The 57,671-nt window shown below is 50.1% G+C and carries 46 protein-coding genes and 1 other annotated feature (2 of these 47 running past the window's edge); of the genes, 39 read left to right on the top strand and 7 right to left on the bottom strand.

Going from position 1 to position 57,671, the window contains the following annotated elements:
* The 5 genes from ABC831_RS00685 to ABC831_RS00665 all read left to right on the top strand — a co-directional run.
* Positions 1-291: the 3' end of an SLC13 family permease gene (locus ABC831_RS00685; protein WP_343246371.1), read on the top strand. 1,101 nt of this gene lie to the left of the window's left edge; the window shows 291 of its 1,392 coding nt (coding positions 1,102-1,392); its start codon lies beyond the left edge, outside the window; it ends in the stop codon at positions 289-291.
* A 144-nt stretch (positions 292-435) separates the two neighbouring features.
* Entirely contained in the window at positions 436-1,905 is a 1,470-nt protein-coding gene (locus ABC831_RS00680) for a UbiD family decarboxylase (RefSeq protein ID WP_343246370.1), read from the top strand.
* Positions 1,906-1,998: 93 nt separating this feature from the next.
* On the top strand, positions 1,999-2,568 hold the full coding sequence (locus ABC831_RS00675) for a UbiX family flavin prenyltransferase (protein WP_343246369.1): 570 nt from the start codon (positions 1,999-2,001) through the stop codon (positions 2,566-2,568).
* A 24-nt stretch (positions 2,569-2,592) separates the two neighbouring features.
* Entirely contained in the window at positions 2,593-2,973 is a 381-nt protein-coding gene (gene lpdD, locus ABC831_RS00670; RefSeq protein WP_343246368.1) for a prenylated flavin chaperone LpdD, read from the top strand.
* 123 nt (positions 2,974-3,096) lie between these two features.
* Positions 3,097-4,071 (top strand): CPBP family intramembrane glutamic endopeptidase, encoded by a 975-nt coding sequence (locus ABC831_RS00665; RefSeq protein ID WP_343246367.1) that lies wholly within the window; start codon positions 3,097-3,099, stop codon positions 4,069-4,071.
* Positions 4,072-4,301: 230 nt separating this feature from the next.
* On the opposite strand, the gene ABC831_RS00660 is transcribed toward ABC831_RS00665, so the two are convergent.
* On the bottom strand, positions 4,302-5,231 hold the full coding sequence (locus ABC831_RS00660) for an AraC family transcriptional regulator (RefSeq protein WP_343246366.1): 930 nt from the start codon (positions 5,229-5,231) through the stop codon (positions 4,302-4,304).
* A gap of 252 nt (positions 5,232-5,483) precedes the next feature.
* Here ABC831_RS00660 and ABC831_RS00655 point away from each other — a divergent pair, with 252 nt between their 5' ends.
* The 18 genes from ABC831_RS00655 (at position 5,484) to rplL (ending at position 20,676) form a co-directional block, all read left to right on the top strand.
* The gene (locus ABC831_RS00655; RefSeq protein ID WP_343246365.1) at positions 5,484-6,365 is read left to right on the top strand and encodes an aldose epimerase family protein; all 882 of its coding nucleotides are present in this window, start codon (positions 5,484-5,486) and stop codon (positions 6,363-6,365) included.
* A 33-nt stretch (positions 6,366-6,398) separates the two neighbouring features.
* Positions 6,399-6,914 (top strand): L-2-amino-thiazoline-4-carboxylic acid hydrolase, encoded by a 516-nt coding sequence (locus ABC831_RS00650; RefSeq protein ID WP_343246364.1) that lies wholly within the window; start codon positions 6,399-6,401, stop codon positions 6,912-6,914.
* Positions 6,907-7,398, top strand: coding sequence for a hypothetical protein (locus ABC831_RS00645; protein WP_343246363.1), 492 nt, complete (start codon positions 6,907-6,909; stop codon positions 7,396-7,398). The genes ABC831_RS00650 and ABC831_RS00645 overlap by 8 nt, the downstream gene beginning before the upstream one ends.
* Positions 7,391-8,722: a Gfo/Idh/MocA family protein gene (locus ABC831_RS00640; RefSeq protein ID WP_343246362.1), complete on the top strand. Its 1,332-nt coding sequence runs from the start codon at positions 7,391-7,393 to the stop codon at positions 8,720-8,722. Before ABC831_RS00645 ends, ABC831_RS00640 begins: the two co-directional genes overlap by 8 nt.
* Positions 8,723-8,755: 33 nt before the next feature.
* Positions 8,756-10,129, top strand: a complete 1,374-nt coding sequence (locus ABC831_RS00635) for a Gfo/Idh/MocA family protein (protein WP_343246361.1) — start codon at positions 8,756-8,758, stop codon at positions 10,127-10,129.
* A 5-nt stretch (positions 10,130-10,134) separates the two neighbouring features.
* Positions 10,135-11,292, top strand: a complete 1,158-nt coding sequence (locus tag ABC831_RS00630) for a trans-sulfuration enzyme family protein (RefSeq protein WP_343246360.1) — start codon at positions 10,135-10,137, stop codon at positions 11,290-11,292.
* A 133-nt stretch (positions 11,293-11,425) separates the two neighbouring features.
* On the top strand, positions 11,426-12,826 hold the full coding sequence (locus ABC831_RS00625; RefSeq protein WP_343246359.1) for a sugar ABC transporter substrate-binding protein: 1,401 nt from the start codon (positions 11,426-11,428) through the stop codon (positions 12,824-12,826).
* Between the two features lie 245 nt (positions 12,827-13,071).
* A complete protein-coding gene (locus ABC831_RS00620; protein WP_343246358.1) occupies positions 13,072-13,986 on the top strand; it encodes a carbohydrate ABC transporter permease in 915 nt (304 codons plus the stop codon).
* Positions 13,987-14,021: 35 nt separating this feature from the next.
* Entirely contained in the window at positions 14,022-14,843 is an 822-nt protein-coding gene (locus ABC831_RS00615; protein WP_343246357.1) for a carbohydrate ABC transporter permease, read from the top strand.
* A 182-nt stretch (positions 14,844-15,025) separates the two neighbouring features.
* Positions 15,026-15,703 carry a D-lyxose/D-mannose family sugar isomerase gene (locus tag ABC831_RS00610; protein WP_343246356.1) on the top strand — a complete coding sequence of 226 codons (678 nt, stop codon included), beginning with the start codon at positions 15,026-15,028 and terminating at the stop codon, positions 15,701-15,703.
* Between the two features lie 110 nt (positions 15,704-15,813).
* Positions 15,814-16,974 carry a GGDEF domain-containing protein gene (locus ABC831_RS00605; protein ID WP_343246355.1) on the top strand — a complete coding sequence of 387 codons (1,161 nt, stop codon included), beginning with the start codon at positions 15,814-15,816 and terminating at the stop codon, positions 16,972-16,974.
* Between the two features lie 162 nt (positions 16,975-17,136).
* Complete coding sequence (gene rpmG, locus ABC831_RS00600) at positions 17,137-17,286, top strand: 50S ribosomal protein L33 (protein WP_158347487.1); 150 nt, start codon at positions 17,137-17,139, stop codon at positions 17,284-17,286.
* A 31-nt stretch (positions 17,287-17,317) separates the two neighbouring features.
* Positions 17,318-17,578, top strand: coding sequence for a preprotein translocase subunit SecE (gene secE, locus ABC831_RS00595; protein ID WP_343246354.1), 261 nt, complete (start codon positions 17,318-17,320; stop codon positions 17,576-17,578).
* Between the two features lie 16 nt (positions 17,579-17,594).
* Positions 17,595-18,110: a transcription termination/antitermination protein NusG gene (gene nusG / locus ABC831_RS00590; RefSeq protein ID WP_343246353.1), complete on the top strand. Its 516-nt coding sequence runs from the start codon at positions 17,595-17,597 to the stop codon at positions 18,108-18,110.
* Positions 18,111-18,203: 93 nt separating this feature from the next.
* Positions 18,204-18,629 carry a 50S ribosomal protein L11 gene (gene rplK, locus ABC831_RS00585; protein WP_158347481.1) on the top strand — a complete coding sequence of 142 codons (426 nt, stop codon included), beginning with the start codon at positions 18,204-18,206 and terminating at the stop codon, positions 18,627-18,629.
* Between the two features lie 91 nt (positions 18,630-18,720).
* Positions 18,721-19,413 carry a 50S ribosomal protein L1 gene (gene rplA, locus ABC831_RS00580; RefSeq protein WP_158347479.1) on the top strand — a complete coding sequence of 231 codons (693 nt, stop codon included), beginning with the start codon at positions 18,721-18,723 and terminating at the stop codon, positions 19,411-19,413.
* 34 nt (positions 19,414-19,447) lie between these two features.
* Positions 19,448-19,589: a sequence feature (ribosomal protein L10 leader region), on the top strand.
* 41 nt (positions 19,590-19,630) lie between these two features.
* A complete protein-coding gene (rplJ, locus tag ABC831_RS00575; protein ID WP_343246352.1) occupies positions 19,631-20,218 on the top strand; it encodes a 50S ribosomal protein L10 in 588 nt (195 codons plus the stop codon).
* Positions 20,219-20,298: 80 nt separating this feature from the next.
* Positions 20,299-20,676, top strand: a complete 378-nt coding sequence (gene rplL / locus ABC831_RS00570; protein ID WP_343246351.1) for a 50S ribosomal protein L7/L12 — start codon at positions 20,299-20,301, stop codon at positions 20,674-20,676.
* A 150-nt stretch (positions 20,677-20,826) separates the two neighbouring features.
* Here rplL and ABC831_RS00565 read toward each other — a convergent pair whose 3' ends face one another.
* Positions 20,827-22,800, bottom strand: a complete 1,974-nt coding sequence (locus ABC831_RS00565; protein WP_343246350.1) for a sensor histidine kinase — start codon at positions 22,798-22,800, stop codon at positions 20,827-20,829.
* Positions 22,801-22,985: 185 nt separating this feature from the next.
* On the opposite strand from ABC831_RS00565, the gene ABC831_RS00560 reads away from it, so the two are divergent.
* Positions 22,986-25,166 (top strand): hypothetical protein, encoded by a 2,181-nt coding sequence (locus tag ABC831_RS00560; RefSeq protein ID WP_343246349.1) that lies wholly within the window; start codon positions 22,986-22,988, stop codon positions 25,164-25,166.
* Between the two features lie 12 nt (positions 25,167-25,178).
* Here ABC831_RS00560 and ABC831_RS00555 read toward each other — a convergent pair whose 3' ends face one another.
* Entirely contained in the window at positions 25,179-25,868 is a 690-nt protein-coding gene (locus ABC831_RS00555) for a response regulator transcription factor (protein WP_343246348.1), read from the bottom strand.
* Between the two features lie 243 nt (positions 25,869-26,111).
* Entirely contained in the window at positions 26,112-26,411 is a 300-nt protein-coding gene (locus ABC831_RS00550) for a YciI family protein (RefSeq protein WP_343246347.1), read from the bottom strand.
* A gap of 534 nt (positions 26,412-26,945) precedes the next feature.
* Between ABC831_RS00550 and ABC831_RS00545 the strand changes: the two genes are divergently transcribed.
* The 3 genes from ABC831_RS00545 to rpoC all read left to right on the top strand — a co-directional run bounded on the left by ABC831_RS00545 (position 26,946) and on the right by rpoC (position 37,181).
* Positions 26,946-29,204 (top strand): leucine-rich repeat protein, encoded by a 2,259-nt coding sequence (locus ABC831_RS00545; protein ID WP_343246346.1) that lies wholly within the window; start codon positions 26,946-26,948, stop codon positions 29,202-29,204.
* A gap of 482 nt (positions 29,205-29,686) precedes the next feature.
* Entirely contained in the window at positions 29,687-33,529 is a 3,843-nt protein-coding gene (gene rpoB / locus ABC831_RS00540; protein ID WP_343246345.1) for a DNA-directed RNA polymerase subunit beta, read from the top strand.
* Positions 33,530-33,545: 16 nt separating this feature from the next.
* Complete coding sequence (gene rpoC / locus ABC831_RS00535; protein WP_343246344.1) at positions 33,546-37,181, top strand: DNA-directed RNA polymerase subunit beta'; 3,636 nt, start codon at positions 33,546-33,548, stop codon at positions 37,179-37,181.
* Between the two features lie 51 nt (positions 37,182-37,232).
* Here rpoC and ABC831_RS00530 read toward each other — a convergent pair whose 3' ends face one another.
* The 3 genes from ABC831_RS00530 to ABC831_RS00520 form a co-directional block, all read right to left on the bottom strand.
* Positions 37,233-38,807: a response regulator gene (locus ABC831_RS00530; protein WP_343246343.1), complete on the bottom strand. Its 1,575-nt coding sequence runs from the start codon at positions 38,805-38,807 to the stop codon at positions 37,233-37,235.
* A 15-nt stretch (positions 38,808-38,822) separates the two neighbouring features.
* A complete protein-coding gene (locus ABC831_RS00525) occupies positions 38,823-40,607 on the bottom strand; it encodes a cache domain-containing sensor histidine kinase (protein ID WP_343246342.1) in 1,785 nt (594 codons plus the stop codon).
* A 266-nt stretch (positions 40,608-40,873) separates the two neighbouring features.
* Positions 40,874-42,052: a Gfo/Idh/MocA family protein gene (locus tag ABC831_RS00520; protein WP_343246341.1), complete on the bottom strand. Its 1,179-nt coding sequence runs from the start codon at positions 42,050-42,052 to the stop codon at positions 40,874-40,876.
* 89 nt (positions 42,053-42,141) lie between these two features.
* Here ABC831_RS00520 and ABC831_RS00515 point away from each other — a divergent pair, with 89 nt between their 5' ends.
* From ABC831_RS00515 to ABC831_RS00460, 12 genes are all read left to right on the top strand, one after another.
* Positions 42,142-42,996 carry a helix-turn-helix domain-containing protein gene (locus ABC831_RS00515; protein WP_343246340.1) on the top strand — a complete coding sequence of 285 codons (855 nt, stop codon included), beginning with the start codon at positions 42,142-42,144 and terminating at the stop codon, positions 42,994-42,996.
* Positions 42,997-43,221: 225 nt separating this feature from the next.
* Positions 43,222-44,628, top strand: coding sequence for an extracellular solute-binding protein (locus ABC831_RS00510; protein ID WP_343246339.1), 1,407 nt, complete (start codon positions 43,222-43,224; stop codon positions 44,626-44,628).
* A gap of 118 nt (positions 44,629-44,746) precedes the next feature.
* A complete protein-coding gene (locus ABC831_RS00505) occupies positions 44,747-45,685 on the top strand; it encodes a carbohydrate ABC transporter permease (RefSeq protein ID WP_343246338.1) in 939 nt (312 codons plus the stop codon).
* The gene (locus ABC831_RS00500; protein ID WP_343246337.1) at positions 45,670-46,524 is read left to right on the top strand and encodes a carbohydrate ABC transporter permease; all 855 of its coding nucleotides are present in this window, start codon (positions 45,670-45,672) and stop codon (positions 46,522-46,524) included. The genes ABC831_RS00505 and ABC831_RS00500 overlap by 16 nt, the downstream gene beginning before the upstream one ends.
* A gap of 61 nt (positions 46,525-46,585) precedes the next feature.
* On the top strand, positions 46,586-47,611 hold the full coding sequence (locus ABC831_RS00495) for a zinc-dependent alcohol dehydrogenase (protein ID WP_343246336.1): 1,026 nt from the start codon (positions 46,586-46,588) through the stop codon (positions 47,609-47,611).
* A 15-nt stretch (positions 47,612-47,626) separates the two neighbouring features.
* Positions 47,627-49,870, top strand: a complete 2,244-nt coding sequence (locus ABC831_RS00490) for a pyruvate formate lyase family protein (RefSeq protein ID WP_343246335.1) — start codon at positions 47,627-47,629, stop codon at positions 49,868-49,870.
* Between the two features lie 38 nt (positions 49,871-49,908).
* Positions 49,909-50,802 (top strand): glycyl-radical enzyme activating protein, encoded by an 894-nt coding sequence (locus ABC831_RS00485; protein ID WP_343246334.1) that lies wholly within the window; start codon positions 49,909-49,911, stop codon positions 50,800-50,802.
* 169 nt (positions 50,803-50,971) lie between these two features.
* On the top strand, positions 50,972-52,354 hold the full coding sequence (locus ABC831_RS00480) for a hypothetical protein (protein ID WP_343246333.1): 1,383 nt from the start codon (positions 50,972-50,974) through the stop codon (positions 52,352-52,354).
* A 224-nt stretch (positions 52,355-52,578) separates the two neighbouring features.
* Entirely contained in the window at positions 52,579-53,571 is a 993-nt protein-coding gene (locus tag ABC831_RS00475) for an AraC family transcriptional regulator (protein ID WP_343246332.1), read from the top strand.
* Positions 53,572-53,607: 36 nt separating this feature from the next.
* Positions 53,608-55,374, top strand: coding sequence for a sensor histidine kinase (locus tag ABC831_RS00470; protein ID WP_343246331.1), 1,767 nt, complete (start codon positions 53,608-53,610; stop codon positions 55,372-55,374).
* Positions 55,367-56,878 (top strand): response regulator transcription factor, encoded by a 1,512-nt coding sequence (locus tag ABC831_RS00465; RefSeq protein ID WP_343246330.1) that lies wholly within the window; start codon positions 55,367-55,369, stop codon positions 56,876-56,878. Before ABC831_RS00470 ends, ABC831_RS00465 begins: the two co-directional genes overlap by 8 nt.
* Positions 56,879-57,031: 153 nt before the next feature.
* Positions 57,032-57,671 carry the 5' portion of an ABC transporter substrate-binding protein gene (locus ABC831_RS00460; protein ID WP_343246329.1) on the top strand. 689 nt of this gene lie beyond the right edge of the window, so only the first 640 of its 1,329 coding nucleotides appear in the window; it begins with the start codon at positions 57,032-57,034; its stop codon lies beyond the right edge, outside the window.

Genomic DNA, 57,671 nt, shown 5'->3' with positions numbered 1-57,671 from the left:
TTCAGCCATCTGCTGGTTCCGGTAGCCAATGCGGTTCTTGCCGTGTGTGTCCCCATCGTAGTGGTGCTGGCCGGCTCCATCGGCGTGAATCCGTTATACCTGGTGCTTCCGTTAGGATTTACGGCATCCGCGGTATTTATCATTCCGCTGGACCCGATTCCACTGACCACGTATGGTTACGGCTATTGGAAACTATCGGAAATGGCAAAGCCGGGACTGATTATTTCCCTGATCTGGATACCGGTATGTGCGGCTGGTATATTGCTGGGAAGAGCGATTGGGATTATTTAAGTATCTGCATCTTATGGTTTTCAGAGGAGATTGAGGTATATCCCAATCTCCTCACTTTTTCAGTATCAAGACAGATAATCAGGTACAGCCGTCAGGAGATTTTAGAAAAGGGTTTCCGGATGAACGAAAAATATGGAGGAAAAAATGTCAGAAATAAAGGTAAGGGATCTTCGTTCGGCACTGGATAAATTACGGTGCATGGAGAAAGAATTGGTGGAGACGGACGTGCCGGTGGACCCGGAAGCGGAGCTGTCCGGTGTATACCGCTATGTAGGCGCAGGAGGAACGGTTATGCGTCCTACCGGTAAAGGTCCGGCCGTTCTGTTTAACAATGTGAAAGGCCACCCGGACGCCCGGGTGGCGATTGGTGTGCTGGCCAGCAGAGAACGGGTGGCGGCCCTGTTGGACAGCAGCCCGGAAAAGTTAGGGCACTTACTGCGGGACAGCGCAGCCCATCCCATCCAGCCGGTTTTGACAGAGGAGAAGCCGGTATGCCGGGAAGTGATACACTATGCGTCGGAAGAGGATTTTGATTTAAACAAATTAATTCCGGCACCGACCAATACGCCGGATGACGCAGGGCCCTACATCACACTGGGCATGTGTTATGCGACGCATCCGGACACTGGCAGATCGGATGTTACGATCCATAGGTTGTGTATCCAGGGCAAAGACGAATTAAGTATTTTCTTCACCCCGGGAGCCAGACATATCGGCGCAATGGCCGAGAGGGCGGAAGAATTAGGCCGGAGGCTTCCGATATCCGTCAGCATCGGTGTTGATCCGGCCATTGAGATCGCTTCCTGTTTCGAGCCTCCTACCACACCGTTAGGATTCGATGAGTTATCCATTGCGGGGGCGTTAAGAGGGGAAGCGGTACAGCTTACCAACTGCCTTACCGTAAAGGAACGCGCCATCGCCAATGCGGAGTATGTGATCGAAGGAGAGGTACTGCCCGGAATCCGTGTGCGTGAAGACCAGAACCGCAACACCGGTTATGCCATGCCGGAATTCCCGGGTTATACAGGAGCGGCCAGTAGCCAGTGCTGGCTGATTAAGGTGAAAGCAGTGACACACCGCCGGAAGCCGATTATGCAGACCTGCATCGGGCCCAGTGAGGAACACGTCTCCATGGCAGGCATTCCCACAGAAGCGAGTATCATCGGAATGATCGATAAGGCCATGCCGGGCAAGCTGCTGAATGTCTACTGCGCATCCGCCGGCGGCGGAAAATATATGGCGGTACTGCAAATAAAAAAGAGTGTGGCGTCAGATGAAGGCAGACAGCGTCAGGCGGCACTGCTTGCGTTCTCGGCCTTCAGTGAACTGAAGCATATTTTCCTGGTCGATGAGGATGTGGACTGTTTTGACATGAATGATGTGCTATGGGCTATGAACACCAGGTTCCAGGGAGACGCTGATATCATTACGATTCCCGGCGTGAGATGCCATCCCCTGGACCCGTCGAATTCCCCCTTGTGTACGACATCCTGCAGGGATCAGGGGATTGCGTGCAAAGTCATTTTTGACTGTACCGTACCATTTGATCAAAAAGAACGGTTTATTCGTTCCCGCTTTATGGAACTGGATCCGGCAAAATGGATTCCGGAATAATAGAAAGCCGGAGATGGGCGGGATGAAGAATAAATTCGCAAGCCGGAGTCAGATGGGAAAAAACTAAAATTCGAAAACCGGGAGACAGATAACATGAGAAAGATTATCTTAGGCATTACAGGAGCTAGCGGAGTAGAACTCGGACTGCATATACTACGGGCCTTAAAGAGACAAAACGCGGAAATCCATCTGATCATATCGGAGGGCGCCCGGTACACCATGCGGGAAGAAAGCAATCTGACGGAAGGGGAGTTCCTGCGTATAGCAGATTACGTATATGGGGAAAAAGAATTGGGAGCGGCCATAGCAAGCGGCAGCTTTGTTACGGATGGTATGATCGTGGCTCCGTGCAGTATGAAGACTTTATCAGGCATTGCCAATGCCTATGATGAGAATCTGATCATACGCGCCGCGGATGTCTGCCTGAAGGAAGGGAGAAAAGTAGTTCTCCTTCCGCGGGAGATGCCCTTTGGAAGAGCTCATCTGAAAAATATGCTGGCCTGCGCAGAATATGGATGCAGTATCATACCGCCTATGCTGAGTTTTTATATGGAAGATACATCGGTGAAGGCACAATTGGATCACATCACAGGAAAAGTATTGATGCAGTTTGGAATGACTTATGAAAAATTCCATAGCTGGCAGGGCCCTGACAGAAGGTAAACGGCCCCATATAGGAGAAAACGGATGTCCCGAAAAGATTATTGGTATGAAAAAGAGCAGTTAAAAATACAGATGCAGCAGATGGGAGAAGATCTCTGCATACTCTTTTACGGAGGCGACCGCGGACACATTGGAAGTGTAGCTATGGCAGAGCCCAGGCCCAGCTTAACCGGCAGCGGAGAAATATCATCTACCGTATCCGTCTACACCTATTCAGGACACAAGGATGATCTCATCGCGTCTGCCATAGCCCGGGAAGTCGCAGCGAAACTAAACAGAAAATGTGTGGCGGCAGTCGGTATACACTATGACCGCTTTACCCCGGACCACCTGGCAGCCGTAAACGAAATAACCGAAAAGATTCCGATAATGGCGGAAGAAGCATATGGGACACTCCCCGCATAGTAAGATCCCTATCAGCGAACTTTTCTTACGGAAATAATTTACATATCATACAGCTTCCGTTATAATCAAAACATATGTGTGGAATAGTACGTAAAAAATCGTATCCGGGAAAGCGGGGATCATATGAAAAAATTATGGGACAACAAGCTGGTTAAAAATAGGTACGGACAGGTGCGGTCCGGGTGGATTGTCCTGGCCGTGATGGCGGCTTATTATCTCATTATGTATGTCCTGAGCTCTCTCGTAATCGAAGTAATGAGCAGGCATTTAATCTCCACAGGGGATATCAACAAAGTCACGGGAGAGCTGTCCGCGTATGTGGACTGGCTCAATGCTGTCGCTTTACCGATTATTATGCAAGTTCTAACCGATAGTGTGATGATCCTGATTTGCGTGATTACGTGGAGATATATCATGAAACACCCGGCCCGGGAAATGGGCATATCTACCGCCGGTCCTGGTAAGAAAGACTGTTGTGCGGGAATGCTGCTGGGTATAGTCTGCTGTTCCATTATTTTTCTCATTACCATAACGGTGGGCGGCGGTCATGTTGTCTCCTGGGTTCCCCGGATCACTGTGCCGGGGGTGATATGGATCTTAGTCTTTATTCTGGTAGCATTAGGGGAAGAGATATTAAACCGCGGTTTTATCATGGGGACCCTGAGAAGAACCGGGAACATCTATTTTATTATGCTGGTTCCATCCGTCATCTTTGGTATGATTCACCTGACCAACCCCAGCGTAACCTTATTATCCGTATTAAATATCATATTAGTTGGTATCCTTTTTTCCTACATGTATATTAAGTCCGGAAATATATGGATGTGCATCGGATATCATTTCACCTGGAATGTCTTTCAGGGGGTCATCTATGGTATGCCGGTCAGCGGCCTTAATATCCCTGGATTCCTAACCACCGAATTTACCCATGCCAACATTCTGAACGGGGGAGGATTCGGCATTGAAGGCGGAATCCTGACAACCATCGTATCCCTGCTGGGCTTTGTATTTGTAAAATATTACTACAGGAAATCCGAATATGATTTTATCAATGATAACCTGAAACAGGATAACCTGATACAAAAGGATCATATCTGAGAACATCAGAGGAATGGCACAAAAAAGATAATACATAAAGAATTTAAACTTATTTGTCAGGACAGCTCTTAAAAAAGCGGCAGCCTGCTTCCTTGAAAGGAAAGCAGGCTGCCTGTTTATTTCCCCGGAAAGTCTGCCGGTCCATCTCCCGCGTCCGCCGCGTTCCGATCTTCCCGGACCTAATTAAAAAAAGTTTTCGCACAATCTCCCCCGAACAGCGTCCCTCAAAATCACAGCAGCAGCCGGTTCTTAACCGAAGTCTTATACTCAGTAGGAGACATCCCGGTAGCCTTTTTAAAAGCCTTGGAAAACGAGTGGATAGAATCAAATCCGAGAAAATCGGCTATCTGCGTAAAGGAATACCTCCCCTCACTGATCAGCTGTTTCGCCTTATCCATTTTCATCTTAAAGTAAACCTGCATGATGGTATAGCCGGTTTCCCGTTTAAAGACACTTTTTATATAGGATTTGGAAAAATTCTGTTCCTGGGCGATCTCATCCAGGGATACATGCTGACAGATTTTCTCTTCCAGGAGAGTCAGGATGGAGCGGATCAGATCCTGATGGGGAGAGACCGGCTGGTCTTCCGAATCTGAAAAATAAATAGAAGTCAGAAGCGGAGACGGAGGTGTAGACTTCTGGTCTTTGTTCTTGTTGCGGGCGATTTCAATCAGAAGCTGTTCCAATAAGTTTTTTATCATCTGCTCAGAACCGAAGCTGACGGTATCGGACTGAACCAGCTTTTTCATTTCCATAACGTCCAGCGGCCCCACATAAGTCTCGCTGCCGATCTGCAGGATCTCATGAATCAGATTCCGTTCTTTTTCATTGGTATGGTGAATACAGCCGTTAAACAGATCCATACAGGCGGAAGAAGAACAAAAGCTGATGATGATAGCACTGGCAAATACATTTTCAGTCCACAGGCTGTGGAACTCATTGGGCTTGTGAAAGATGGTATCTCCCTGCTTCAGGTAGTATTTCTGTCCCTCAGCGGATACACCGATTACACCGCTGTCCACATAAACGATTTCCCAGAAATCATGTGACTCACCAGCAAACAGAAAATTTTTGTCGTATTCAAAATAGTGTAATGTAAAAATACTGTCTACCTGTACCAGCATAGGCAGCAGCGTACTTAAATATACGTTTTCCGGCATATTGACGATCATCCTTTTTGACAAGAAGTAAAACTAAATACACAAAGACTCGAGAAACACTCTTATTATATAATAAATGTACAAAAAATACAAATGATTTCCCTTGTTAATCGGCAATTTTCCTCAAAACCGGATTTGAAATAATGAGAAGTATAAAAAGTTGCATACACGCGACAGGGGTCTTTGGAAAGCCGGAACGCAAATTACAGTCTTATGGGCTGTAAAATATAAAATTAAGGAAGGTGCAAAAAAATGATTTACAGTATGGAAAACGAATTTTTAAAGGTTGAGGTGAACGACAGCGGCGCGGAGTTGTGGAATATTTTCGACAAGAAGAACGGCGGGATACCACGCCTGTGGCAGGGAGAAAAAGCGTGGAACGAGCGTTCCCCGCTCCTGTTTCCTTATATCGGATGCCTGAAAGACGGTAAGTTTATCGAAGAGGGTGTCGTGTATGAAGGGGCTCCCCATGGATTTGCCAAAACCATGACACACTGCCTGGTTTCACAGGAGGCGGACCGGTTGGTATTCAGCCTCACATCGAAGGAAGACACGCTGAAGCAATATCCCTGGCCTTTTGAGCTCAGAACCGAATACCGCATCGAAGGCAGCCAGGTATATTGGGTGGCGCAGGTGAAAAATACAGGCGATAAAAAAATGCCCTTTGGTATCGGTATCCATACCGGATATATGTGCCCGTTTGAGGATGGGTATAAACCTGACGATTATGTAATCCGTTTTGAGAAGAAAGAAAACGCGGTTCACTTACGCCATAACGACAATGGCAATCTGACCGGAGAAGAAATCCCGTTCCTGACAGACTCCGACGTGCTGACGCTTGATAACCCGCAGTTTCCCAACAGCTTTATGCTGGGTAATGTAAAATCCGACTATATTCAGATCGAGGAGATTCCCACCGGCCGGTACAGCCGGGTATATCTGAAAGGAGCTCCGGTAGTCGCGTTCTGGGCCCAGCCGGGAATAGCCGGATATGTCTGCATTCAGCCCTGGTACAGCGCGCCGGATGCTGCGGATTCCGATAACAGCCTTTTCAGCAAACGTGCGGTACAAATCGCAAAACCGGGTGAAACCAAAGAATATGTCCAGGTAATCGAACTGGGGAACTTATCGTAAGAATGGCCGGCAGATTAAGAATGAGGTGAGAGAATGGTTACAAATATACCTACCAGGGATTATGACGACCCTTCCGTTGAGACGAGCAGGCGGGCGGCGGAATACCGGGGACAGTGGATCTATTATCTCTTAAAAGCGATGCGGGATCACGGATTTGACTATGAGACAATCGGGCGCAAAGCGATCTTCGCGCTTGGGAGGTCCAACAAGGAGGGGTTCCCGGACAACAACAGCGCGAAGGATTTTGCCAATGCGCTGCTGGCGCCGGGAAGCGCGGAACCGATGCAGATCGAACCGGTATCCGTGGAAGAAGATAAGGCCCAGGTGACCTTCGGCTATTGTCCCATGTGCAACATCTGGCAAAAGTTAACGGACGACCAGGATTTTATCGCCAATCTGTGTGATATCGCGATGGACGTGGACCGCGGACTGCTATCCACCTATGACCGGCTGGAACTTGTCCTGGACGGCGGCAGGATCAGCGCGGGACACTGCCGCTGTGATTTCGCTGTGAAGAAGACGACAGGCGGGGGGATGGAATATGAATAACTGCTGTTTTGATGAAAAACAAATCGTAGTAATGAAGGCTGGCTTTCAGGATGTCGGCAAATGGATTTACTATATCCTGAAAGCGGCACGCGTGGCGAATGTACCGTGGTCCGTCTTAAAAGAAGGCATCCGGAAAGTAGGCGCCTGCGACGCCTATACGCTGTATCCCAGGACCGATAACCTGAAGGAACTGGCGGAGGCGGTGGCGGACTCCGACATGGGGAAGGCGCATGACGTCAGGATCTTATTTGTGGACGACGACAGGCTGGAACTGGAGCTTGGATGTGATCCAATGCTTGAGGCGGCTCGTACCTGCACAGATGATCCGGTGTTTTTACGGGATCTGGCGGACGCGTATCTGTGCGTGTTTGAAGGGATATTCGATACATACGGGCTGGACTGTGTGAAAAAAGCGCCATCCGCCGGTACCAATGACCGTGTGGTGTTAGTTGTGAAACGTGTCGCTGGAGGAGAGAATGAGTAAAAAAATCAAAGCGGCCATCATCGGCCTGGGTGCGCGGGGACAGCATTATGCGCGCTGCTGCAAAGAATTTGAAGATGAAATACAGATCACGGCGGTGGCGGATGTGCTGCCGGACCGGGTCCGGCAGATTCAGCTGGAATTCAATCTTCCGGATGAACAGTGCTTTGCATGCGGGGAGGATCTGCTGCAGCAGGACAGGCTTGCGGATGTTGTATTTATCTGCACACAGGACAGGGAACACTTTGAGCCGGCCATGAAAGCAATGAAAAAGGGATATCACATTCTGCTGGAGAAGCCGATCTCCCCGTTCCCGGGAGAGTGGAGGGAACTGCTTAAGACGGCCGTACAGTACCACACGAATATCGTGGTATGCCATGTGCTGCGGTATACTCCCTTCTATCAGAGCATCAAGAAAGTCATCGATGCGGGCACCATCGGTGAGGTGGTAAGCGCGCAGGCGATGGAATCCGTACTCTGGTGGCATCAGGCGCATAGCTTTGTAAGGGGAAACTGGCGTAATTCCAATGAAACCAGCCCCATGATCCTGCAAAAATGCTGTCATGATCTCGATATCCTGCTGTGGTTAACCGGTAAAAGCTGCCGCCGGGTAACCTCCATGGGGAATCTGTACTGGTTTAAGCCGGAACATGCGCCGGAGGGCTCAGGCGTCCGCTGCGTCACATGCCCTGTCCAAAAAGACTGTCCCTACGATGCAAAGAAAATATATCTGACAAATAAGGAAACGGGAATACAGCACGGAAATAACCAGTGGCCCTGCGACGTGCTGGCGCCCAATCCCACCAGGGAGTCTATCTGTAAGGCAATCGAAGAAGGGCCTTACGGCAGGTGTGTCTATCACTGTGACAACAATGTGGTGGATCATCAGGTGGTGACGATGGAGATGGATGACGGCGCGGTGATTGACCTGAATATGTGTGCGTTCACCTCGGGTTCCCGTACGCTGGATATTATGGGGACGAAAGGGGAGATCAAGGGCAATTTCTCAAAGAATACCTTTAAGGTCACCGTGTTCGGGGAAGAACCCGTCTGTCTGGACGCGGCGAAGTATATGGGCAATATCAAGATGGGATATGATCCCTATGGGCACGGCGGAGGGGATAAATACCTGATCCGCGACCTGATTGACCTGATGCGGGGAAGCCATGCGCACAGCAAGACGCTGACTACTCTGGAACGGTCGCTGGAAAGCCATTTCGTGGCATTGGCGGCGGAGGAGTCCAGACTGAACGGAGGCGGACCGGTGGAACTAAAGGAATTTAAAAACCGGCCCTTTCCCATGAATGGATCGGCAGAAGGCATCTGAAGCGCAGTTACACAGTAAGGAGGTTAAAGTTCGGTGAATTCAAAAATTAAAGTTGCGATTATTGGAGTGGGAGCCAGAGGGATGCATTATGCACGCTGCTGCCAGGAGTTCTCCGATCAGGTCGAAGTCACGGCCATCGCGGATCTGATACCAGAACGTCTCAGAGAACTTTCTGAGGAACTTCATCTTCCGGAGAACCGCTGCTTTGCGTCTGGAGAGGAGCTCTTAGAGCAGGACCGTCTGGCGGATATTATGTTCATCTGCACACAGGACCGGCAGCATTTCATACCGGCGGTCAGGGCGATGGAAAAAGGATATCATCTGCTTTTGGAAAAGCCCGTATCGCCGTTTGCAGGAGAATGGGGAGTCCTTCTGCAGACGGCAGAGAGAACCGGGCGCCAGGTGGTGGTATGCCATGTACTGCGGTACACGCCATTTTACCAGAAGATTAAGGAAATCATTGATTCCGGACAGATAGGTGAGATCGTGTCCATCCAGGCAATGGAATCCGTGCTCTGGTGGCACCAGGCCCATAGTTACGTGCGGGGGAACTGGAATAATTCCGATACCAGCAGCCCTATGATTCTGGCAAAGTGCTGTCATGATCTGGACCTGCTCTTATGGCTCAGCGGGAAGAAGTGCATAAGGGCGGCCTCCATCGGTTCCCTGAAGCATTTCAGAAGGGAGAATGCGCCGGCAGGTTCTGCGGACCGCTGTATCGATTGCGGCGTAAAAGAAAACTGTCCCTATGATGCGGAGAAAATCTATATCTGTAACGACCGGACCGGCGTGGCCAAAGGCAATACACAATGGCCCTGCGACGTATTAACGGAGAAACCCACGGTGGAAAGTATTCAGGAGGCGATCAGCAGCGGACCTTATGGACGCTGTGTATACCGCTGTGATAATAACGTGGTGGATCACCAGATTGTCATGCTGGAAATGGAAGACCAGGTAACAGCGGATCTGAATATGTGCGCGTTTACCGCAGGTTCCAGAAGTATGGATGTGATGGGGACACTGGGTGAGATTAAGGGGAACATGGATCAGAATTACATAAAAGTAACCCCGTTTGGCCTAAAACCGGTCAGGTATTACGAGAAAGACCTGCTGGGAGGCGTTCCCATGGAATACGACCCTTACGGCCATGGAGGGGGGGACAAGAGGCTGATCCAGGATCTCATCCATCTGATCGGAGGGAAAGGAAAAACCAGCACATCCCTCACATCTTTGCAAAGGTCGCTTGAGAGCCATTATGTATCCCTGGCGGCGGAAGAATCCAGGATACACGGCGGTATGCCGGTGGATATGGAGAGATTTATAGCGGAGAATTCGCAGATCCAGGCTAATGATATGACACAGAGGGAATCCTCCGATATGGTTAGAGAGATGATACAGGGAGAGTGACTGGAATGGATCAGGAATTATTGATACTGGAACATCTGGGGGATGAGTATGATAAATATCTGCAGGCTGTGGTCCCGCCTGTATTTATGAATTCCATTCATCTGTACCCAACGTATGAAGAATATCAGGAAGCTGCGTCCTCAGGGAAATTTTTCTACGGCCGGGTTGCCAATCCGACGGTTGACGTAGCGGAGCGAAAAATAGCGGCGCTGGAAAAGGGGAAGAGGGCGCTGATCTTCTCATCCGGCATGGCTGCTGCTGCCGCCGCTGTGATGGCTACCTGCAGGGCAGGCGCCCATATCGTCTGTATGCGGGACGTGTACCAGCCGGTAAAACATATGCTGGATGAATTCTGCATCCGGCGCCTGGATATGACGGTAACTTATGTGGAAGGCACCGATACCCAGGAGCTGGAGGACGCGATTTGTGAGCGGACGGCTCTGATCATACTGGAGAGTCCGGCCACCTATGTATTTACCGTGGTAGACCTGCAAAAAATTGCAGAGATAGCGAAGAAGCATGGGGTAAAAACATATATCGACAATACTTATTGCACACCGCTGTTCCAGAATCCGCTGGTGTTCGGGATCGATATCGTCATGCATACCATGACAAAATATCTGGGAGGCCACAGTGATATTCTGGGCGGAGTCCTGGTCTGTGACGATGAGCAGCTTCTGAAAAATATGCAGGACGTCCGACAGACCTTCGGCGCCATTATGGGGCCTATGGAGGCCTGGCTGGTGATCAGGGGAATGCGGACCCTGGCTGTGCGTCTGAAACAGCATCAGGAAACTGCCATGGAAGCGGCGAAGTATCTGGAGAATCATCCGAAAGTCAAAAAGGTCTATTACACCGGGCTTTCATCCCATCCGCAGCATGAGCTGATACAAAAGCAGATGACCGGGCATACAGGTTTATTAAGCCTTGTGGTAGACGGTCCGCCGGAAAATGCGCTGAAATTCGTGGATCATTTAAAATTATTCGGAAAAGGCTGCTCCTGGGGTGGATTTGAAAGCCTTGCCATCGCCCCGTTTTATTATACCGGACAGGAGGAACTGGATTTTCTCAGGGTAGAACGGGGATTCGTCCGCCTGCACTGCGGGCTGGAGGGGACAGCGAACCTGCTGGCTGATTTGGAGGGGGCGCTTTATGCTCTGTAAGCGGGCGGGATGGCCCCGGAGAGAGTAAGGGCGTGAAAGACAGAAACGAAGAGGCTGCAAACAAAGAGAAGCCTCAAACCAGGAAGAACAGCAAACACAGAAGATAGAAAGAGAAATAAAAGGAGGAAAAGTTATGTTGAAAAGAATGTTAAGTTGTATGTTGGCCCTGATGATGGTGATCACAATGTTCACCGGCTGCGGCAGCAAACCGGAATCAGAATCAGCCGCTGCAGAACAGACACCCGGTAAGGATACTGCCGCTCCCGCCGCTTCCGACAGCAAAGAAACGATAACTCTGCGGTTTCTGAACATCTCTCCTTCCGATACGCGGGATAACTATTTCAAAGATATTTTCGCCGCGTATGAAAAAGAGACAGGAATAAAGGTGGAATATGAAAGTACCCCGCTGGAAACAGCTGCGAACAAGATAACGGTTATGGGAGGTTCCAACACTCTGCCGGATATTATCACGATGCCCGATAACTGGATTCCGGATTATCGTTCCGCAGGCTGGATCATACCGGTTACCGATTATGTGGAGCCTGTTAAGGACGAATATACCGACGTGGTCAATAAAATTATCTGGGGCAACCAGAGAAAACTTTACGGCGATATCTATACCATACCAGACGGTCTGATGGTAAAGGGGATCTACGTCCGGAAAGACTGGTGCGACGAAGCCGGAATTAAACTGGATTATGACTGGACTTATGATGATTATTTTGATATCAATAAAAAATTGACGGACCCTGCACAGAACCGCTATGGTCTGACCTACCGCGGTGCCCGCGGAGCTTTCGACGTAATCATGAGTTATCTGCATACCTATACCGGCGGATATACCTATGATAAAGACGGAAACTGTCTTTTGAACAAGGGGGAGGCCGTAGACGCCTTTATCAAATTTACCGATATGTACAAGGATGGTTACGCGCCGAAAGAATCCGTAAACTGGGGCTTTACGGAGATGGTTAACAGCTTCTGCGGCGGCTTGACAGGGACCTTTAACAACGATCCGGAAGTAGTAGCCATCTGCCAGTCCAATATGGAAGACGGAACCTGGACGGTTATGCCCATGCCCCGCAGCGACAAGGATGGGAAGATATACAATCAGGTATCCTGCGGCTACAGCTATGCCATCACTTCCAGTTCCAAAGCACCGGATAAGGCCAATGATCTGATCCAGTTTATGAACAGGCCGGAAAACCACCTGGAATATTGTAAAACCGCCGGCCAGCTGCCGGTAGTCAAAGCCTGTGAATCCGATCCCTATTTTGGGGAAGATGGTCCGTACGCTGCGTTTATTTATCAGCTGAACAGCCCGGATCTGGTAGTTCCCGCCACCTTTGGTCCTTTTGAGACGACAGATCTGCAGCAGGGACCGATGATCGAGGAAATACAGAAATATCTCATGGGAGAGCAGAGCGCACAGGAAGCGCTGGATTCGTTCTGCAATGTTATGGAAGAACGGATGAAGGAATACCTGAAGGATAATGAGGGCGCACAGGTAGAAGAACCGCGTACCATGCAATAGTAAGCAACAACCGGGTGAAAGTGGAAGGCTAAAACAAAGGTTAAAACAAAAGTTAAAACAGTAAGAAACAAAGGTTGCCGCAGAAGAGGAAGGGGACTGCCGCAAAATGCGGCGTTAAGGCCGCCAAAAGGCAGTCCCGTCATTTCCCGAAACAGAAGGTCGGATGCGGCAGCCCCTTGTCATAGGAAGCCGGTATGGTACGTTGTGCCGTCAGGCAAAGAAATAAAAGAAAGGGGCAGCTATTTATGTCTAAAAAGCCGAAGTGGACCATATCGAAAAAAAGCCATGCGAAGTGGGAACCTTATTTGTTTTTGGCACCGGTATGTATCCTGCTCTTGCTCATGTTTGGAATGCCGCTGATCAACAGTATTATCTTGTCTTTTCAGCGTTATAAGCTGACGAATCCGGGAAAAATCGGTTTCTGCGGGTTTGAGAATTACGCGAAAATATTCAATAAAGATCTTTTGAGAATCGTTGGAAATACGCTGGAATACGTGATTATTTCCGTGCTGGGACAGTTTCTGCTGGGTCTGACCCTGGCATTGGCCCTGAAAAAAAACTTCCGGGGCCGTGGGATCTACCAGTCTGTCGTTTTCCTTCCATGGGCCTTTTCCGCGTTTGTCGTGGGTATTATCTACCGCTGGGCATTTAACGGGGAATATGGAGTGATCAACGATCTGCTGGTGAACAAACTGGGAATTCTATCGGAAAAAGTAGCATGGCTTGGCACGCCGGGGGTATCCCTGCTGGTAGTTATCCTGGCCATGATCTGGACCGGAATCCCGTTTTTTGCCATGATGATATTAGCGGCGCTGCAATCGATTCCTGGTGATGTCTACGAGGCCGCTTCCATAGACGGCTGCGGCGGGATCAAAAGGTTCTTCTGCATCACGATGCCATACATAAAGCCTACCGTCATAATGACGGTGCTGCTGCGGTCCATCTGGATCTTAAATGCCTTCGACCTGATCGTCGTCATTACGGACGGAGGGCCGGGAGGCAGCTCCCAGACCCTGCCGTCTTATATGTATAACCGCGCGTTCAGCGCATACGACCTGGGTCTGGCCGCCGCCATCGGCAATATTCTGATGCTTGTCATGCTGGTTTATGTGGCTGTTTTCCTGAAAACTACGAATTATAGTAAAGCGGGGGATATGTGATGGATAAAAAGCTCAGTGGTAGACAAGTAAAAAGAATGCTTTCACACCTGGGAAGGTTTCTGCTCCTGGCCTTCTTTCTGCTGTTGGTAGTGCTGCCGGTTTACTGGATGTTTATCACTTCCATTAAAGAAAACCAGGAGATTATCAATGCCCAGGTGGTTACCTATATCCCTCATACCTTTACCTTAGATAATTACAGGAATCTGTTTGTCCAGCTGAGTTATGGCAATTATCTGAGAAACAGTGTCATCCTTTCGCTGTCTACCGGTATTGTGGTAACGATTTTTTCCATATTGGGCGGATATGGATTTGCCCGCTACAAATTCAAAGGAAAAGGGGCGATCCTGGTATTCTTTCTGGTTACTCAGATGATACCCGGCATCCTGGTTATGATACCGTTATATACCATATATTCCAAAATGGGCCTGATCGATACCCGGATGGGACTGTTCATCTACTATATGATCGTGAATCTTCCGTTCTGTGTTATTACGATGCGCAGTTTCTTCGAACGCATCCCCTATACGCTGGAGGAGGCGGCGAAAGTAGACGGCTGCAATAAGATGCAGAGTATTGTTAAAATCGTGCTGCCGATGATGTTCCCGGGAATTGTGGCGGTATTCGTATTCGCATTTATCGGGGCATGGAATGAGCTGATCGCCAGTACCATCTTTACGAATACCAGCAGCATGTGGACAATCCCGGTGGGTTTGAAATCTCTGATCGGGAAAAATGAGGTCCAATGGGGGGAACTGATGGCAGGCGGGGTCCTGGCGCTGATTCCCACCGGACTGATGTTCGTTATTGTGCAGAAATTTGTGGTGGAAGGGCTTACTTCAGGAGCCGTGAAAGAATAGGCGATGGCTGAATGTTTCATCCCCCCCTCCCCCCTGGTTTTCGGACAGTCTCCCCTGCTGAGGAGCCGGCGGATAAAAACTGGAAACTGGAGAATAGAGGGCATTAGCGGAGAAGTTGGGTCTGGCAGAAAAGCTGAGACTATGATATGATTAAAAATAATAGCGCAAAGGGGAAAAGGGAAATGAAACGTTCAGAGATAAACAAAATCATCCGATACATGGAAAATTTAGCAAAGGACAATGGCTTCCATCTGCCGCCCTTCTGCAACTGGACGCCGGAAGAGTGGAAGACCAAAGGCCATGAATACGACGAGATCCGTGACAACATGCTGGGCTGGGACATTACGGACTACGGCCTGGGTGAATGGGAAAAGGTAGGATTCGCATTGGTGACCATCCGCAACGGGAACCAGAACAACCCCAAATACAAAAAAGTCTATGCGGAAAAGCTTCTTATGTTAAAAGAGGGGCAGCATTCCCCTATGCATTTCCACTGGATCAAATCCGAGGATATCATCAACCGCGGAGGCGGAACCCTGATTATCCACATGTACAATGACAAAGACGGCGAACTGGATGGAAGCGATGTGCTCATCAATGCGGACGGACGATCCTACAGCGCCCCGGCGGGGACTGGTGTGGAATTAAAGCCTGGTGAGAGCATCACGATCTGGCCTCACCAATACCATGACTTTGATGTCCTTCCCGGAACGGGGGATGTCCTGATCGGCGAGGTATCCATGTGCAACGATGACAACACCGATAACCGTTTTTATGAAAATGTAGGAAGATTCCCGGAGATCGAAGAGGATGAAGCGCCTTACCGGCTGCTTTGTTTTGAATACCCGGCTGCAGAATAAAGGAACGGGATGAGCCGGTATAGCGCGGAAAGATAAAAACATTACATAGCCCTGAACACATACCGGAAGGTAAGTGGGCAGGGCGGTTGTGTATCTAAAGGGCCGATGTTATGGGAAAAAAGAGAAAAGACAAGTGGAACCGGGTGGATGTCCAGGTCTGTATTTACACTGCCGTCCTTGTGCTGATCGCCAGCGGGCTGATCTTCATGATCGGATACCGTGCCACCTACAACGGCATGATCCGTTCCCTGGAGAACCGGTCGGAATCCATTTATCATTATGTAGAACAATATCTGGACAAAAGTACATTTTATGAAATAGAAGACCACAGCGGCCGTGAAAATCCCGGTTATATAAGTATGAAAGAAAAACTGGAAAACGTAAAAGCAGCCACCGGGGTCAGATATCTGTACACAGCCAAAAAGACAGATGCAGGAGAACTCATCTACATCGTTGACGGATTGAGCTATGACAGTCCCGATTTCCGGAACCCGGGAGATCCCATCGAGCATGAGATCTGGGGGGAGATGGAACAAGCGCTCCAGGACCGGATCGTCTATCCGGACGATATCAAACATACCGGCTGGGGTGATATTTTCGTGTGCTACTATCCCGTTCACGACGGAAACCAGGTAGTAGGTGTACTGGGCATCGAGTTTGATGCGCACAGCCAGTACCTCACCTATAAGAAACTGCGCATAACGGCCCCGTTTATCGTCTTTTTGATCTGCCTGATTTCTGCCGCCGTTTCCGTGAGACTTTTCAAAAGAATCTCAAACCCTTTATACAAAGATTTTGCCAATACAGACTACCTCACCGGTCTGAAAAACCGAAATTCCTTCGAGGTGGACATCTCGAACCTGGGTACCAGGCTCCGGGACCATAGCCTGGCGGTCATCTGTATGGATCTGAACAATTTAAAAGAGATTAATGACACCTACGGGCACACCGCCGGAGACGACTACATCCGCCGTGCCGCAGATGCGATCGCGTGCGCCGCTGAAAAATCCCACACGGCCTACCGGATAGGCGGAGACGAATTCGTGATTCTCGTCACGGGTCCGGCTTCCCTGCTTCCTGACGCGGTCCGGGATATTCTCGTCAAAATCCATGCCTGCCTGGACCAGGACAATCAAAAAAATGAGATTCAGCTATCCATCGCCACAGGCTTTGCCCAATACGACCCTGATCAGGACAAAACATTGATCGAGGTCTACCGCCGTGCCGATCAACTCATGTATGAAACTAAAAAGGCCATGAAATCAAAGTGAAAAAGGGACTTTTTATTGTACGATACGCCATAACTTGTTCATAATTGTTCATAACAAAAAGCCTTGACGAATTCATCCCAATTGTGCTATAGTATACTAGCGAATGGAAGTAGAGGCTTTTTTTTTATGCCTAAAAAACGAAATTAAGTGGAGGTGGAAGTTGTGCGCGTTAAGATCACATTGGCATGTACGGAGTGTAAACAACGTAATTACCACATGACAAAAGAAAAGAAGAACCATCCCGACAGAATGGAAACGAAGAAATACTGCAAATTCTGTAAGGCGCATACGTTACACAAGGAAACCAAATAATCCTGGGAAAACGAAAAAAGGAAGTGAGATCATGGGAGACGCTGCAAATACAGAGAACACCGCTCCGGCGGAAAAGCCTGTAAAAACAGAAAAGTCCGATAAGAAGGACAAAGCTCCAAAGAAGAGCTGGTTCAAGGGATTGAAAGCAGAATTCAAGAAAATCATTTGGCCGGACAAACAATCACTTATGAGACAGACTGCAGCTGTTGTATCTGTATCTGTCGTCCTGGGGTTAGTGATCGCGGGCCTGGATTTAATTATCCGGTACGGTGTGGATTTCCTAGTAAAGTAAGGACAAGGGTGATTTTATGTCAGAAGCAAACTGGTACGTTGTACATACCTATTCCGGGTATGAAAACAAGGTAAAAGCCAACATTGAAAAGACCATTGAAAACCGGCATCTGGAGGACCAGATTCTGGAAGTCCGGGTTCCCATGCAGGATGTAGTTGAAGTCAAAAACGGTGCTAAGAAGTCGGTACAAAAGAAGATGTTTCCGGGCTACGTGCTCATCAACATGATCATGAACGATGATACGTGGTATGTAGTCCGTAATACCAGAGGAGTTACCGGATTTGTCGGGCCTGGCTCGAAGCCTGTACCGCTCACTGACGTAGAGATGCGGCCTTTGGGGATCAAGTCGGAAAATGTGCTTGTGGACTTTGCGGAGGGCGATACGATCATCGTCATCGGCGGAGTATGGAAGGATACGGTTGGTGTCATCCAGTCCATGAACCACAGCAAACAAAGCGTGATCATCAACGTGGAACTTTTTGGCCGGGAGACCCCGGTGGAGATCAGTTTCACAGATGTGAAGAAGATGTAACAGCAGACAGGGTCTGGTTACGGCCAGATCGTGGGAGGGTAAGGGCATGTGCCGCTGCTCCCGATAATACCACAATTTTAGGAGGTGCCTGACATGGCAAAAAAAGTAACAGGTTATATTAAATTGCAGATTCCTGCCGGAAAAGCTACCCCGGCTCCGCCGGTTGGTCCTGCTCTTGGACAGCACGGTGTTAATATTGTACAGTTCACAAAGGAATTCAATGCGAGAACTGCGGATAAGGGTGATCTGATCATTCCGGTAGTTATTACCGTATATGCCGACAGAAGCTTCAGCTTCATCACGAAGACTCCCCCGGCAGCAGTATTGCTTAAGAAAGCCTGCAATCTGAAATCCGGTTCCGCTGTACCGAATAAGACGAAAGTAGCTACCATCTCCAAAGCAAAGCTTCAGGAAATTGCGGAAATGAAGATGCCTGACTTAAATGCAGCAAGCATAGAAGCAGCTATGAGCATGATCGCAGGAACAGCCCGCAGTATGGGAATCACAGTTGAAGAGTAGGCATACCCGTCAATTGAGAAGTAAACTTATTACGTGGGAGGGTAAGGGCATTGACCCGAACTCCCGATACTACCACTAGGAGGTTATTGGAATGAAACGAGGAAAAAGATATCAGGAAGCTGCGAAATTAGTAGACCGCAGTGTACAATATGATACCGCAGATGCGATTTCTCTGGTAAAGAAATCCGCAGTTGCAAAATTTGACGAGACCATCGAAGTTCACATCAAGACCGGTTGTGACGGACGTCACGCAGACCAGCAGATCCGTGGAGCAGTTGTGCTGCCTCATGGAACCGGAAAACAGGTTCGTGTTCTGGTATTTGCAAAGAACGAAAAAGCAGACGAAGCACGCGCAGCAGGCGCAGAATTCGTAGGCGGAGACGAACTGATCCCGAAGATTCAGAATGAAGGCTGGTTCGATTTCGACGTAGTTGTCGCTACTCCGGACATGATGGGTATCGTGGGCCGTCTGGGCCGTGTACTTGGACCGAAAGGTTTAATGCCTAACCCGAAAGCCGGTACGGTTACCATGGACGTTACCAAGGCCGTACAGGATATCAAAGCAGGTAAGATTGAATACCGTTTGGATAAGACCAACATTATCCACGTGCCAATTGGGAAAGCTTCTTTCTCAGAAGATCAGTTAGCAGACAACTTCCAGACGCTGATGGATGCAGTTGTGAAAGCGAAACCGAGCGCATTGAAAGGTCAGTTCTTAAAGAGTGTCACCATGACTTCCACCATGGGACCTGGAATCAAACTGAACACCGCGAAGTTAGCTTAATTCACAGTTGACATCCTATATAAATAATGCTATACTAGCAAAGCAATCGCTGCCGAAGACAGCAGGTGCCGTAAGGCGTAAGGGCAACCACCTGCCGAGGAGAATGATTTCTAACGATTAGAATGAATTTTGGCCTCTTTTGTCTCAGGACAGATGAGGCCTTTTCTTATTCGAGGAAAACGGCAGTATAAAATCTATAAGGAGGTGCACACGTTCAATGGCAAAAGTTGAGTTAAAACAACCCGTAATTGAAGAAATTTCAGGGCAGATCAAAGACGCGCAGGCGGTTGTATTGGTTGACTACCGTGGTTTAACAGTAGAAGAAGATACCAAACTCCGTAAAGAGTTAAGAGAAGCAGGCGTTACTTATAAAGTATATAAGAACACCATGATGAACTTTGCTTTTAAGGGAACGGATTTCGAAAGCCTGGCTCCCCATCTGGAAGGGCCCAGCGCCATCGCGATCTCGACCACAGATGCCACTGCTCCCGCAAGAGTATTGGCAAAATTCGCAAAGACTGCTCCGAAGCTGGAATTAAAGGCAGGCGTAGTAGAAGGTACTTATTATGATGCAGCAGGCATCGAAGAGGTTGCCAAGGTTCCGTCCAGAGACGAACTGCTGGCGAAATTCCTTGGAAGTATCCAGTCTCCTATTGCAAACTTTGCCCGTGTTATTGATCAGATTGCGAAAGCAGGCGGCGCAGCAGCAGCCCCCGCTGACGCGGAAGTAAAAGCAGAGGAACCTGCAGCAGAGGCAGCAGCCGAAGCGCCCGCAGCGGAAGCAGAAGCTCCGGCAGCGGAATAATCTGGGACAAACAGAACTGCCGTTACGGCAGGAATCAGTGAAATTACGTAAAATATCAGAAAATAATGGAGGGAATAAAAATGGCAAAAATGACCACCGCTGAATTTATCGAAGCGATCAAAGAGTTATCCGTACTGGAATTAAATGAATTAGTAAAAGCTTGTGAAGAAGAATTTGGTGTATCCGCAGCAGCAGGCGTTGTAGTAGCAGCAGCCGCTGGAGATGCAGGTGCAGCAGCAGAAGAAAAGACTGAGTTCGACGTAGAATTAACTGAAATCGGACCGAACAAAGTTAAAGTTATCAAAGTTGTTCGTGAAGTAACCGGTCTGGGACTGAAAGAAGCAAAAGATCTGGTTGACAACGCTCCCAAGGTTGTCAAAGAGGCTGCTTCCAAAGAAGAGTCCGAAGAAATCAAAGCGAAACTGGAAGCAGAAGGCGCGAAAGTTACACTTAAATAATCTCGTGTGCACATTGAGACCCCGGCGGGTGACCGCCGGGGTTTTTTGACGAACGGGAACACGAAAGGGGACATGTCCATTTCAGTTTGGGACATGTCCAAACCAGAATGGACATGTCCCAAACCGGAATGGACATGTCCCCTTTTGCTTTTATGACAGCGGCAGCAGTATAGTAAATACGCTTCCGCCCCCCTCTTCGGATTCTGCGGTGATGGTTCCGCCGTGTTCCAGCACGATCCGTCTGGCGATGAACAATCCCAACCCGCTGTTATCCTCTCCGGCTCGGCTGGAGTAATTCCTCTCAAAGATATGGGGGAGATCCTGGGCTGGGATTCCTTCCCCCGAATCCGATACCTGGATGCAGGCGCGCCGTCCGTCAGGTTCCAGGTGGAGCGAGATCCGGATGTCCCCGTTGGAGGGAGTGAAGGACAGGGCGTTGTAACACAGGTTCTCCAGCACACGCCAGAGCTGGTCGGGATCGGCGCAGACATTCAGCGGAGTTCTGGGCAGCGACAGGAGAAAATGCTGGCCGTTGACCTCCAGATCCGGCTTGTTCTGCCTGTGGAATTCAGCTAACAGCTTATTCAGGCACAGGTCCTGGGGATGGAACCCCTCCCGTTCGGTGGCGGTGAATTCCCGGAGTATCCCGAAGCGCTCATTCAGCGCATCCATTTTATCAGACATGGCATTTAAGTATTCCTCGGTTTCCTGATCCAGTCCCACGCCGTTTAGGCGTATCAGCTCCGTATAATTGCGCACGGCTGTCAGCGGCGTCTTCAGGTCATGTACCAGATCCGCCAGGAACCGTTTCCTATCCCGAAGAAGGGAAGAGAGAGCCTCGGTCTGTCTCGCCACTTCCTGCTGCAGATGCTCATTCAAAGCTTCATTTTCCTCCATGATATCCCGGCTGCGGCGTGCCATCATAGCAGCAAACAGAACCACGAACAGAAGACTGGCGTATTCCTCCGGCCAGCCTCCGCGGATAGGTTCAAAACGATTGATGGTCAGCACGGAAAAAAGCTGGAACACAGCGAACAGCACGGAGGCGGTCAGCAGATACAGTTTGCCTGACCGGTTCTTTCGATAACCATAGATGGAAACAGCGATCAGACACACCGCACTCAGCAGCTTCCAAACCGATACCATCAGGCCGAACGCGTTGATAAATAAAGGTGTATATGGTAAAATAAACGAAGAAAACAGCACGTATACCAGGTGAAAAAATACCATTACAGGCAACAAGACGCGGCGGTACAACGGACGCGCCTGAAGGGACGCGGCATGTACCGTTAATACCACAGTACATAGCAGCACCAGGCCGCCTGCCGTGTTTTCCAGCAGGTACTGCAATCGGACCGCCGTGCCTTGGGCCATATGCAAAAAAGGATAGCAGACCTGCACGGCAAAAGCGGTACAAAGCACTCCGAAATACAGGGCCATCCTGTTTTTACGGGCTCTGCCGGCTGCCCACAGCGCCAGATTGGACAAGGCGATGGCCATAGGGCCAAAGCAGAAGAGACCGTATAACATCATACGCTGCGCAAGCATGGACGAGATCTCCTGAGCAGATCCCACCGCCGGAGGATAATACACTCCCCCGTAATAGTGAGAGTAATTCGCGGTCTGGATGATGATTTCAGCTTCGCCGTCCAGCGGCAGCGGGTATACCTGGTCTCGGATCAGAGGCTGGTATGGGGACACGCTGCCGGTACTCCCGGCCTCCTCTTTGTTGATAAATACTTTACTGGCGCACAGCACTTCCGGCACATACAAAGACAGAACCGCAGAATTCCGGCTCTGCAGCCGGATACGGTAGGTGGCTGTCCCGAAAGGGCTGTCCAGTTCGTTTGAAAAATTAGGTTCCTCCCCCAGATAGATATAGCTGCGTTTATGTTGGGAGAACACAAAATCATCCGGTGTCAGCAGCTGCCCCGGATAGTACTCCCACTCATCGATGAGGAAGGAGGGACCGGTATCATCCTCCGTCCAGACGCAGATGCCCTTGGAGGCTGGCAGCGCATGCGTGTATTTGTTGTCATAGCCATATAGGAATGCTAGGAAGGCTGCCGCCGCCACGAGTGAGAGCAGAAGTATAGTGCCGTCCTTCCTCAGAGATCTGGTCAAATGTGAACACCTCTTTTCGGAGAAGCAAATAATTCAGAAAGGATACCGCGATGAAAGGAAAACCGATCTGGAGCGTCCTGGGAGTACTCCTCCTCATATTCTCAGTTTATCATACCGCTTATGCGGGAACAAGCTTTCCGCCCGATTCAGTGCCGGGGAGTGCGTCTGAATCTTGCGGGGAATCAGTGCCGGAGAATGAAGGCGGATCTTACGGGGAACCAGTGCCGGTGGATTCCGCGGAATCCGCTCCGGTTTGTTTCACAGGAGATGAGGTAACAGGTCCTGTGGATGATCTTATAGTAACAGCGCGTCCTCAGAAGGATGGGACGTTGATCGTCGGTCTGAGCTTTAATAGGGAGAGCCAGCAGCTTCCGCCTGATGCGGAGGAAGTTTACGCGGAATACAGCTTTGCGGGGGGAGCATGGAACAGGATCAGCATTATGGAAGAGATCACAGCCAGGGATGTTCCCAATACCAATGTGTTCCTGGATCTGACTTCCCTTACCGGTCAGTTTCCCGATACGACATATTTTACCTGCCGGATCATTATTACCGGCGGCCCCCAGGCGGGACCTTCGAATCAGGTCACCGTAGAAGTGGCTGGCCTGGGGATACCATCCACACCGCCGCCCAATGACACAAATGTGCCGGGGCCTACCGGAAATGAGGCGCTGGATTCCCTTCTGCTTGAGATCTATAAGACAGGGACGGGAACTCTGCAGGAAGATCTGTACCTTCGCAAAGAGGAGCTGAAGATCGATATGGCGGACGAATACCTGTCAGGGAACCGCTATAAGAGGGGATTTACCATCGATACCAACGGCTTCCGTATCATCGTGGAGGATGGTGCATTCTGCCAGCTCTCTACGGCACTCGGAACAGGGAACCGCAACGAGCTGGTGCCTGCCATACGAATAATTGGGAAAGACGCCAGGGACGGCTTGTTCCAGGTGAAACAGGGAGGGAAACTCTATCTGGATGGAGTGGAGTTTGAATTATCAGGGGACGGGTATGCCGTCTGGCAGGAGGACGGCGCCGGATATCATTACACGGGCCAGGAGGTTTTGGCCCGCTATGGCTGTCCTGTTATCTATGAGTGCAAGGTGCGAATGCCGGCCCGCGGACTGTGGGTGCAGGGCGGAGGGGAGATAAAAGAGGAACAGCTTCCTTCAGAGGCGGATACAGAGGTCAATGAGAATGGCCGGCTGGAATACCGTAAATACCCGGTTCAGTGGGATATGGACAGTCTGCAGTGCAGCGAAGAAGGATTCTCGGTCTATGGAAGGATCGTGGACGGGGAGGGGAGAACCCTGCCCTCTTTCGCTCCTCTCAGGTGCGAAGGATTCTTTTATGAGCCGGAACAGATCACCATCACCCACTACGACTGGCACGGTAACGGTGCTTATTGCGCCTATCTCTATTACATCCTGCCGGAAGGGGCGACGGATGTCCGGGGAGAAGTCTCGGAAGACGGCGGTGTTACCTGGAACGAGGGCAGCTGCTCCATAAGCCATGATGCCTGCAAGTTTTACCTGGTGGGAAATCAGGTGCGGGATTTCCGTATCGTGGCAAAGGACCGGGATGGAGAGCATTGCTGGGTGTCAAAGCCTCTGCGGCTCCCTCTTCTTACATCCGAGGGAAAGCCTGGTGAGGATGATGACGAGGGGGGCGGCAATCGCGGCGGAGGAACAGCTGTGATCGAACCGGACAGAGAGCCGGAACCGATACCGGATCAGGGAAAGGCCGAGATCGTTACCGGTCCGTCGGGTTCTGCCGGCTTGGATAGCACACACGACAGTGGGGGAAATGAGGACGCAGATCAGCCGGGGACTGGCGCGGAAGCCGGCTCTGTATCAGGTACCGACCCGGAGGGGAACGGCGGAAATGCCGAAAACGGTGGAAATACCGAATATAGTGAAAATGCTAAAAACAGTAAAAATACCGAAGTATCCGGGAAAAACGGTATGATAGGAGCCTCTGGAACCAGTAGCAATGCAGCTGGTAATACCGTCGGAACTGGAAACGGCGGTAATTCCGACAAAACGGGTAAAGCTGACAATGCCGGTAAAGTCAACAATGCCAGCAAGGCCAACAATGCCAGCAAAGCCGGAAGTGGTAGCGATACCAGCAGGGGCGAACCCGACATGGCCTCAGGTGCTCCGGGAGAAGAGATTTCCAATCCTATAATAATCCGTGAAGGTCAGGCTACAGCCGGAATCTCCGATACCATCTATCCGAACGGCATGACTCCTGTGGGGACGGCTGCTGACAGTATGTCCTGGCAGCGTCAGATTCTGCTGGTCATGGCAGGCCTGCTGGCGTGCGGAATTGCCGCTGCCGCAGTGCTTCACCGGATGAAACGCTGACAGGCGGCAAGGTCAGGGCTTGTTCCGGAAACGGTAGCCCCTTCCGCGGACGGTCTCTATGTATTGGAATTCGGGACAAAGCCGGTTCAGCTTCTGACGGACTCGTGCGACGCACATCTGCAGGTTGTGCAGCCCGCGGTTAATAGGGACTCCCCATACACGGTCGTACAGCTGCTCATAGGAGAATACGGTTTCCGGATGTCGGATCAGAAAGGAGAGCAGGTCGAACTCCAGGACGGTGAGCATGACGGACCGGGAACCGCTGCGAACCTCCAGGGTTCCGCTGTCCACTTCCAGTTCTCCCACGCGCAGAACATCCGTTGTCTCCGTCTCCCGGTTTCTTCGGACCCGGATACGGATGCGAAGCTCCAGTTCTCTTAAACTGTAAGGCTTCGCCATAAAATCATCGCCGCCAGCCATGAGCCCCCGGATGCGGTCATCCTCTTTGGCATAAGCTGAGAGAAAGATAATGGGGACCTGGCTGACCCGGCGCAGACTCTCACAGACCGCCAGCCCGTCCCCGTCCGGGAACCGGACATCCAGCACGATGCAGTCCAGGGAGGCAGTGGAGGCCAGCTCGAGTGCTTCTTTCGAGGAGGATGCCTTCAGGACGCGGTAGCCTTTCTTCTGAAGATATTCTTCCAATGTGTTCAGCAGATCCGTATCGTCATCTGCGATCAGTATCCGATCGATAAAAATCACTCTTCTTTCGCATAAATTTACAAGTCGTTGGAAATATTTTACCATGTTCTGTAGAACGTGCATATCAGGAATTGCTGCCAATTTATCACAATTTCGTCACAATACTCTTGATGTTTTTCTGTACGCGGAATTTTATTTATGGAAAAGGTTCCATTTTTGCATTAAAAAGCAGTCAATCATATAGACTAACTGCTTGTGATATTGAATACAATCATATAGAAATGTGAAATCTGATTATTTTCTTTAAAGTAAATAATTATTTTCACGATTTGCAATAGTAAAATCAATCAGTTTGTATGTAGCATATCCTCCAACTACTAATGGTTCACTATCACAAAGTGCTTTTGCTTCCTCCCGGCTATCTGCTTTCAGGATGTACATACCTGCCATCCCTGGATATCCTTTAAAAACACCACAGATTTCCAGTTTACCCTCATCATCTAATCTTCTTATGTTCGCAACGTGTTCTTCAACCACTTTCTTTGTGATTTTGTTATAGGTCTTACTCTTTTGAATCATCATCATATACATTGATTTTTCCATTTTCCCTTATCCTCCGTAACTTTGATTTATAGGGATATTTTACAGCTATTCAATACCATTAGCAAATCAGCAGTTACTTATTTTTGACCTTGTATCTGCTGGTTGTTATGACTCTGTGGGTTTCCTGCTGACTGTGCAGGTCTGCCTTAGAACCGATTCTCCCATTCGCAGAATAGACACCGTAGATTGCCCCGGCGAGGGGGGAGACTCGCTTCCAGGCCCTTTGTTTTTTATATTTTATAAGTTATAATGTAGATATGCGATTGACAGACAGAGATTTTCCTGCAGATAGATAATATGCCGTTTGGATGGCGAAAAATGCCGCAAGTATATTATAGTTTTGAGAAATGTTAAAATAACGTTAGTAAGGAAATAACATCACAGGGGCGGCTGAATGAAGTATTGATGTTCCCGGCGGTGTTCTGAGGATTGGGAAAGAGGCTTTCAAAAATTGTGAGTGTTTAGATTCGTTGATCATTCCCGACGGTGTAGCGGAAATAATGGGAGATAATATATAAAAGAAAGGTGAGGGATATGAGTATAAAGCGTGTAGTAGGTATTGATTTTGGCACCAGCACCACGGTGGTGCGGGTGAAAAGGTACGGAGAAAACGATCAGCCGCTGGCGGACCGCTTATCCGTCTCCAACGTGATTTTTGACGGCTACGATAATGTCCCCACGCTGGTACAGATCCCGGATGACGCGGTGATCAGCCCGGATCTTGAGCTGGCGGAGGACGACTGCGAGTTTGGGCGGTTCGCGGCCAGCGAGCAGCCGGGCATGAAGACCTGGAGAAATTTTAAGACGGAACTGGAGAGCGGGGACGAGGAAATCAGGAGCCGCGCCCGTTGGCTGACGCGTCAGTTCTTCGGCTATCTGTACCGCCAGTACCGGCAGCAATCCATACAACTGGGGGATAACTCCGATGAGGAGATCGTCTTCGTGAGTTATCCGGCCAAGTATGGGCCGAAGGAGCGGGAGTTCATAGTGGAGGCGGCCAGGGAAGCCGGATTCCGTGATGTGAGAGGAATCACGGAGCCGGAAGCTGCGGTGAAGGCCCTGATCGTTCAGAGCGAGAAGGAGCTGCGGGAGCAGAAGCTTCTGCCTGCCGAGGGGCCTGCATATCTGCTGTTCGCGGACATGGGAGCGGGAACCACCGATCTGGCGGTCTGCCGCTATGAGAAAGGGCGTACGGAGATTCTGACAACCTGGCCGGATGAGAAAACGTCCATTTATTTCGGGGGTAAAGAGATAGACAGCATCCTGTGCGGTTACGTGCAGGACTATCTGAGACAAAAGCCCGAGATCGTCCCCTCCTATTTTACGGATCATTTCCAGGAGAAATATATCGAAGCCATTAAGACCTGGAAGGAGATTACGGTGTCCCGGGCATTGAAGCGGGGAAAGGAAGTGGCTTACTTTGAGGCTGTGAAAAATCCGTTTCCGCTGCTGCCGGATTTCTCACCGGTGATCAGCCGTGGGGAATTGGAGCATACGGCCTGTGAATATCTGAAAAACTTTGCGGTACTGGTCAACGGCTGCCTGGAAGAAGCCAGGAAGGAAGCTCTTACCTTTGCCGGTGGAGAGAGCGTGGATCTGGTGCTGCTGACCGGAGGGCACAGCCAGTGGTATTTCATACCTGAGATCCTGACGGGGAAGGCGCCCCGGCTGGGAGAGATCCATCTGCCGAAGATACAGGCGGAGCCGGCCCGGATCCGGATCAGCGGAAAACCCCAGGATACGGTAGCGGTGGGAATGGCTTATGGACTGCTGCAGGAGAAAGTCAGCCGTGAAGAATCTTTTAAAAACAAAATGGCGGATGAACAGGCTGTTATCCAGGAAGACACTGATATGCATACCGATGCTCCTATACATGCAGACGTATTGGAGCAGACGGACACCCGAACAATGTTGTCCCCGACCCCTTTGACGGCCAGAATCCTGACAAAAGAGCTGGCTTCGCAAATGTTTGCCGGCGAGACAATTATTCTGGTGCCGGAGGGCTTCTCTGAGATTGGAGAGGAGGCGTTTAATAATTTCATGGCAGCCACACTGAAAGGGACATTAAGGAATATGTTCGCGAAAAATCCGTCTCGTCCGCAATCGGTCGTCCTGCCGAAGGGACTGCGCCATATCAGAAAATCCGCCTTTGAACATTGTTTAGATCTAAACAGGATCTCCATGCCCGAAGGACTTCTGTCTATCGGCAATGCGGCATTTGATTCCTGTAAGGAACTCCGGGACATCACTATCCCCGGCAGTGTGCAGTCCATCGGGATGGGCGCTTTCTGCAATTGCTCGAATCTCGCAAAAATAATCATTCCTGATGGAATCCGGGAAATCCCCCTGAGTGCTTTTAAAGGATGCACAAACCTGAGAGAGGTTACGATCCCCAAAAGTGTCCGTAAAATCGGAGATTCCGCTTTTGCATGGTGCAAATATCTGGATATGGAGATCCCGGATGGTGTTCAGGAGATTGGGGGATCCGCTTTCTCAAATTGTACCTATGGAATGAAGAATGTCAAACTTCCCGGCAGCGTAAGGGTCATCGGGGCTTCTGCTTTCAAGGGCAGTGGACTCCGCAGCATTGAGATTCCGGAAGGTGTACAAAAGATCGCCTGGGATACTTTTCAAGATTGTAAGCTCCTGGGCTCAGTCACGATCCCAGCCAGCGTAAAGGGGATCGAAGACCGCGCTTTTCTCGGCTGTCCTTACATGAAGATCAAGTGCCGGACTGGTACATACGCGGAGACATATGCCAGAAACCATGGATTCCAGTTCGAGCGGATCTGACTTGCGGCGGAATCCGGTATATAAAGCAGAACGTGCTCTGGGAAGAGGAGCAGGTTCTGCTTTTTTAAGACCTTTTCTTCCTATTATAAAGCACTCTGTAAGGAATCGGCATTAAGAATACCAGAACCGGAAAAGCAAAGGCTGACTGAAAAAAGAAAAGAAACCAGGTATGCAATGCATATTTTCTGTCGATTATCTATAGAGGCAAAATAGGTAAGGAATGCTATTCATTATGTAAATTATACAAAAATTGAAATAAATACAGGAAATGCGTGTGCAAGCTATTGTTTCAGCGGGAAAAAGCAGAAAAAAACTAATTTCAAATTTCTGAAAATATAGCTTGACACAAAAAAATCCCTGTGTTATCATGAAAAATGCACTATTGTGGTGACATATGCCTTCTATCTCTATGCCCTTTTGGAGGTGTATTGGTAGTACCAGGAAAACAGGCATTTAAAAATAAGCAAGGGGTGAAAACGTCAATGGAGAAAAACAGAATACGTCCGATGCAAAGCGGCAGGAACGTCCGGATGAGCTATTCAAAACAAAAAGAAGTTCTGGAAATGCCCAACCTCATTGAAGTTCAGAAGGACTCTTACCAATGGTTTCTGGACGAAGGTCTGAAAGAAGTTTTTGAAGACATCTCTCCAATCGCTGATTACAGCGGTCAGTTGAGCTTGGAATTCGTAGATTTCGTTCTGTGCGAAGACGATGTGAAATATTCCATCGAAGAGTGCAAAGAGCGGGATGCTACTTATGCGGCGCCCTTAAAGGTCCGCGTGCGACTCTATAACAAAGAGAACGACGAGATCAACGAGCATGAGATTTTTATGGGTGATCTTCCGCTCATGACAGAAAACGGAACCTTCATTATTAATGGAGCGGAACGTGTTATCGTCAGCCAGTTGGTTCGTTCTCCCGGTATTTATTACGCGATCGGTCACGATAAGATCGGAAAAAGACTGTATTCTGCGACTGTGATTCCCAACCGTGGAGCATGGCTGGAATATGAGACAGACTCCAATGATGTTTTCTATGTCCGTGTAGACAGAACCAGAAAGGTACCCGTAACCGTGCTGGTACGTGCGCTGGGATTCGGCACAAACGCGGAGATTATAGATCTGTTTGGTGAGGAACCGAAAATATTAGCTACATTGACGAAAGATACTGCTGAAAATTATCAGGAGGGTCTCTTAGAGTTATACAAAAAGATCCGTCCCGGCGAGCCCCTGGCTGTAGAAAGCGCAGAAAGCCTTATCACCAGCATGTTCTTCGACCCCAGAAGATACGACCTGGCGAAAGTCGGCAGATACAAATTTAACAAAAAACTGGCGCTCAAGAACCGGATCAGAGGAAAGGTTCTGGCCGAGGATGTGGTGGACGTTACCACCGGAGAGATTCTGGCGGAAGCCGGCATGGAAGTGACAAGAAGCCTGGCCGATGATATCCAGAACGCTGCGGTTCCCTTTGTGTGGATGCAGGGAGAAGAGCGCAATGTCAAAATTCTCTCCAATATGATGGTGGACATCACCAATTTCGTAAATGTAAAACCGAAAGAAGTAGGTATCACAGAATTAGTATACTACCCGGTATTGAAAAAAATACTGGAAGAAAATAGTGAATTGGAAGATATTAAGGAAGCGATCCGTAAAAATGTGCATGAGCTGATTCCGAAGCACATTACCAAGGAAGATATCCTGGCTTCCATCAATTATAATATGCATCTGGAGCATGGATTCGGAAATGACGACGATATCGACCATTTGGGCAACCGCCGGATCCGTGCCGTGGGCGAGCTGCTTCAGAACCAGTACCGGATCGGTCTGTCCAGACTGGAACGTGTGGTCCGGGAACGTATGACGACCCAGGATCTTGAGGGGATCTCTCCCCAGTCCTTAATCAATATTAAGCCGGTAACCGCTTCCGTGAAGGAATTCTTCGGAAGTTCCCAGCTGTCCCAGTTCATGGATCAGAACAACCCGTTAGGTGAGCTGACCCATAAGAGACGTCTGTCCGCATTGGGACCGGGTGGTCTTTCCAGAGACCGTGCCGGATTCGAGGTCCGTGACGTGCACTACTCCCACTACGGAAGAATGTGCCCGATCGAGACGCCTGAAGGCCCGAACATCGGATTGATCAACTCCCTGGCTACCTATGCGAGGATTAACGAATATGGATTTATCGAAGCCCCTTACCGGAAAATCGATAAGAGCGATAAGCAGAATCCCGTCGTCACCGAGGAAGTAGTCTACATGACCGCGGACGAAGAGGATAATTACCATGTGGCGCAGGCCAATGAGCCGCTGGATGCCGACGGGCATTTCGTCCATAAGTCCGTATCCGGCCGTTACCGCGAGGAGACGCAGGAATACGAGAAGAGCATGTTCGACTACATGGACGTATCCCCGAAGATGGTATTCTCCGTAGCTACGGCGCTGATCCCTTTCCTGGAAAATGACGATGCCAACCGTGCGCTGATGGGTTCCAACATGCAGCGTCAGGCAGTGCCGCTGCTGACCACCGAAGCCCCGATCGTGGGTACCGGTATGGAAGCCAAGACTGCGGCCGACTCCGGTGTCTGCGCGATCGCGAAGCATCCGGGTGTGGTGGAGCGCTCTGTTTCCAATGAAGTGGTGGTAAAATGTGATGATGGTACCAGAGATGTGTACCACCTGACGAAGTTCTCCAGAAGTAACCAGAGTAACTGCTATAACCAGAGACCTGTAGTGTTCAAGGGGGACCGGGTGGAAGCCGGAGATATCCTGGCGGATGGTCCGTCCACCAACAATGGGGAAATCGCACTGGGCAAGAACCCGCTGATCGGATTCATGACCTGGGAAGGTTATAACTATGAGGATGCCGTTCTGTTAAGCGAGCGTCTGGTACAGGAAGATGTATACACTTCTGTCCATATCGAAGAATATGAAGCGGAAGCCAGAGATACGAAGCTGGGGCCGGAAGAGATCACCAGAGATGTTCCGGGCGTCGGCGATGATGCGTTAAAGGATCTGGATGAGAGAGGTATCATCCGGATCGGTGCTGAGGTACGCGCAGGTGACATCCTGGTCGGTAAGGTTACCCCCAAGGGTGAGACTGAGCTGACCGCTGAGGAGCGGCTGCTGCGTGCGATCTTCGGTGAGAAAGCCAGAGAAGTCAGAGATACTTCCCTGAAAGTTCCCCACGGTGAGTACGGTATCGTTGTGGATGCCAAGGTATTTACCAGGGAAAACGGCGATGAATTATCTCCCGGAGTGAATCAGGCGGTGCGGATCTATATCGCGCAGAAGAGAAAGATCTCCGTCGGTGATAAGATGGCAGGCCGTCACGGGAACAAGGGTGTGGTTTCCCGTATTCTTCCGGTGGAGGATATGCCGTTCCTGCCCAACGGGCGTCCGTTGGACATCGTGCTGAACCCTCTGGGCGTGCCTTCCCGTATGAACATCGGACAGGTTTTGGAGATCCATTTAAGCCTGGCCGCCAAAGCGCTGGGATTCAAGATCGCGACGCCGGTATTCGACGGAGCGAATGAAAATGATATTATGGATACGCTGGAACTGGCCAATGACTATGTCAATCTGAGCTGGGATGAGTTCAAGGAGAAACACGGAGATGAGCTTCTGCCGGATGTGCTGGATTATCTCTATGAAAACCGCGCGCACAGGAGCGAGTGGAAAGGTGTTCCGATCTCCAGAGACGGTAAAGTCCGTCTGCGGGACGGCCGGACCGGAGAATTCTTCGACAGTTCGGTAACGATCGGACACATGCACTACTTAAAGCTTCATCACCTGGTAGACGATAAGATCCATGCCCGTTCCACAGGCCCTTACTCCCTGGTTACGCAGCAGCCTCTGGGCGGAAAAGCTCAGTTCGGCGGACAGCGTTTCGGTGAGATGGAAGTTTGGGCGCTGGAAGCATATGGCGCCTCCTATACCCTGCAGGAAATCCTGACTGTGAAGTCGGATGACGTGGTAGGCCGTGTGAAAACTTACGAAGCAATCATCAAAGGCGATAACATTCCGGAACCCGGAATTCCGGAGTCCTTCAAGGTTCTGTTAAAAGAGCTGCAGTCCCTGGGCCTGGATGTCCGTGTGCTGCGCGATGACAAGACCGAAGTAGAGATTATGGAAAGCACCGAATACGGTGAGACAGATTTGCATTCAATCATTGAAGGCGACAACGGTTTTGAACCCGCTGCCAATGAATCCTTAGGTGAGTACGGGTTCAGCAAGCAGGAATTTGATGATGGAGAGCTGGTAGACGTCGAGGAAGAGGAAGAAGACGAAGAAGAACTTTTTGAAATCGACGAGATCCTTGACGAAGAATAGAAGGAGGTACCCATAAATGCCGGAAACGACAAGCAGTGAAGCATATCAACCGATGACCTTTGATGCGATTCGAATCGGATTAGCGTCCCCCGAGAAGATCCGGGAATGGTCCAGAGGTGAAGTGAAAAAACCGGAAACAATCAATTACAGAACATTGAAACCGGAAAAAGACGGCTTGTTTTGTGAAAGAATTTTCGGGCCCAGCAAAGACTGGGAGTGCCATTGTGGTAAATATAAGAAAATCAGATACAAAGGCGTTGTCTGCGACCGATGCGGTGTTGAGGTAACGAAAGCATCTGTCCGCCGTGAGCGTATGGGCCACATCGAGCTGGCGGCTCCCGTGTCTCATATCTGGTATTTTAAAGGAATCCCCAGCCGTATGGGACTGATCCTGGATCTGTCTCCCAGAACGCTGGAAAAAGTATTATATTTCGCCTCCTATATCGTATTGGAAAAGGGCGAGACTGATCTGCAGTACAAACAGGTCCTGACCGAGAAAGAGTTCCAGGAAGCCAGGGACAAATACGGCAGCAAGTTCCGTGTCGGAATGGGTGCGGAAGCCATCAAAGAGCTTCTGGAAGCCATTGATCTGGAAAAAGAAGCCGCGGACTTAAAGAAGGGCTTAAAGGAGTCTACCGGCCAGAAACGGGCCAGAATCATCAAGAGGCTGGAAGTCGTAGAGGCGTTCCGGGAATCCGGAAACCGTCCGGAATGGATGATCATGACTGTGATCCCGGTAATCCCTCCGGATCTGCGTCCGATGGTACAGCTGGACGGCGGCCGTTTCGCCACCTCCGACTTAAATGACCTGTACCGCAGGATAATCAACCGCAATAACCGTCTGCAAAGGCTTCTGGATCTGGGCGCTCCTGACATCATCGTCCGGAATGAGAAGAGAATGCTCCAGGAGGCTGTGGACGCCCTGATCGATAACGGCAGAAGAGGCCGTCCGGTAACCGGCCCCGGTAACCGCGCCCTCAAATCCTTATCCGATATGTTAAAGGGTAAATCCGGACGTTTCCGGCAGAACCTGCTGGGCAAGCGTGTGGACTATTCCGGACGTTCCGTTATCGTGGTAGGACCGGAGCTTAAGATCTACCAGTGCGGTCTGCCCAAGGAAATGGCCATCGAGCTGTTCAAACCTTTTGTTATGAAGGAACTGGTGTCCAACGGCACCTCGCACAATATAAAAAATGCCAAGAAGATGGTAGAACGCCTCCAGCCCGAAGTCTGGGATGTACTGGAAGAAGTCATCAAAGAGCATCCGGTTATGTTAAACCGTGCTCCTACGCTGCACCGTCTGGGTATCCAGGCATTCGAGCCGATCCTGGTAGAAGGCAAGGCGATCAAACTGCATCCCCTTGTATGTACCGCATACAACGCCGACTTTGACGGGGACCAGATGGCTGTCCATCTGCCGCTGTCCGTGGAAGCGCAGGCGGAGTGCCGTTTCCTTCTGCTCTCCCCCAACAACCTGCTGAAACCCTCCGATGGTGGTCCTGTGGCCGTTCCGTCCCAGGATATGGTGCTCGGTATCTACTATCTGACCCAGCACAGACCCGGAGTATTAGGAGAAGGCAAGAGCTTTAAGAGTGTAAATGAAGCGATTTTGGCTTATGAAAATAAAGCGCTGGACCTGCACGCCATGATCAAAGTCCGGATGACGAAAAAAATGCCCGACGGCAGAATCGTCACCGGCAATGTGGAATCGACCCTGGGCCGTTTCCTGTTCAACGAAATCCTGTCTCAGGATTTAGGCTTCGTGGACCGGAGCATTCCGGAGAACGAGCTGAAACTGGAAGTGGATTTCCATGTGGGCAAAAAAGGCTTAAAACAGATTCTGGAGCGTGTCATCAATACCCATGGCGCGACCAAGACCGCCGAAGTGCTGGATGATATCAAGGCGATGGGGTACAAATATTCCACCCGCGCCGCCATGACGGTATCCATTTCCGATATGACGGTTCCGCCCCAGAAGCCGGAGCTGATCGAAAAAGCGCAGGATACGGTAGATAAGATCACCAAGAACTATAAGCGTGGTCTGATTACGGAAGAAGAGCGCTACAAAGAAGTAGTTGAGACCTGGAAAAATACGGATGACCAGCTGACCGAAGCACTGCTGTCCGGTCTGGATAAATATAACAACATCTACATGATGGCTGACTCCGGAGCCCGTGGTTCCGATAAGCAGATCAAACAGCTGGCCGGAATGCGTGGTCTGATGGCAGATACGACCGGACGTACCATCGAGCTGCCCATCAAGTCCAACTTCCGTGAAGGTCTGGACGTACTGGAGTATTTCATGTCGGCCCATGGAGCCAGAAAAGGTCTGTCCGATACAGCGCTTCGTACTGCCGACTCCGGGTACCTGACCAGACGTCTGGTAGACGTCTCCCAGGATCTGATCATCCGTGAAGTCGACTGCTGTGAGGGCAAAGAGATCCCCGGCATGTATGTGAAAGCGTTCATGGACGGTAAGGAAGAGATCGAAAGCCTGCAGGAGAGAATTACCGGCAGATACGCCGCGGAAACGGTCGTAGACGCCGAGGGAAATATAATCGTAAAAGCAAACCATATGATCACGCCCAAGCGGGCTGCCAATGTGGTAAACAACGGTGTGGATGAAAAGGGCCAGCCTCTTGACAAGGTTAAGATCCGTACGATCCTGACCTGTAAATCCCATATCGGTATCTGCGCGAAATGCTACGGCGCCAACATGGCAACCGGTGAAGCCGTTCAGGTCGGTGAGGCGGTCGGTATTATCGCTGCTCAGTCCATCGGTGAGCCCGGAACCCAGCTGACCATGCGTACGTTCCATACGGGCGGTGTGGCCGGCGATGATATTACACAGGGTCTTCCCCGTGTCGAGGAGCTTTTCGAGGCCAGAAAGCCGAAGGGTCTTGCGATTATCTCCGAATTCGCAGGTATCGCCACGATTAAAGATACCAAGAAAAAACGTGAGATCGTAGTCAGCAACAATGATACCGGCGAGTCCAAAACCTATCTGATCCCTTACGGTTCCAGAATCAAGGTGGCAGACGGCCAGGAACTGGAAGCCGGAGATGAGCTGACCGAAGGTAGCGTAAATCCCCACGACCTGTTAAAGATCAAGGGTGTCCGTGCAGTACAGGACTACATGATCCAGGAGGTACAAAGAGTCTACCGGCTCCAGGGTGTGGAGATCAACGATAAGCATATCGAAGTCATCGTACGCCAGATGTTAAAGAAGGTCCGTATCGAGAATAACGGAGACGCGGAATTCCTTCCGGGCACCATGGTAGACGTGCTGGATTATGATGAGATGAACCAGAAGCTGACGGAAGAGGGCAAGGAGCCCGCGGAAGGCAAGCAGATCATGCTGGGTATCACCAAAGCATCTCTGGCAACGAATTCCTTCCTGTCGGCAGCATCCTTCCAGGAGACCACCAAGGTTCTGACCGAGGCGGCCATCAAGGGCAAGGTTGACCCGCTGATCGGATTGAAGGAGAATGTTATCATCGGTAAGCTGATCCCTGCCGGTACCGGCATGAAGCGTTACAGGAACGTGAAGCTGGACTGCGATATGGATGAGTACGATGATATCGAACTGTCTGAAGAGTACGAGGAACTGGAAGAGATTGAGGAAGAACTGATCTCTGTAGAGGAAGAATAAATAGATCCGGCCATAATTAAGAAAAGTAAAGGCAGCAAGGTGCAGCTGTCTTTACTTTTTTTGTTCCGCGTATTTCTTCGGGGAGATCCCATAGGCTTTTTTAAAGCATTTACTGAAATAATATTCGTCCTTGTAACCCACTGATGCAGCCAGCAGTGACAATGGACACCCGGTATGTTCATCCAGGATCTGTTTCGCTTCCCGCAGACGCACTTTTGTCAGATACTCGCTTAAGGAGAGTCCGGTCTCCTGCTTGAACAGATAACTTAGATAAGAAGCGTTCAGGTATAATTTTTTTGCGATTCCGGTCAGCGTCAGGGAACTGTCCGCATAATTCTGGTCAATATAACGGATGGCTTCATTTATCGTCCTGTTCTGCTTCAGGCCTGAGGAATCTGAGAGCAGTTCACAGGCTTCCAGCAGCCGGTCCAGCACATACTGTTTCAATTCTATGCCTAATTCAATGGATAGCAGTTTCTTCAACATCTCATCCAATTCAAAATGACCGGAGCTGATCCGGTTTTCTTCCAGACAGGTAATAATATCGGACAGTAACCGCACTGCCAAAAAGATCATTTGTTCACGGCTCAGACTTTTGGACAACAGGGTTTCCGCCTGGTTGTAGGCTTTCTCATAACTGCCGGAGCGCAGCTCCAAAAGCAGCCCGCCTGGTTCCACACAGTCAGATAACAGGCCGGCGGAGGGCTTGAGATCCTCCCGGAATATACAGCGGGCGTTGCCCATTAAAAAACGGTGATCCAACGCCCACAGGGCATCCTGATAGGCAGATGACAAGGAGCGCAGACTTGTGAACAAAGCAGGGATTCCAAGAGTAACCGTGAACTTCAGGGTATCATGGACTGAGCTGCAGATCTGGTGGCAGCAGGAACGCAATAACATCTCCCGGTCCGGTGCGCCCAAGGATGCGAGCATTATGATGTGATTATGGGTATCCTGGAATACCACGCAGGGAAAGGAAGATTCCAGGATCTCCTGTGTAATATTGGCGACTGCGTACTTCCAGAGGTTCTTCTCCATCTGGGTGGAAAAAAGCTCATCCAGACGGTCGATCAGAATCGCGGCCAGACCGAAGGGACCCTGTTCCGGTTCGATTCCTGAGCGGGCCAGGAGCTCCAGATTCAGGGAGCCGTAATCCTCTGACCCCTCGATTAACTTCAGAAACAGGGCTTCTTTATCCAGCTGGTGCTGGTGCATCTGATAACTGTGGATTCTCTGCTGCATGGATGCCTGACGGGACAGGAGCTCTTTTGCTTTTAAAAGGGCTTTTGTAAATTCCGTTTTGTTCAGCGGTTTCAGCAGATAATCGAGAACACCGGCTTCGATGGCTCCTTTCGCATAGTCAAATTCACTGTAGCCGGTCAGGATAATGATCTGGATCTCAGGGTGCTGGGTATTCACTTTTTTGGCCAGGGTAATGCCGTTGATCATGGGAATGTTAATATCCAGCAGCAAAAGATCCGGGTGAAGCTCATCGATCATGGCCAGCGCCTGTCTGCCGTCTTTGGCTTCTCCCAGGATTTCGAACCCGAGAGCTGGGAAATCAACGCTCTTTTTAATCAACTCTCTAACCAGCAGTTCATCGTCTATAATTAGTACTTTGAACATAAGCGATACTCCTTTCTAAGCTTCCTTTGGAATATGGATTTCTATCCGGGTACCGAATCCAGGCTTGCTAAAGACGTGGATACCGTACCCGGGTCCAAAGTAGAGTTTGATCCGGTCCCCTACGCTGCCAACGCCAAAGCCTTTGCGGATTTCTCCGTCCTGCAGCGGTCGGTTTAACATTTCGACCTGGGAAGCATCCATACCGATTCCGTCATCCTCTACGGTGACGAAGATGTTGGAGTCGTTCTGTACGGCCCGGATACGGATCGTTCCCGGGCTCCCTTTCGGCTTGATACCGTGATAGATGGCATTTTCCACCAGGGGCTGCAGAGTCAGCTTCATGATCGGACAGTCCAGAACCTGTTCCTCGATCTGCATGGAGAAGGCCAGGTCTTCGGCGTACCGGACTTTTTGAATCGCGATATACTGCTCCGTGATTTCCAGTTCGCTGCGCAGTGTCAGTATCGTCTCCCCTTTTCCCAGAACCATGCGGTAAAAACTGGCCAGGTTCGCCACCATATCGTGGGCATCCGCGTTGCGGCCCAGCATAATCAATGCGCAGATGCTCTCCAGCGTATTATACAGGAAATGGGGATTGATCTGTGTCTGCAGAGCCTGGAGTTCATATTTACGCTTTTTCTTCTGCTCGAAGAAGGCCTGATCCATCAGCTTTTTCATACGCTTCACCATACGGTTAAAATTCATGGTGAGATGGCCCACCTCATCCATACCGTAAGGCTCCAGATACGTATTCAGGTTCCCGTCCGATACCTCATCCATGGTCTGGGACAGACGGCGGAGGGGGACCGTGATGGTTTTGGACAGATAAGAAGCAAAGGCAAACGCGCTGATCAGCAGGACCACACCGAAGAACAGCGAAATCCCTGCGGCCTGCCGGCTGTCCTTTAACAGGACATCGAGGGGACACAGGCTGATCAGATACCAGTCAAACCGTTCCAGATAGCAGGTATTTACCAGATATTTATCACTGCCCATGGGGAACCGGCGGCTTCCATTCCGGGTTTCCTGCATCCACTGGAAATAGGGAGTATCCGTTATTCTGCCCGGACTTGCCTTGGGGTCCGAGGAGGAGATGATAGTACCGGTGGAATCAGCGATCATCATACGTATCCCGTCTTCCGCAGATAGATCCATATACAGATCTGTAAAGACATGATCATTCACATTTAACACCACAAAACCAGCGATACTGCCGTCGTTGATGGAGATAATATTCCGTCTGAGCGATACGCCCTGGTTATCCTCCGCGGAACCAGTCTCATAAGGCAGATCATGAATATCATCCCAAATCAGGTGGTTCCATTCCCCCGCCATCGTGGGAGCATATTTTTTATATTCCTCCTGTATGGATGGGTCTGAGGTTCTAACATTGCTGGAGGACACAGCGCGGCCGTCCTGTCCGTAGACCACGATGGAACTTACCGAAGAGCGGGTGGAGGTAATGGGGTCCAGAATGCTGCCCACCAGCTGGTCATATTGGTACCGCGTACTTTGATCAGCTACGGTGAGGGATTTTTGAATATAGTAATTCGATACCACGATACCGGAAAATTGTTCCGCATTGTCCAGAAGATCTTCTGTGCGCAGCCGGATCAGCTCCAGGTTGCGGCTGGCCGCTTTGGAATTGTTTCGTATGAGAATTTCTGAGGAAATAGTCGCTGATATAGCGGTAATCATGCACAGAAACAGACTCATGACCAATACGGTTGTGAAGGACATTTTCCTGGCGATCGGCAGGTTTTTATAAGCTTGTTTGATATCCCGGATCCAATGTTTCATATATTCTCTCCTGGCCTTAATCACATCCACAGTCAATGTTTGAATCCCCTTTATTATAGTACGGGAAATTGCCCGGAAGCAATCGTTCAAAGCCCGGTTTCAAAGTTCCCAAAATGATTGCTAAAACCAAAATTTTTCCGAATATTCAGATACCAATATAGTATTTCCCCAAATACGTGGAAAATAGCTGGATTATTTCCATTGTGCAGTGCAAAGACAGGTCTTAAGATAGAAAAAATAGCATGATAAGAAATGAAGTATTCCGGTCAGATATGGAATCTGGGGATCTTGACTTCACGTCCGTTTTCCAGGGCAGACTGGTGGGCGCAGATGCCGGTGCCGGTCCAGTACGCACCCAGGATGTCGTCGGGGACTGGGCGCCGGTTCTCTATGATGGAACGGATGAACTCGTGGACCATATGGGGGTGAGAACCGCCGTGTCCGCCCCCCTGGGTAAAGGATAGATGGCTGTTTTTCGAGTTGTACACGGTTTCCTTTGTGAATCTGGCGATGGAAGCCGGCAGAAGCTGCGCGTAATCCGGTATCTGTACACGCTCCTGGATGATTTCGCTTCCTCTGCTGGAGTGCCGGATATCACCGTCGATATGATACATCTCATTTTGCTCGAGCCGTCCTGTCCGGGTAAATACTACCGGGTCCTCATCAGCTAGCTGCTGCCATTCAAAACTTTTTTTCTCTCCGTAGACGCGGAAGCACTCAGAATAGCTTCTGGCGACGCCGTACAGAAAGCGCTCCAGTTCGATAGATACATCACAGCCTTCCAAAGACACCAGGGCGGATTCAAATGCAAAAGGCGATTGATACGCAGCGGCAAGTTCAGGACGGATGCGGCCGGACCCCCTGGCATATACCTTCTCCGGGTAAGCGCCGAGCAGCATTAAGCAAGGGCCGACCGCGTGAGTGGGATGCATCAGCGGCGGATATCCGTTCCAATACGAAGGCCAGCCCTCCATATCCTGATAGTGGGCACAGGAGAGATACTGAATCCTGCCGAATTCCCCTTTTTCCATGAGCTCTTTTACATAAAAGAATTCCCTTTGGAATACCGTTGTTTCCAGAAACATATAGTTTTTTCCGGATTTTACCCGGGCTTCCAGAACCTGATAGAGTTCCTCCAGATTCATTCCCATAGGGATCGTACAGCCGCAGTGTTTTCCGGCGTTCAGCACCCTGACCGACAGGGGGGCGTGTGTGGCCGGGGGTGTGACCAGATGCACTGCGTCGATCCTTGGATCATCCAATACCTGTTCGATATCCGAACAGCACCTTTCTTCCGGGAGTCCGTACAGATCCTGCGCTGCCTTCAGCAGCCGGGGATTTGTCTCCACGATTGTCAGTGATTCTACATCCGGATGCTCCAGGTAAATAGGTACAAACTCTAACCCAAAACTTAGTCCTACGATTGCTGCATTTAATTTTTTCATTCAGATGCTCCTTTCAATATGTAACCTGTGTTCTTACAAGCATAATTTATCAATAACCCGAGTCAGAAACAATGGAGGAAAAATCATATATGGAAAAAAAGGAAATAAACTGCAGGTATTATGAGCTGATCCCACCTCTGTCGGTGAAAGAGTTTGGCAGGATAGCCAGGGTAAACCGGCATCCCGACAGAACCATGAATATGTGGACGCTGGGAGTGGTTGTGGAGGGAAAACGTACCATTAGGGTAGGAAAAGACCGGATCTGCGCAGCGGCCGGTGAATATTTCCTGCTGCCTCCGGGTATTCCGCATTTTGGAATGGAGGTTGAGCAGCACGATGTTTACTATTTTCACTTTCAGATCAGAAGCCTTCAGGCAGAAAAAGAACAGAAGTCTGCAAAAGGTATGATACGGCTGCCCCTGTGGGGAAAACTGTCTGCAGAGGTGGATCTGACGGGGCTGATCATGTTTCTGTACCGGGACTATCGATTGTCTTATCTGTCGGACGACATATTAGGACTACATTTGTTATCTATCCTGCATATACTGAGCATGGACGATCGAAAAAACCAGTATGGCAAGAAGAAGGAGCATGTGCTTGCAGAACATCTGCTTCAGTGGATTCTGGAAAATCTTCCGTATAAACTGGAGTCAGCCGCATTCGAACAGGAATTTCGGATGTCCTACCGGAGGCTGAACAGTATATTTAAGAAACGTTACGGATGTACGATTCACCAGTGTGTACTGGAACGTAAAATACAGTATGCCGCCCATTTGCTTATTATGGGGGAGGATATTGCCTTGGCGGCCGCGAAGTGCGGTTTCGAGGATTACTTTTATTTTCTGAAGGTATTTAAGAAGATAAAAGGGATAACACCTAAGAAATATAAAGACTTTTACCTGGACGGCCGGATTACTGCAGTTGACAGACAGGTCCCTTGTTGAACTGCGCGGTATACAAATATTTTTAAAATAAAAAGATTTTCCTAATTTTCTTCAACAACAAAAAATATACCTAAAAATATTCAAAAATGACCAAAAATCTTACATTGTTGTAAGCGCAGCTCCATGCTTTAATAAAAACACAGACAGACAATCCGGATTGTCCGCAACTTTATAAACAGTACAGTGCGTACTTGTGGATCATTCACAGAAACAGGAGGAGAAGAGTTGAAAAAGAACAAATTGCGTTTTCTTGCATTAACAATGACCGTTTGTATGCTGGCGGGACTGGCCGCAGGATGTGGAAGCAATAACCAGGAGAGTAAGGAGGAAAGTGTTCCCGGACAGACGGAAGGGAAAAGCCAGGCCGCAGAAACGGCTGAACCGAATGGCTTGGCAGATGCGGCTGCTCAGACAGAGGAACCTGAGGTAACGATCACGGTTCTGACCAGATACGCCGGCAGTGACCCCCAGGCACCGTGGCTTAAGAAAATGATGGACGAGTTTGTGAAGCTGCATCCGAATGTAACCTTCCAGGATGACTCCGTGGCAGATGAAGCCGCCTATAATAATAAACTAAAGACAGCGATCGCCACCGGAAATCTTCCGAATATGTGGATGCAGTACGGCAGCGCATCCCTGGTGGAGTATGCGAAGAACGGTCTGCTGATGGACCTGTCTTTCATGCTGGAGGATGAGAAGTTCTGTTCCGGACTGACAGATCCCACGCTGTCCACCTTTGACTTATCCGGATATGGTGTGGACGGGATCTATGCGATCCCCTTCGCGATGCAGCCGGAAGTAATCTTTTATAATAAGGATCTGTTCAAACAGGCGGGCATCGATTCGGTGCCGGAGACCATGGAGGATCTGTACGGGGCCATCGATAAGCTTAAGGCGGCAGGCATTACTCCTATGGGCATGGGCGCTAAGGATACCTGGCGGCTGGGACATTTCTTTAACTGCGTCGCTTACCGCAAAGCAGGTATCGACACCTTTAAAAACATCGGGGCCAGGAATGCCAAATGGACGGATCCCGAAGTGGTGGACTGCTTAACGACATTAAAGGGCTTCAAGGATAAAGGCGCGTTTGAAGAAAACTTCGAAGGCATCGACTGGAGTACGGAGAGCGCTAATTTCCTCAGCGGCAAGTATGCCATGATCTGTATTCCGCTCTGGTTCATCCCCAATGCGGAGGAATCTGAGATCGCAGATTCACTGGATTTCTTCCCGGTTCCTTATTTCAGTGACCAGGAATCCTATAAGGATGATTCAGCCGTATATGTGGACGCGCACGTTTACAGCGGGAAACTGGAAGGTTACGAGAAAGAAATCACAATGGAATGGGCAAAATTCACCCACGATGCATTCTCAGAAGAAGTCCGCCTGAAAGACTGCGGACAGACTCCGGGCCGGACCGATGTGAATACGGAAGGGATGGAGATGAGTCCAATGCTTACGAAGACTATAGAATTGAATGGAGACCTGAAGAAGCTGGGAGGCGATACGTTCGAATACGACATGCTGAATTCCATGCAGGATGTCACCAGAAACGCGCTGGTGGGAATGATGCTTGGCACATCACCGGAAGATACGGCAGCGGCCATTCAGTCGGAAATCGATAATAATCAATAACTTCAATCAGAAACAACCGTACGATCATAGTGTAAGCCGCCCTTACAGGAACACCGCCGGACAGGCGGATTTGGAGGGCGGCTTATAAAAGATAAGCAAAAAAATGAGGTGTAAATGCTTGGAACGATACCGACGTAATAAAAAAGTCATTTTGCTGTTTCTTCTCCCGGCACTCCTGATTTATGTGGTGCTGGAGGTGATTCCTGTGGCCCAGTCCTTCTATTTTTCATTTTTTGACTGGCCCGGAATTCAGGGGGTGCCGCTGAAATATGTGGGCCTGGATAATTTTATCTCGGTGTTTCAGAATACCCAGTTCCATCAGGCAGTGAAAAATATCCTGCTCTTTGTGGTGGTGGGGCTGCTGACACAGCTGCCGATCGGATTTTTCTTCGCGATCCTGCTCTATCATGTGAAGCGGGGGCAGAGATTCTTTAAGGCGGCCTACTTTATCCCGATGATTCTGCCGGTAACGGCCACGGGCCTTTTATGGCAGTTTATCTTAAAACCCAATGAGAGCGGCGTTCTGAACCAGCTGCTCATGAAGCTTAAGCTGGAACAGCTCTGTACCGGCTGGCTGATCAATAGCAGCACCGCTATGATGTGCATTATTCTGGTCACCACCTGGGCCAGCGTGGCTTATTACATTGTCATCGGACTGGCTGCCGTCAACGCCATACCCGATGACGTGATGGAGGCGGCGACGATCGACGGCGCGGGACAGGTTAAGAAAGTATTCTATATCATCATTCCCATGGTCTGGGAATCGATCAAGATCTCTGTGGTCATGATCATCACCGGTGTTCTGAAGGTATTCGATATGGTTTTCGTCATGACGGAGGGCGGGCCGAACGGGCTGACACACGTGCCTGCCACATTATTATATTATCAGGCGTTTAAATATGACCACTACGGTATAGGAAGCGCTATTTCCACGATCATGTTTTTCATGAGCCTTATACTAACCATACTATCATTGAGAATGATGAACCAGGAGAAGGGTTCTCCGGAACGAAAAAGGATAAAAAGAAGGGAGCGGAAACTATGGAAAAACAGCTGAATTCCAGAGCGCGTATAAAAAAGATCCTTTGCCGGATTCTGCTTTACAGCGTATTGATTCTGTTCGCGGTCATCTGCCTTTATCCGGTGTATTTTACGCTGGTCTCATCTCTTAAGACGAATACGGAGATATTTACGAATCCCTTCTCTATGCCGGCTGATCCGCAGTTTGATAACTATGTACGGGCATGGGAGATCGGAAAGATAGGCATCTATTTCCGCAACAGCATCGTGCTGACGGTGGCAACCCTGGTGGTAACCGCTTTCGCAGGATCACTGGCGGGCTACATACTTGCTAAGTTTAAGTTCAGGGGGAAGGGGCTGATCTATCTGCTGTTCCTGGCGGGAATGATGGTTCCGATCCAGACGGTTGTCATCCCGCTGGCCTTTACCCTCGGAAAATTCGGTATCGTTGACAACTATCCGGTTCTGGTTCTGCTCTATTCGGCCTTCTGCCTCTCCATGACGGTGTTCATCGTCACGGGCTTTATGAAGGGGCTGCCGGATGAGCTGGAGGAAGCGGCGGTGATGGACGGAGCCGGGCCGGCGGCAGTATTTTTCCGGATTATACTCCCGCTGTCCATGCCGGCTGTGGCCAGCGCATCGATCTTTAACTTTGTATCATCCTGGAATAACCTGCTGTTTCCGCTGGTATTCCTTGGAAATGATAACCTGAAGACGATCTCTATCGGCCTGCTGTCATTCTTCGGGGCTTATACCTCGGATTACGGCGCTGTCATGGCGGCTATCGGAGTCAGTATCCTTCCTCCTGTCATCATGTATATCCTGCTTCAGGAAAAGATGGAGAAAGGGCTGACGGCAGGGGCGGTAAAAGGGTGAGCGGATGCGGTTATCGGGACGGGTACAAGCAGACGAAAGAAAGAGAAAAGGGGATCAGAACATGAAAGGATTAGTGACAGACGGCAGGGGCGGAATCTTTCTGCGGGATGACATCCCTATGCCGGAGATAGGAGAGTACGATGCGTTGGTGAAAACCGTGGGCTGCGGTATCTGTAATGGCACGGACCTGAAGCTGGCTGCCGGCCATCTGAAAGGCTTCGGGACATACCCGGCCGTGCTGGGGCATGAGGCCGTCGGACGGGTGATACAAACAGGCAGAAAGGTGAAAAATTACCAGCTGGATGACATGGTCCTGCGAAGCGAACTGCCGGACAGCGGGAGCTATCATTCCCTGTGGGGAGGCTTCGCCGAATACGCCATGGTAACAGACTGCAAAGCGATGGAAGCAGACGGATTTCCAATACAGGATGCGGGAGCCTGGTCCAAAACCGTGGTACCGGCCGGGATAGACAGTACGGATGCCTGTATGCTGATCACGCTGGAGGAGATCTACAGCGCGCTGAAGCGGCTGGATATGAGGGCGGGACAAAAGGTAGTGATCGCCGGCTGCGGACCGGTAGGTATCGCCATGGCCAATCTGTGCAGGATCATGGGAGCCGGGAAAATCCTTCTGGGAGGCCATCACATGGCAAGGATGCAGAAAGCCCTGCAGCTGGGAGCGGATGCGGCGGTCAATACAAGGGAAGAGGACCTGACGTCACGCATCCGGGAAGAGATGGGAAAAGCGGATCTGTTCATAGACGCGGTCGGAAACGGAGCTGTTCTAAGCCACGGCCTGAGAAGCGTGAAGCCGGGGGGAGTGATCGGTATCTACGGGATCGGACTGCACAGTACCCAGCGGGTCACCTGGGAGGACGCGGACTACTGCTGGGAGATCCGGTCGGTGCAATGGCCCGATTATGAACATCTGGTGACGATACAGACGGAGGTGTCGGACCTGGTGCTGGATGGAAAACTGTGTCTGTCGGATTATGTGACCCACCGGATACCGGTGGAAGATTATGAACAGGGATTCGAACTGGTAAAAAACCGGGAAGGACTGAAGGTAGTCCTGACGTTCGACTAATTGGGGGGGCGCAGTATGACAGACAGAGTGTTATCTTTCGGGAAATACCGGGAAAAATTCTATCAGGAATTTGAGGAGTATTATTCTACTTATCCGCTTCCGGTGCCTGAAGCAGAAAAAAAGCTGGCCGCAGCAGAAACAGGAAAAGAATCCTATCCGTGTGAAGAAAAAAGCCGGATTTATCAGGCGGCCGTTTCCTGTCCGGTTCATGTGTTCCGGTATTTTCCGTTTTACTATGAAGTATGTACGGGGCGTGCCAGAAATGGCCTGACCGCCGGATTTCCACCGGAACCAGGGATCGGCGGGACCATGATGCGAAAGCACTCCGAAATAGAAAAACGGTTTTTCGGTTTCCGCGATTATTACAAAGAGCGGAATGTGTTTCTCTCATTTTTCTTTACGGATTTTGCCCATCACTGTATCGGCTATGAGAAAGTTCTGCGTCTGGGGTTAAATGGACTGATCGCTCAGGCGGAGGGTAGGAGAGAAAACACCCGGGATGCCGAACAGCTTTCCTTTTTGGACAGTGTGATCTGCGGCTGTGAATCCTTAAAAAAAATCGCGGAGAGCTTTTCCCGTGAGGCAGAAGATATGGCCGGGAAGGAAAAGGACGGGGACGTGCGCAAGAATCTGCTCCATATAGCCCGTACTTCGGCGAGAGTACCGGCCGAAGCCCCGCAGACCTTCTATGAGGCCCTGAACACGATCTGGTTCATGCGGGAGATCGTGATGGGACTGGAGGGGATCGGTATCGCAGTGATCGGACATTTTGACCGTCTGCTCTATCCTTATTATGAAAAGGATCTCGAAGAAGGCAGGCTTAACAGGCAGGAGGCTAAGGATCTGCTGTCCTTTGCCCTGAATCTGACAGATGCCAAATGGGATCTTCGCACGAATCCGCCGGATGGCGGAGCGAACACGGCCCTGACCATCGGAGGCTGTGACCAGAACGGAAGGCCTGTCTATAACGAGGTAACCCGCATGATTCTGGAGATCTTCGAAGAGCAGGAATTGGTGAACCCAAAGCTGCAGGCCAGAATTAGCCGGGAACATCCTGCGGAGTTTTTTGAACGTCTGGCCCGGATCGCGGGGCAGGGTAAAAATGTACTGTCCATATTTAACGATGAAGTACTGATCCCCGCCCAGGTCCGTCAGGGAAAAGAGCTTCAGGACAGCAGGCTTTATGTGGCGGGTGGCTGCCAGGAACCGGTTTTAAGTGAAACCGAGGTGAATTGCCGGGCTTATATTTACATGAGCCTTCCAACACTGTTACTGCTGACGCTGGGGGTGGGGGAGGAAGGATTCTGGGCTCATGAGGGGCTGGAAGCGGCCCGGACGGATTCCTGCCGGGACTTTACGGAATTTTATGCCTGCTTCCTTGGAAAGGCGGGACAGATCGTGCACAAGGTGACCGGATACTTCAACGAATGGGAACGGGAATGGTATGGATACAGTCCCTGCCCTCTGTATTCGGCGACCATAACCGGGTGCGTGGAAAAGGGAATGGATATGACCCGGGGAGGAGCGAAATACAATACCTCCAGTTTCTCGCCGGTCGGCTTCGGGACATTGGTGGATTCCCTGTTTGCCGTTAAAAAGGCGGTGTATGAAGAAAAGTTTCTGACATTGGAAGAACTGCGGGAATGCCTGGCCCGGAATTTTGAGGGAAATGAGAGAAACAGGGCCTATCTGGCAAAACGTGTGGATAAATGGGGAAGAGACAACGGTGAAATAAACCAGCTGGCCTCCCGGCTGGCAGACGACCTGACACGGATCTTCTCCGGTATGCCGAATACCCGCGGAGGCTGGTTTGAAAATTCCCTGTTTACAAATACCGGCTATGTCTCTCTTCGGGGGACGCAGGCCACTCCGGATGGAAGAAGAAGGGGGGAGATTCTCTCAAGGGGGATCGGCCCCGGCGAAACGACCGGCCATACTAACTTAAGCCGTATCATGGAAGGGCTGGGAGCTTTGAACCTGGAGAATCATCCGGCTTCGGCGGTTCTCTATCTCGATCTTCCCTATTCCCCCAATCAGATGGAGCCTAAGATCTATGAAGCGGTGATCCGCAGTTTCCTGGACGCGGGGGGAAGCGTTTTTGACTTTAACCTTACGGACGCGGGGGTACTTTTGGAGGCACAGAAGAATCCGGAACAGTATGCGAACCTGGTGGTGCGTGTCTGGGGATTCAGCGCGTATTTTACCGCGCTGGACCGGGAACTCCAGGACGAGATGATCGCCAGAAACCGGTCGCATTAGGCCGCAGAAGGGGCGCGCAGCGCCCACAGGAGGTACATATGGACGGAATAATATTTGATATCCAGCACTTTAGCGTTCACGATGGGCCGGGTATCCGCACTACGGTATTTTTCAAGGGCTGTAATCTCAGATGCCTTTGGTGCCATAATCCGGAGTCACAGGAGAATACACCCCAGCTGTTGATAAAAGAGCCGGGCTGTATCGCCTGTGGTTCCTGCGCGGCTGTCTGTCCTACCGGGGCCAGGAGGATGGGAAATGGCGGGAACTTTATACCGGATCTGTGTACCGGATGCGGAACCTGTGCCTCCGTCTGCTACCCGGGGGCACTGGAAATATCAGGAAGAACCGTGACGGTTTCTCAGGTGATGGAAGAGATTTTAAAAGACGTATCCTTATACCGGCATTCCGGGGGAGGGGTGACTTTTTCGGGGGGAGAGGCGATGCTGCAGATCGATTTTCTGGAAGAGCTGCTCAGGGAATGCGCCGGATTCGGTATCCACACGGCAGTAGATACGGCCGGAGCGGTTCCATGGGAGCATTTCCGGAGAATCCTGCCCTACACGTCCTTATTCCTCTATGACCTGAAATGCGCGGACGGGGAGCTGCACCGGAGGGTGACCGGCGCCGGTAACCGTCTGATCGTGGAAAACCTGCACAGGCTGAAAGCTGCGGCGGATGTATGGGTACGCATCCCCTGTATCAGGGGGATCAATGATTCGGCGGCCGAGAGGGAAGGATACCGGGAGATCCTGCGGAAGCCGGGGAGAATACAGAGGATCGATCTGCTGCCTTATCATTCGTTTGGGGAGGGGAAGTACCGGATGCTTAGAAGAACCGCACCGGATTTTCTGCCTATGGATGCAGTGCAGATGGAAGAGATGAAAAAAGCACTGGAAGAGTATGCTCCGGTATCCTGTAATTTGGATCATTAGCCCTTCGCTTCAGGGCTGCGTGTGAACAAAAAAATGGAAATTATCCCCCCAAAAAGATACCTTCTTACCCCATAGTAATACACACATGAATCTCATTATAATAAGACCAGATACAAAAGCCGCAGGCTTGGAAATCAAATGTAAACAATTGGGTCAGGAGGAAAAAGGAATGAGAAAAATGGTAATCGGATGTATTATTATGGGGAATCAGTTTACGCGCACGGATAAAGTGCTGTCCGCCGGTGATCTGAATCAGTCGGACAGCAGAAAATGGGATGAGGATATCGACGGTACGGTAAAGAAGGAAGTGGAAGATTTCATTCGGGAGGCAATCCCGGAGGATGCGGAATACTTTATCGAACAGGTCACATCGGAGAACCAGGCAATCGATGTGGGCAGGGCGGATGCCTATGTGGCGGTCCCGTTCGGGAATTATAACGAGAAGGATATGAACCTGTTTGATGCCTCTTTTACAGCCTTGTACTCAAAGAACCGGCCGGTAGTCCTTTCCGTTTTCCCTTATGAGAAAATCTGGTCCTACGGCGCGGTGTTCTATCCTTATTTCGTGAGGGATACAAGGAAAATCGATGAATTCCTGAACCTGAAGCACCAGGTATACATCAGTAAGGACAGGGAAAATCTCAGAGAGCTATTGGCCGCCCTGCAGGTAAAATTCAAGATAAACCATTCTAAGGCGCTTTGCATCGGGGAGCCAATGTATGAGCCGTATCATTCCTGGAACTGGGGATATGCGATGATCCGGCTGGCCCAGGAAAAATTCGGCCTGGAATGGAATCATGTAAGCTCCGATAAATTCCTGGAAAAATTTAAGAACTGGGATAAATCCTTTCAAAGAGGAACGATTCTAACGGAAGCGGCAAATGATTATACTCCGGCAGGCTATGATACGTCTAAGGCGGAGAAGATGTACCATATTTTCCGCGAACTGCTGGAAGAATACGATGCCAACGTCTTTACGGTTAACTGTCTGTGGTCCATGATCCATAACGGCTGCGCGACGACCGCCTGTTATCCCCTGTCGAAGCTGAATGATGAGAAAATAGTGTCTGCCTGTGAGGCGGATATCACCACGATGATAAATATGCTCATAGTCTCGCTGGCCTCAAATTCTCCGGCTTTTATGCTGAACCCTTACCTGTTCCCGGAGGATAATAAGCTGTTCGTATCCCACTGTACCTCTCCCAGGAAGCATTCCTTTGACAGTGAAGAGATGGATGATTTCAATATCTATTCCTATTATGAAAAACCGCTGCTGCCCTGCGGCCTGCAGATTCTCAAAACACCAGGTCCTGTAACTGTGACAGGGATATCCCATGACAAGATGGATGAAATGATCGTGATACGCGGCAATATCGTGAGAAACACGGCCTTCTCGTCCTGCCGGACTCAGGTTGAGATCGAGGTGGAAGGGGACATCCGGGAAATTACGGAAAATTATGAAGGACGCCACTGGGCGATGGTATACGGCGATCAGAGCCGTAAAATCCAGCTGGCGGACCAGATGCTGGGACTGAAAGTAAAAATATTTTAAATTGGTGTGATACAGTGTACGGCAATCGGCTGTAAGACACCCCATACCTTTTTAGCAGGCAGAGGAAGAAAGCAACCGCTGCCTGCTTATTGTTATTTAAAAAGGTGCCAGTCTCCTCCCGGCCAGTACGGACTTTGAATTCCGCAGTGCCTATGATAAAATAAAATATGGGAAAAAATGGTACAGCCGTCTGTGTCCGGGATAACGGGGAAAGGGGATTTGCTATGATGGAAACACTGCTTCAGGCCAGGGATTACCTGGACGGAACAACGGATGTTCAGATCCAGAGAAAAGAACTTTCGCAGGAAGTTTGCAGTCATACCCATGATTTTATCGAGATAGCATATGTTGCGGCCGGTGCGGGCAGCCACGAGATCGGAGAGGAGAGCTTTCCGGCTGCCAGGGGCGATTTGTTTATCCTGAGCAAATATGTGCACCACAGATGGATACCAAAACAGATGCCGGCTGATAGCAAAGAGGAGCCATGCGGGGCGTATCTTTTGGTTTATAACTGCCTGTTCCAGCCGGAGTTCATAGATGCGGAACTGGGAGGGAAGGGGGATTTCGTCAGCGCCGTATTCCGCTACCTACTGCAGAATGAAGAAGCGGGAGGGATTCCCAGCCGCTACGTAAAACTGTCCGGGAGCCAGTCCAGAACCATAGGAATCTTGTTCGAGGATATGTTCGAAGAGTTCCGGAGAAAAGAGGATGGATACCGTCATATGATCCGTGCGGACCTGACGAAGCTCCTGATCGGGGTGTTCCGGATAAGGTCCGGGGAATGCCGGGAATATCATGAATCCGAGAGCTATAAGAACGCGATGGTTGCCTCTACCATGGATTATATGAAGAACCACTGCCAGGAGGAAATCAGAGTGGAAGAGCTGGCCGCCCGCTTTTATTTAAGTCCCAGCTATTTCAGCAGGATATTCAAGGAAATCACAGGAGGAAATGCTATCGGGTGCCTGCAGGAGTTCCGTATGGAAAAAGCATGTGAGATGCTCCTGACTACCAGCTGGTCTGTGTCTGAGATCGCCCGGCAGGTCGGATACAGCGACCAGAAGTATTTCTATGAGCTGTTCCGCAGAAAAACCGGGATGCCGCCGGGGAAATACCGGACGCATTACAGAGCTGAACAGCAGGCGCCTGCGGGAACAGAGGGCGCGGAAACGGAACAGCGGGCACCGAACGGAACCGCAGAGCAGTTGGAACTGTGATCCCTGCGTTGTGTCCGAAAGAAAGAGGAGAGGTGTATGAAAAAGTTTTTCCGTAGATTTTTGTACAGTATCAAAACCAAAATTCTGTGGGTTTTTATTTTATGTGTGATCATACCGAGCATCCTATGTCTCATTCTTTTGGGGAACAGCTATCTGGAGTATATCAAACACAGTATCGTCGAAGGACAAAAAAGCGTTCTTCAGGAAATGAAAAAAAATATAGAAGACAAGCTTGAATCCTATCAGGACAAATCCATGTACATCTATTACAATGAGCCCGTCCGCTCCTACATCGACGGGGGAAGTTACCAGGAAAGCAGCGGGGCGGTAGAAGCTTTTCTTTCAGAAGTCACGAACTCGGAGTCTTACGTCTATGCGGCTATTATGAAAATCCAGGATCATATCTATGGGGGAAGGTCCATGTTTCCGAACCCGGACCCTTTGATAGAGGAATGGGAAGATGAAGTGATGGCGGAAAACGGGAAATGTGTCTGGATTCCTACCAGAAAATTAAACGCGTCCTACGGGAGGGTGAAGGAGACCTTCGTACTGTCAAGGGCGGTGAATTCCAGGGATTCCGTGATCGGCAGCTTCTGGCTGTTTATTTCCACAGACCTGTTTGCCTCCCTGTATAAAAATCCTGTATTTCAGGAATACAATTCCAATGTTTATCTGATCGCGGAGGATTATACGGTGATTACCAGTAATCAAAAATCAGAGATCGGAGAGATCCGGGATACCCCGTTTTTCCAAAAGGTGATGGGTACCAGCGACCGGGATTTTATCTGGCGGGATGCGGATTCCGGCAAAGAAAGCCTGGTGGTGACCTGTCCGCTGCAGCAGGTCGGATGGAAGTTCGTGATCGTGACTTACAAGGAAGCCGCATTCCGCCAGGTCAACCGGATTAAAGTCATCGCCGTTCTGGTTATTATATTTTATCTTGGTTTTTTGGTGTTCGCATACTATATTCTGTCGTATTATATTTTCCATCCGCTTAAGAAAGTCAGCGACGGACTGTCCTGCGGAGCGGACGGAGACTTCCGGATACTGGAGAAGATCCCGCGCCAGGATGAGATCGCCAGCCTGACTGATGACTATAATTTTATGGTGCAGCACATCCAGAGCCTGATCGAGGCGGTGCGCCGGGAAGAACTGATGAAAAACCAGGAGAAGATGAAAATACTGACCATGCAGATCGGCCCTCATTTTCTCTATAATACCCTGAACACCATCAAATGGACCGCCGCGGTGAACCGCCAGGAAAATATCAGAAAGATGACCGAATCACTGATGTTTCTCATGAAGGAGGTTACCTACCGGACGGACAAGGAGATTACGTTTAAGGAGGAACTGGCCCTTTTGGATTCGTATGTCTATATCCAGAAAATCCGGTTTATGAATTTTGAAGTCCGGTACCAGATCCCGGATGAATTGCTGGATTGTACGGTGCGCTCTTTTATCCTTCAGCCCTTTGTGGAAAATTCGATTCTCCATGCGTTCCGGGACATGGAAGGGATGGGGATGATTACTATAGACGCCGTGAGGGAAGCCCATGCCCTGGTGGTAGGGGTAAGCGACAATGGCCGGGGTATGACGGCGGAGGAACTGGACGAGATCTCCCGGCAGGTGGAGACGGAAGGCCAGTCAAAGGGGCTGGACCAGGTGGGCATACAAAATGTCAGGGACCGGATCCGGCTGTATTATGGTGAAGAGTATGGAGTAAGTTTTGAGAGTGAGGCGGGACGGGGGACAAAGGTCCTTATCCGACTGCCGTTTCGAAAAGAGGTGGAGCGGGATGATTAGAGCAGTGATCGTGGAGGACGAGATGCTGGTGAGGCTGGGGATGAAGATCTCCCTGGAGAGCACGGGGAAGATATCCGTTGTGGAGACGTTCGAGTCCGGTGAGGAAGCACTGAAATACCTGCAGGCCAAAGCGGTGGACGTTCTGATTACGGATATCCGCTTAAACGGGATCAGCGGACTGGAATTGATCCGGCAGATCAAACCTTTCTGCATCAATCTGCGCATTATTGTGCTGAGCTGCTATGATGATTTTTCTTATGCCCAGGAAGCTATTGAACTGGGTGTGGACAAATACCTGCTGAAGCAGGAGCTGCTGGAGGCACAGCTGCCCAGGCTGGTGGAGAAGCTGTGCGTGAGATGCGGCCAACCGGTTAATCTCAACTATTATGCGGAATCACCCGGGGAGGAAGATCCCTTAGAGGAGGTAAGCCGGGACGGTGTTTTTATAATTTCTTATCTGGCTATGCGCGGGGAGACGGAAATTAGAAACGCAGGTGCCAGGGAACTGGATCTGTCGGTCGTGCTGGAGATGCTGCAAAAGATTCTGAACATGTCCGGCATCGGACGTTGCTATCTGAGGCACGGGGAAGAGCTGTTCATTATCTTCCAGTTTCCGAAGAACCAGACCACCGCCCAGTGCAGGGAAAAGATATGGAATTTCTACAATATAGCCAGGCAGAATATCAGGAATTATTTTAACCGGAATCTGTACATGGCCTGTTCAAAGGCGTTTGAGGATATGAAACTGGTGCGCGGGTATTTTGAAGACACCAGGAGGCTGGCGGAATATGGCTTTTATTTTGATGCGTCGGTACTGCTTTTATGGGATCGGTTTCAGACGGAACGGAAGTCCTGGCCTGCGCTGACTGTGGATTATGCGGACGATATGTTCACTGATTCCGGCTTTGACCGGACGAAAGCCAGGCTGGATGAATTCTTCCGTGAGTGTATCAAATGCTATGCCCCCGTAAAGGAAGTAAAAGTACAGACCGTGAAATTCCTCTGCGACTACGAGCGCTGTCTGACCAAAAATTATGGAAAGGATATTGTATCCAGAATCTTCGAGGAGGACCCCTATCCCAATTATCTGAATATCGACACCTTCGATTCAGCGGCCCAGCTGAATCTGCAGCTGGATCAGATGATCGGCCGGGTCCGGGATAAAATCGCCGGGAAATCCCTGCTCTGGATACGGATCGAGGAGTATATCCATAATCATTACAGAGAGAACTTAAGCCTGGAGAGGATTGCCGCGGAGTTCAATTTTACCCCGGCCTATTTTAGCCAGGCATTTAAGAAGAACGTGGGCCGGACCCTGGTCTCCTATCTGAATGATATAAGGATACATGAAGCGAAGAAATTATTGATCAGCAGTGATAAATCCGCAGTGGAGATCGCGGAGGAAGTAGGGATTCCGAACTTTAATTATTTCGTCCGTCTTTTTAAGAAAATGGAAGGGGAAACCCTGACGGAATTCCGGCGAAATCATAAAATATTGAAATAATATCAAAAAAGTGAATGTCTGTTATGGGATGATTACCAGTTGTGTGAAAAAGTGAATCAACCTATTGAAAATGGAAATGGTGTAAAACTGCCGCGGATGTTATGTTTGTATCGTAAGTATTCACAATCAGGAAAGAAAAGGGAGGTAATGAACATGATGAAAAGAAGGTGGCTCAGTGTATTGTTAACAGCCTGTCTGGCGGCAGGGATTCTATCCGGCTGCGGTACAAAGGCTGAGGAAACAGCCGCACCTGACGAAGCGGATACGCAGACGCAGGCTCCGGCGCAGACGGCCCCGGAAGCTTCACCTGCTGCGGCAGAAGGCAGTGTGGGCGGTTCCCTGGTTATCTGGGAGCACACCGCTCAGTTTGAGGAACCCCTGAAGGCGGTAATCGAAGGGTTCAATGCCAAGTATCCCGATGTTGAAGTAGAATACCAGATCAAGACCAGTGACCAGTATTATAACCTTCTGCAGACGGCGATCCAGGCAGGGGACGCGCCGGATCTGTTCTGGACAAACGGAACAGCCACTACCAATATGCAGACCTACGCCAAAGAAGGCGTCCTCATGGATCTGACGGACCTGGTGGACTTTTCCCTCTATGAAGGCAGCAGCGCTATGTCGATCTGTACGATAGACGGGAAAGTCTGGTCTACGCCCACGGCGGAAGTCGGAGGCAGGGCTTGCTTCTACAATAAGGATATCTTCAAGGAGGTTGGAATCGAGGTTCCCAAGACATTCAGCGAATTTGACAGCTCCCTGGAGAAGATCGCGGCCGCTGGCTATGTCCCCA

The organism is Diplocloster hominis, from assembly GCF_032380655.1.
Taxonomy (GTDB): Bacteria; Bacillota; Clostridia; order Lachnospirales; family Lachnospiraceae; genus Diplocloster; species Diplocloster hominis.
The sequence above is the reverse complement of the archived record's forward strand: the minus strand, read 5'-3'. Positions and strand labels throughout refer to the sequence as shown.

What these genes read in the sequence shown, in the direction of transcription:
- ABC831_RS00490 (WP_343246335.1), top strand. Translation starts at nt 47,627, where the DNA reads ATGACAGACAGAGTGTTATCTTTCGGGAAATACCGGGAAAAATTCTAT.
- ABC831_RS00515 (WP_343246340.1), top strand. Translation starts at nt 42,142, where the DNA reads ATGGAAAAAAAGGAAATAAACTGCAGGTATTATGAGCTGATCCCACCT.
- rpoB (WP_343246345.1), top strand. Translation starts at nt 29,687, where the DNA reads ATGGAGAAAAACAGAATACGTCCGATGCAAAGCGGCAGGAACGTCCGG.
- ABC831_RS00630 (WP_343246360.1), top strand. Translation starts at nt 10,135, where the DNA reads ATGGATCAGGAATTATTGATACTGGAACATCTGGGGGATGAGTATGAT.
- ABC831_RS00485 (WP_343246334.1), top strand. Translation starts at nt 49,909, where the DNA reads ATGGACGGAATAATATTTGATATCCAGCACTTTAGCGTTCACGATGGG.
- ABC831_RS00500 (WP_343246337.1), top strand. Translation starts at nt 45,670, where the DNA reads ATGGAAAAACAGCTGAATTCCAGAGCGCGTATAAAAAAGATCCTTTGC.
- rplJ (WP_343246352.1), top strand. Translation starts at nt 19,631, where the DNA reads ATGGCAAAAGTTGAGTTAAAACAACCCGTAATTGAAGAAATTTCAGGG.
- ABC831_RS00550 (WP_343246347.1), bottom strand. Translation starts at nt 26,411, where the DNA reads ATGGAAAAATCAATGTATATGATGATGATTCAAAAGAGTAAGACCTAT.
- ABC831_RS00660 (WP_343246366.1), bottom strand. Translation starts at nt 5,231, where the DNA reads ATGCCGGAAAACGTATATTTAAGTACGCTGCTGCCTATGCTGGTACAG.
- nusG (WP_343246353.1), top strand. Translation starts at nt 17,595, where the DNA reads ATGTCAGAAGCAAACTGGTACGTTGTACATACCTATTCCGGGTATGAA.
- ABC831_RS00525 (WP_343246342.1), bottom strand. Translation starts at nt 40,607, where the DNA reads ATGAAACATTGGATCCGGGATATCAAACAAGCTTATAAAAACCTGCCG.
- ABC831_RS00680 (WP_343246370.1), top strand. Translation starts at nt 436, where the DNA reads ATGTCAGAAATAAAGGTAAGGGATCTTCGTTCGGCACTGGATAAATTA.
- rplK (WP_158347481.1), top strand. Translation starts at nt 18,204, where the DNA reads ATGGCAAAAAAAGTAACAGGTTATATTAAATTGCAGATTCCTGCCGGA.
- ABC831_RS00615 (WP_343246357.1), top strand. Translation starts at nt 14,022, where the DNA reads ATGCTTTCACACCTGGGAAGGTTTCTGCTCCTGGCCTTCTTTCTGCTG.
- ABC831_RS00545 (WP_343246346.1), top strand. Translation starts at nt 26,946, where the DNA reads ATGAGTATAAAGCGTGTAGTAGGTATTGATTTTGGCACCAGCACCACG.
- rpoC (WP_343246344.1), top strand. Translation starts at nt 33,546, where the DNA reads ATGCCGGAAACGACAAGCAGTGAAGCATATCAACCGATGACCTTTGAT.
- ABC831_RS00480 (WP_343246333.1), top strand. Translation starts at nt 50,972, where the DNA reads ATGAGAAAAATGGTAATCGGATGTATTATTATGGGGAATCAGTTTACG.
- ABC831_RS00475 (WP_343246332.1), top strand. Translation starts at nt 52,579, where the DNA reads ATGATGGAAACACTGCTTCAGGCCAGGGATTACCTGGACGGAACAACG.
- secE (WP_343246354.1), top strand. Translation starts at nt 17,318, where the DNA reads ATGGGAGACGCTGCAAATACAGAGAACACCGCTCCGGCGGAAAAGCCT.
- ABC831_RS00625 (WP_343246359.1), top strand. Translation starts at nt 11,426, where the DNA reads ATGTTGAAAAGAATGTTAAGTTGTATGTTGGCCCTGATGATGGTGATC.
- rplA (WP_158347479.1), top strand. Translation starts at nt 18,721, where the DNA reads ATGAAACGAGGAAAAAGATATCAGGAAGCTGCGAAATTAGTAGACCGC.
- ABC831_RS00655 (WP_343246365.1), top strand. Translation starts at nt 5,484, where the DNA reads ATGATTTACAGTATGGAAAACGAATTTTTAAAGGTTGAGGTGAACGAC.
- ABC831_RS00470 (WP_343246331.1), top strand. Translation starts at nt 53,608, where the DNA reads ATGAAAAAGTTTTTCCGTAGATTTTTGTACAGTATCAAAACCAAAATT.
- ABC831_RS00675 (WP_343246369.1), top strand. Translation starts at nt 1,999, where the DNA reads ATGAGAAAGATTATCTTAGGCATTACAGGAGCTAGCGGAGTAGAACTC.
- ABC831_RS00650 (WP_343246364.1), top strand. Translation starts at nt 6,399, where the DNA reads ATGGTTACAAATATACCTACCAGGGATTATGACGACCCTTCCGTTGAG.
- ABC831_RS00610 (WP_343246356.1), top strand. Translation starts at nt 15,026, where the DNA reads ATGAAACGTTCAGAGATAAACAAAATCATCCGATACATGGAAAATTTA.
- ABC831_RS00520 (WP_343246341.1), bottom strand. Translation starts at nt 42,052, where the DNA reads ATGAAAAAATTAAATGCAGCAATCGTAGGACTAAGTTTTGGGTTAGAG.
- ABC831_RS00620 (WP_343246358.1), top strand. Translation starts at nt 13,072, where the DNA reads ATGTCTAAAAAGCCGAAGTGGACCATATCGAAAAAAAGCCATGCGAAG.
- ABC831_RS00495 (WP_343246336.1), top strand. Translation starts at nt 46,586, where the DNA reads ATGAAAGGATTAGTGACAGACGGCAGGGGCGGAATCTTTCTGCGGGAT.
- lpdD (WP_343246368.1), top strand. Translation starts at nt 2,593, where the DNA reads ATGTCCCGAAAAGATTATTGGTATGAAAAAGAGCAGTTAAAAATACAG.
- ABC831_RS00665 (WP_343246367.1), top strand. Translation starts at nt 3,097, where the DNA reads ATGAAAAAATTATGGGACAACAAGCTGGTTAAAAATAGGTACGGACAG.
- ABC831_RS00645 (WP_343246363.1), top strand. Translation starts at nt 6,907, where the DNA reads ATGAATAACTGCTGTTTTGATGAAAAACAAATCGTAGTAATGAAGGCT.
- ABC831_RS00465 (WP_343246330.1), top strand. Translation starts at nt 55,367, where the DNA reads ATGATTAGAGCAGTGATCGTGGAGGACGAGATGCTGGTGAGGCTGGGG.
- ABC831_RS00640 (WP_343246362.1), top strand. Translation starts at nt 7,391, where the DNA reads ATGAGTAAAAAAATCAAAGCGGCCATCATCGGCCTGGGTGCGCGGGGA.
- rplL (WP_343246351.1), top strand. Translation starts at nt 20,299, where the DNA reads ATGGCAAAAATGACCACCGCTGAATTTATCGAAGCGATCAAAGAGTTA.
- ABC831_RS00605 (WP_343246355.1), top strand. Translation starts at nt 15,814, where the DNA reads ATGGGAAAAAAGAGAAAAGACAAGTGGAACCGGGTGGATGTCCAGGTC.
- ABC831_RS00530 (WP_343246343.1), bottom strand. Translation starts at nt 38,807, where the DNA reads ATGTTCAAAGTACTAATTATAGACGATGAACTGCTGGTTAGAGAGTTG.